The following is a 55,569-nucleotide window of genomic DNA, read 5'->3' as shown; positions in this document are numbered from 1 at the left end:
TGAAAATGACCCCCGATTTTAATCCGGTATGCCTGTAGCCCTGAAGGGCATCATGTGTTTTTTTTCAAGAGGCATCCACCACCAATGTAGTGAACCACCCTCATAGCGGAGTCCCTCAAATCACGGCCACCAGACCGACTGTGGATACCCTGGCACCCCCTCCCCTGAGGAGACCACCACCCGGCCACCCGACAGGGTCTCCCCCTGCCCCCTCCCCCCGGCGGGCACTGCGTGGCGATTGGCGGTGGGGACTCAGGTTAGATCTCAGCCGCTCTACCCTGGAACCGACGAAAAACACGTTCCAGGCGGTTCACCGATAAAGAGTCCCCGGTCTCTCGCGTCTCGTTGAAATGACAGTCTCATTGCAAAACCCCGCCCCGGATGGGGGGGCGGTCTTCGCCTGTGCAGATCCCCAAAAATCCGCCCCTGCATGGCGCTCAGTGAACCATGGCACCGCCCGAAGGAACTGGTTTGATGAGTTCCAATCGCGGCCGGTGGGTGATGCGAAGTTGTGAATACTCACCATGCAAAACATAGAGCAGCAGATGATGCCTGATGGATCTCTTCGGTAATATCCTTGGTCCCGGGAAGGGTGCAAACCCCGCGGTAAAACAGGGCCTCTCTCAGTTCGAGGCCGGGAACTACGGCGAGGCGGTAAAAAGTTTTGAGAAGGCGCTCAGGACCGAGCCAGAGAACCGCCTGGTCTGGCAGATGATGGGTCAGGCGCTCGCCTGTCTTGGCAGAGAGACCGAGGCCGCGGACTGGCTTCGAAGGGTTATCGAGGTATCACCGGACGATACCGGGACGCTGCGAACGCTCGGGCATCTCCTCGCCCGCACCGGCGAGTATGAGGATGCGGCCACCTGCTTTGCACAGATCCGCGAGGAGAACCCTGGAGACGCCGACGCAGCATACTGGCATGCAGAGATGCTTGAGAGGCTGGGTCGGTATGCCGATGCGGCAGCAGCATACGCAGAGGCGCTGGATGCAAACCCCGAAGACGTTCTCCTGCGCGAGAAGTATGGGACGATGCTTGAGCGGGCCGGGAATTACCGGGAGGCGGCGCTCTCCTTCTGGAAGGTCTACCGGTCGAACCCAGACCGCATCGGCGCTCTGGTGCGGGCGGGGAACGCGTACCTTGCCATGGGAGATTACAACAGCGCAGTGGAGACTTTTGACCGTCTGCTCAAAACCGGGCAGCATAAACTCGACGCACTCTACGGCAAAGCACGGGCGCTCGAGTACCTGGGTCTATTCCAGGATGCCGCCGGGTGCTGGGAAGAGATCCTGGCCCTCGACTCCGGGAACGTCACCGCCTGGTATCAACGCGGGTTGCTCCTCCTCCGCGCGGGAAGACCGGCAGAAGCGATCGAGTGCTTTGAGAAGGTCACCATAGCCGATCCGGACCATATCGCGGCCCGTTACGCCATGGGGCTGGCCTGCGAGGCGCTTGGCCGCCATGACCGTGCGCTCAAGAACTTTGACCAGATCCTCAAGCACGACCAGAACCTGGTTCAGGTATGGTATGCTCGCAGTATGGCGCTCATGCACCTCTCCCGCTACGAGGAGGCTCTACAGTCGTTTGACCGCGTGCTTGAAGGCCAGGCGTCTGCCGGGATGAGGTTGATCCGGGGAGGTGCCGACCTTGCGCTCTTTGAGCGTGACGACCTGGCCGCGAACCGAAAGAGCATCCCCATGAAGTTCGATGCACCGGCCAGGTTTGTCCACACCTGCCGGGGGACGGCCCTGCTGCGCCTCGGACGCTACGCAGAGGCAGAAGAAGAGTTCGACTACGTCATCGAGTCAGATCCCGATAACATCCCCGTCCTGGAGCAGAACGGCATCGCGCTCCTCCATCTCGGCAGGTACGACGAGGCTGTCCGCTGCCTGAAGACTGTTCTTGAGATGGAGCCCGGCAACACCGCCGTCCGGTCGATGCTGGCAGAAGCGCTCGCCAATCAGGGAAGGTATGACGAGGCGCTTGCGCACCTGGACGGGGCTGACGACCCACGGGACATCTGCCGCAGAGGCGAGATCTTGCTGCACCTTGCGCGGTATGCCGGGGCGGTCGAGGCTTTCGATACCTTCCTTGAGAGATGCCCCCACGACCCGGTGGCGGAGATGGGCAGGGGAGAGGCGCTCATGCATCTCTCCCGCTACGCGGAAGCTGCCGGGTGTTATGAGGCAGTGCTGGAATCTGACCCCGGGAACCGGGCGGCTCTGTTCGGGCACGGTATGGCGCTCTTCTGCCAGGGGCGCTACCAGGAGGCGCTTGAATCTGTTGACCGCGTGGAGGAGTCCGATGCCGGAGCGCTCCTTTTGAAAGCCAGGCTCCTGGAGGCTCTCGGCCGCTACGCCGGGGCGGTCGAGTGTTATGAGACGCTTCTTGCCGCCGAACCCGAGGCCGCGGGATACCAGGTGAACCTGGGGTTCGTTCTCTCCGCGCTCGGTCGCTACGAGGAGGCCGCCAGGTGGTTTGGGAAGGCCGCGAAAGCCAGGCCCGGGGATCTCTTTGCCCTGTACAGCAAGGGGCAGGCCCTGGAGAGGTTGGGACGCTACTCCGGAGCTGCGGAATGTTACGCCACGGTTGTCCGGGAACGGCCGGACGATATCGCTGTCGTTTTCGCGTTTGCCTCCACACTTGCCAATCTCGGCAGGTATCGGGAGGCGATCGAGTGCTGCGAGAGGGTGCTCGCTTTCGACCCCTCAAATCTCGCGGCCGCCCGTATCAGGGCCGGGGTCTTCGAGGCCATCGGGCAGCACGAGGAGGCGGCAAAGGCCTACGAGCGTTACCTTGGCCTTGCGCCCGAAGACCGGGACGCCAGGATGTCGTTTGGGATGACGCTTGAGCGCAGCGGCAGGTTTGAGGACGCGATCAGGCAGTATGCGCTTGTGCTCCAGAAAGACGAGAACGATACCGGGGCGTGGTATGCCCTGGAGAGCGCTCTTATGCACATGGGCAGGTATGAAGAGGCCCTTCAGTGTTCCGAAAAGATCATCGAGGCGAACCCCGGGAACATGGCCGCCCTGCAACGGCGGGGGGAGATCCTGATGTGGCTGGGTCGGTATGCCGGGGCGGTGGAATGTTTCGAGAAGGTGACCGCTGCCGATCCGGAAGACCTTCTCAGCCTGCGCCGACTCGGCGAGGCTCACGAGAAGGCCGGCAGATACCAGGACGCCCTTTCGGTCTACACGGAGTTGCTGGAGAGGGAACCTGCCAGCATCGAGACGCTTTATGCCCGTGCCTCTCTCCTGGTCCATCTCGGGCGCTACGGCGAGGCGGTCAGGTCGATTGACCGGATCATTGCCATCCAGGAGGAGAACCCGGCCGCGCTCTTCATGCGGGGGGCGGTGCTTGAGAAGGCCGGAAGGTATGACGACGCTCTTGCAACCTACGAAAAAGCGCTCGAGATCGACCCGGAGAACGCGGCCGTCTGGGCGGCTGCCGGGGGTCTCATGGGTGTAGTGGGGCGGCACGGGGATGCCGTCAGGGCTTTCTCCCGGGCGATCGACCTCGGGGGTGGCGGCGTCCATCTCTGGCTCTCCAGGGGTATCGCCCTCGATCGCCTGGGTAAACCCCATCAGGCTCTCGCCTGCTACGATAAGGTTCTTGAGACAGACCCGCATCAGGCCCGGGCTTGGTACCTCAAAGGCCTGGCGCTCGACCGCCTGGGGCGGTTTGCCGATGCGGTGGCGTGCTTTAACTCTGCGCTCGAGAACGGGCAGGACATGTGAGGAACGGCCTTTCCTCTCTCCCCCTCCCGACCGCTGCGCTTTTGTGACGGACAACCAATAGGATCGATGCAGGGTAGATGATCAACCGGTACCCTTTCCTTATCTCGATCCCCCATGGGGGCACCAGCGTTCCGCCGGAGGTCCGTGGTCTTGTCAACCTCGGCCAGAAGGAGATAGTCTACAATAGCGATCCCGGGACGCGTTTCCTCTACGGGTTTGACGACTCCGTCGAGGCGGTGATCGATTTTGAGATATCCCGGATCTTCGTCGACACCAACCGTCCACCTTACGCCTACCCGCCGCGGAGTCAGGACGGAATTGTCAAGGTAATCACCCAGGAGGGGATGCCGGTCTTCCGGAACGGCCAGTCGCCCGGCAGGGAGGTGGTTTCTGCCCTCCTGAAGAACTATTACCACCCTTTTCACGCACGACTGGCCGGGGCGCTCGATAACCACCCGATCGGGATTGCTTTTGACTGTCACAGCATGCTCCCGAGATCGCCGCCGGTCCAGCGGGACGCCGGGCGTGAACGCCCGATCATCTGCCTTGGCAACCTTGGCGACCGGAACGGGAGGCCGGTGGCGAAGAACCGCCCTGTGACCTGCTCTCCGGCATGGCTTCAGGCGCTAGCCCGCTCGTTTGAGGAAGAGTTTGCGGGAGAGGGAAGGGTTGCGATGAACGATCCGTTTCGGGGCGGGTTTATAGCGCTTGCACACCACCGGCGGACGCGCGTCCCCTGGGTTCAGATCGAGGTCAACCGTGCCCTCTACGAGAGTGATGGCGGCGAGATCGAGCAGGAGAGGCTCGTTGAACTCCGGGATCGGATCTTCTCCAGCATAACCGGGTTCTGGGACGAGGTCTCCGGTTGAGGGTTCTTTCAAAACCCTCTCGCAGTGTCTCCCGGGGAAGATCCTATGCCTGTCGGGCGCCCATGCATGGAATGATGGATCGGCTGCACCTATTCCTGGAACGCTACTTCGGGTATACGGCGTTTTACCCATGCCAGCGCGAGATCATCCAGGATCTCCTTGCGGGTCGCGACGTCCTGGCGGTTCTTGCGACCGGGGGCGGGAAATCGCTCTGCTACCAGGTCCCCGCACTTCTCGGCGATGGGGTAACCCTGGTGGTCTCCCCCCTCATCGCCCTGATGAAAGACCAGGTCGACGACCTGCAGGCGAAGGGGATCGGCGCTGCAACCCTGAACTCCTCGGGCACCTATGCGGCCAGGCGGCGGACGCTTGCCGAACTTGAGGAGGGACTTGTCCAGATACTCTACGTATCGCCGGAGAGAGCGGTCAGCGATGATTTTCTTGAGACCATCGCATCTCTACCCCTCAACCTGATCGCGGTCGACGAGGCGCACTGTATCTCGATGTGGGGCCACCAGTTCCGCCCGGAGTATCGGGCTCTCGCTGTCCTCAAAGAAAGGTTCCCCTCCGTGCCTATGGTCGCCCTGACGGCGACCGCAACGCCGGATGTCAGGGAAGACATCGTGCGCCAGCTCAACCTGGCAGACCCCGCTGTCTATGTCGGGAGTTTCAACCGTGAGAACCTCCGTTACGTTGTCGTCCGGAAAGGTGAGGATGCCTACAGACGGCTCCGCGACTACCTGCTTATGCGGCGGGGGGAGAGCGGGATAGTGTACCTGGCAACACGTGAGGGGGCGCGTGAACTTGCGGCCAGTCTCCGTGCCGACGGTGTCCCGGCGGAACCGTATCACGCCGGGATGAAGGCGTCCGCCCGTGCAGAGACGCATGATAGGTTCGCCAGTGGAGAGGCGCTGGTCATCTGCGCGACAAGCGCGTTTGGGATGGGTATAGACAGGCCGGATGTGCGGTTTGTCGTCCACTACGATATCCCTGAGACGCTTGAGGCCTATTACCAGGAGAGCGGCCGGGCCGGGAGGGACGGCAGGCCAGGTGATTGTATCCTCTTCTACGATGAAGGGGATGCTCGCCGCCTCAGGTCGCTCATCGACCGCGACCTGGCCTCCGGGCTCCAGCGCGAGGCTGCACGCTCGAAACTCCAGAGTATGGTGGATTACTGCACCACCGGAACATGCCGGAGGAGGTTTCTCCTGGACTATTTTGGTGAGCGACTCGACCCGGCCTGCGGAGGTTGCGATATCTGTGTTCCGGGCGGGGATCGCTGGTTTGCATAAGAAGTTGTCAAACCGGTTCCTTCAGGTTGCGTTTCCGGGCGGCGATTCTCTATCGGTACAGTGTCCGGGAAGGTATCCCCCCGGATCGTCTCGCTAACGCTCCCCTGGCACGGTCATCCGGGTCTATCGCCGATAACTGCCCGCCCCCCGGGAAGGGGGCGGAGGAGGCGCGGAACGCGCCTGGAGGTGGTGGTGATCTGTGAGTAATATACCATTTCACCGTTCCATCCCCCTCCCCGTCAGCCCCTCCCCCGGAGGTGCGATTCTCTATAGATACTCTCTCCGGGAGGCGCATTTCCAGCGTCCCGGTGAGACGCCCGCTTCCCGGGGGCGAAGGGCTCATCTGCGAAAGACGTTCGCTCGTGAGATGACAGTTTCGGGTGATACAAATCCCGGCGAGTGGGAAACACCTTTTTAAAGGTTAGGGATAAGAGATATCTCCGGAGAGAACATGAAGAGGCTGACCCGTTCAAGGACCGACCGATGGATCGCCGGCGTATGCGGAGGTATTGGAGGATACCTGGATATCGACCCGAACATAATCCGCGCCGTCTACATAGTCTTCACCGTGCTCACCGGGTTTATTGCAGGGCTTATCATCTACATCCTGCTCTGGATAATCCTCCCGGAGGGCGCAGAGGGGAGTCCGGTGGAAGTGCCCCCTGTCGATGTGTAATCCTGACACCGGCAAGGTTGACCCATTTTTCCCGGGGGTCCCCCGTCTTACGGCACGAAGAGCGGCTAATGGGGGCTATGTGCGAGTTAACCACCCCGCACCTGTTGGGTGGGGTCTTCTCGTTCCGCCCCCTTCACCCACGCCTGGATATCAGGCTCAATCCGGCCTGAATTGACAACGTTTAAGTGGATCTCCATCAGATTTATGCATGGAATTCCAGGCACATCTCTCCCGGCCGGAGAGGTGGTGTCATGCAGTGATTCAGGGATAGCCGAATGGACGTTCTGCCGATTCTGATCGACTGGTCACCATATATTCTCAGGGGCGTGGCATCTACCCTTGGCCTTGTCCTGATCGCCCTTGCCCTCGGCGTTCTCCTCGGGCTGCCCATGGCGCTCGGCCAGGTCTATGGCTCCAGGCCGGTGCGCTGGATAATCGGGGTCTACGTCTGGTTCTTCCGGGGTCTCCCGATCCTGGTCCTGCTTTTCCTCTTCTGGTTCGGTATCTTCCCGGCGACCGGGTTGGGTCACCTCTCGGCGTTCGTCGTCGGCGCTGTTGTCCTGGGCCTGCGTGGTGCGGCATACCAGTCCCAGATCTTCCGCGGATCCATTCAGTCGGTCGGCGAAGGGCAGATGATCGCGGCCCGATCACTCGGTATGAGCAGGTTTGCGGCCATCCGTTCGGTCATTCTTCCCCAGGCGCTGCGCATCGCCCTACCCGCCTGGTCAAACGAGTACCCAAACATCCTGACCGATTCAGCGGTCTGTTACGCGATCGGGGTCGTTGAACTGCTCACAATCACCTCCAGGATTGTCGTCCAGACACACATAACGATGCCGATATACCTGACTGCAGCGGCGATCTTCATCGTCCTGAACTACGGTGGCTTAAAACTCCTCCACGCCCTGGAGGAGAGGGTGGCAATACCCGGATTTGGAGCTGGGGCGGTGTAGAAACATGAGCGAGAACGAGATAGTGTTGAAGGTCGAGGAGATCCACAAGTCTTTTGGCGACAGGGAGGTGCTGCGGGGGGTCTCGTTTGATGTCCGGCGGGGCGAGACCAAGGTCATCATCGGCCCATCAGGGACCGGGAAGAGCACGCTTCTGCGGTGCATCAACCAGCTGACGCCTCCTGACCGTGGCAGGGTCTGGCTTGATGGCGAGGAGGTCACGAACTCTGGACACCGGATCAACTACTTCCGGCAGAAGATCGGGATGGTCTTTCAGAACTTCTTCCTCTTCGACCATCTCACTGCGCTCAAGAATGTCGAACTGGCGCTGATCAAGGTCCGGGGGATGAACAAGGCGGAAGCCCGGGAGAAAGCCCTGTATGAACTCCGGCAGGTCGGGATGGAGGAGTGGGCTGACCATTACCCCGCGGAACTCTCCGGCGGTCAGGCCCAGCGGGTCTCCATCGCCCGGGCGCTCGCCATGGACCCTGATGTCATCCTCTTCGACGAACCGACCTCGGCGCTCGACCCGGAGTTAACCCGGGAGGTGCTGGAGGTCATGCGGAAACTTGCCCGTGAGGGGATGACGATGATCGTTGTCACCCACGAGATGGGGTTTGCCTGCTCCGTTGCAAACGAGATCCTGTTCATGGAGAACGGTGTTATCGCCGAACGCGGGCCGCCTGATCAGCTCCTGTACGACCCCCGGTTCTCCAGGATGAAGGACTTTGTAGGGCGACTTGATTCCCGGACGGAGGGTTGAGGAAGAGGATGGATCAGGCGGTATTTATCTTTGATATCCTCCTCCCTGCATTGATGCAGGGGCTGATTGTAACCCTGCAATTGATCGCATGCTCGGCGCCGGTCGGACTTGGCCTCGGGATCGTGGTCGCGGTGGGAAGACAGTATGGCAACAGGGCCATATCCTGGCTCTGCAGGACGTATGTCTTCCTGATCAAAGGCACGCCGCTCCTCCTCCTTCTGTTCATTCTTTACTTCGGGCTTCCGTCGTTCGGAATCACTCTCACTGCGTTCACGGCATCGGTTGTAGGGTTCATCCTCTGCAACGCCGCGTATAATGCCGAGTATCTTCGGAGCGCTCTTATATCGATCAAGGACGGCCAGATGGTCGCCGCCCAGGCGCTCGGGATGACAAGATGGCAGGCGATCCGGAACGTCATACTCCCACAGGCGCTCCGCCGGGCGATACCGGGCCTCTCAAACGAGTTCATATACCTGATCAAGTACTCCTCGCTTGCCTACATGCTCACGGTGATCGAGCTTGCCGGGGCAGGAAAAAAGGTGGCAACAAAGTACTTCCTCTACACCGAGTCGTTTGCGGCCGTCGGTATCGTCTACCTGATTCTGGTCTCGATCACAACCGTCGCCGTAAACATACTGGAGAAGAAGGTGGCCGTACCCGGCACCGTCCAGGGATCCTCCACCCCCGGCCTCTGACTCTCTCCAGGGCCGTATGCTTATTGAGGGCGGTGACGCAACCATACTCTCATGGAGCAGAGGACCGGATGCCTGATCTGCGGTCGTGAGATCTTATACAGCGAGGAGTCCCGCGACCTTGCATGCGCCATCTGTGGCGAGGTGCTGAGCACCACCGCCGCCTGCGAGGCCGGGCACTTTGTCTGCGACCGCTGTCATGGCCTTGAAGCGGTCGACCTGATCGAGCAGTTCTGTCTCACAACCGAACTTGAGGACCCGATCGCCATCGCCTGTATACTGATGAGGAACCCGGCGGTCAGGATGCACGGCCCGGAGCACCATTTTCTCGTGCCAGCGTCTCTCATCGCCGCTTACTGCAACCACCGCGGTGAACCTGGGAGGAAGGTCGAGCTCCTCGCCCGTGCCCGTGAGAGAGCCAGCAGGGTTCCGGGTGGTTTTTGCGGGACTCACGGCACCTGTGGGGCGGCGATCGGGACGGGCATCTTTGTCAGCCTGATCACGGGGTCAACTCCCTTGAAGAAGCAGGAGTGGTCGCTATCAAACCAGATGACAGCCCGCAGTCTGATGGCGATCGCCCGGCACGGCGGGCCCAGGTGCTGCAAACGCGATTCCTGGCTTGCGATACGCACTGCGGTCACCTTCCTTGAGGAACGGTTCGGTCTGGCCCTCCCGGTGGAGGGGGCGGTGCGATGCGAGTTCAGCGATATCAATCGCGAGTGCCTCCTCAAGGAGTGTCCCTTCTATGCCGGTTAGCCCGGAGGATGCCGGTTATGATGAGGTAGGCGGCAACTGTGCCGGCAAGCGTCACCGCAACGGCAGGCGTGGCGCCACTACAGTGGATACGGACCCACCACCCCGCCGTGCTGCCGATCAGGAAGGAGAGAAAGAGGATCAGGATCTCGGATCTCAAAGCCGGTTCCATGGGAGTGGTATGGTATCGCTTTGGTATGTGTTAATCGTTTTTGTGGCCGCACAGGCCGGCAGGGATTATAAACCGGCGGAGGCACATTAATTAGAGATGTTCCTTGCCTGCCACCTGTTTTTCGGCATTCTGCTGGGGCTTGTGCTTGCCGGTCGCACGGGCGAGCGGCGACTCATCGGGTTCTCTGCTCTCGGGGCTGTAATCCCCGACCTCCTCGATAAACCGATTGGTCACATCCTCTTTGCAGAGACCCTGGACTCCGGTCGTCTCTTCGGGCACGGGTTGCTCTTCGTTTTCATCCTTATCGTGGCAGGTCTCACCAGTTACCGGAGAAGGGACTCGTTCGCGACCCTGGCGGTCGCCGCGGGCGTGCTCTCGCACCAGGTCCTGGATGCGATGTGGGCGATGCCCGTCACCTGGTACTTCCCGCTGCTTGGGCCCTACGAGCCGCAGGAATACATTAACTACTTTGGCGGCGCCTTCATGGCAGAGGTATCTTCGCTCTCGGAATGGGTATTCCTGGCAGCATCGGCAGGTATAGTCCTTGCAGCCACGCGTGGGCTATCCCGCCTCTCCGGTGCAATCATCCGTGCCTCCACCATACTTCTTGGACTCCTTGCCATCCTATCACTCGTTCTCTTTGCCGCAGGCAGCCCTGAGAGCGTCCTGATGGTCGGAGCGGGGTCTGTGGACTACCTCCTGCTGGCAGCGGTTGCAACGGCCGGGGTCATCGGGATCTCCTACCACCAGCGCGGTGCCCTTATTCGAGACGGGTTAGAGGGGTGATGCTGCCAGGAACGGTCCGCTCGACCCGGAGCGCCACCCTGCCGGCCGGTTTGATCTCGAGAGCAAACGTCCGGTAGGGTCTACAGTCAACGCGGTTCATCGGTCTTATGTAGAGAATGTAGCGCTCTCCGGGCTCCAGGAGATGGTCGTCGTCGCTGTTGATCCGCTCCATGACGCTCCAGTGCCCGTCTTCTGGGAAAGCACCGACCAGGGGGTTGTTCCTGTAGATCTCTTCTATGTGCGCAGAGCCAACAAGGCGGATCGAGACTGTATTGATATCGATCGGTTCCGAACCTGCGGTGAGGCTTACGGGGATGACGATGGTATCGATCCTCCCTGGACTGCTGCTGATACCGTGGATAGAAGTTGCCAGAATGAGGCCCGACCCCGCCTGCCCGACGCTCTGGTGGACGATGGACTGGCTCTCGCCGGCAAAGAGGAAGCCCGTTCCCAGGACGACGTGAGCAAAGGTTGCTGCAACGACGACAAACGCCATGAGCACTATCGCTGCCTCCAGCCCTGTGAATCCAGCCTCAGAAGAGTTCGAGGTAGACATTCTTCTCAGCACCTGCTGGAACTCTCCGGGCCAGGGAAACGCTCGCTCCATCCCGGGCGGTTATCTCGATGCTGAATGTATCACCCCTGGCGATGATCGCATCAACCGCGTTCAGTCTCACCGCGATAACCTCTCCTGCCTCAAGGAGGTCTCCGTCGTCTCTTCGGTAGCGCCAGGTTATGGTTGCACGGGGATCGCCTGGAGGAATCGTGACCAGTCTGTCCTTTGTGGCGATGGTGAATGTCAGTCTTCCTGGATCGATTGGGGCGATATCGGCCAGAGTCTCAAGATCGAACTCGACAAACCTGACATAACCACGGTCATTGTCCAGTTTGACGATGACAGAATCTCCAGTGCGCAGCCCTGAGGCAGCCTCACCTAGAGCGGCGTACATAGTCTGCTGGCTCTTCTGCGATGTGGCCATGCCCGCACCGAGAACGACGTATGCAAAAACAGATGCGACGACGACGATGGCGATCAGAACGATTGCCGCTTCCGCTCCGGTAAAAGCCTGATCTTCACTCTCTACCCGGCGCACAGTTCAGAAGTTTTGCGCTCAATCCGATAAAAAGACTGCTGATACGAACTGGCCTCGAGGGATCTGGTGTATCCCGGGGGAACCCTGTGCCGGGAGGGCTTGATACAGGGTATCTGACCGCTTCAAAGTTGAACCCTCTTTCCCATCCCCGTAGAATCGGTCTCTGCGTGCCGGGCACGAACTTTGAGAGGATATGTGGAGTCACCAGACCGCACGGTTCCTGAGTAATGGGGCGGATCGGGAATTCCCCGGTTGCAATCACCGGGATAAAAGGGGGGCTGACCTCCCCTCAATTGCGATAGATATATAATCATGGGTATCGTATATCCCGGTTGGTTGCGAAACAGCCTTTTAAGCCCATGGAGAGGGATATCTACATCCCTGTGATGCAGGATGCCTCCTGTCTTCAGGGTCGGGGTTAATTCGCGTTGCAAAAGGTAATATAGAGGTTCAATTATGAAGCCTGTGATTCTGGCCGCCTGCCTTCTGGTCATGATGCTTATTGCGGCCCCGGCGGGGGCCTTCAGTGCAGACACTCTCGAGATCAGTCTGAACGAGGATGGGAGTGCGGATATCACGTTTGAGTACACCCTCTCGTGGCTCGAGCGGATCGGCGTCTTTTTCAGGATCGCTGAACCGGATCGGGAGTTGAAGTCTGCGCTCGAGAGTGCGACGGGTGTGCCCGTAACGGTGACTGCGGCGGAGAGCGATCGTGCTGTCTTCTCGGCTCTCAAGTTCGCAAAGGTCGTACCCGGCAACGATGGGGTGACCTATTCTACACCCGGGATCGATCTAACCGGGGCCCAGAAGATCCTGGACAGTTACTGGTTTGCACCGCTGGTGAGAGCCGACTTTTCCCCTGACCTGACGGTTGTCCGGTTCCCGGACGGTTATGAGGAGAGGTTTACCGACCAGAGCACCATTCCAGCACTATCGCACACTGTTCTGTGAAGATACAGGAATAACAATATTCCCCTTTTTCCCGCTCCAGGAGCCCGCTATCGCGGTCAGTTCGGCCTGTTTGCACCGGATTGTATTGATCAGTAGTTTCACGGGGTTGCCGGGGTATAAGACAGTTACCCTTCAGGCTGTGCCCTGGCTTGACGGGCCTTGCCACGAACGGGTTACGGGTTTGGGGTGGGACCTGCATCCAGGTAAGAGGGTGCCTGTGTGACACGATGAGAGATGGGCAGGGGACATTTCTCCTCCCTCCACGATCTGCGATTCCCCTTCGATACGGCATCATAACAGCCATCCCCGTAGGAATCCATATTGATCGCATACCGCCCCTCTTTTCCTCGCGGAGGAGACATGGAACGCTGCCGGTGCTGTGGAGGACAAAAAAGGTTGGAAAGGGATCCTTACTTGAAGATATCGAAGATCTGGTCGCTTCCGGTTGCAGCAAGCCGATCGCGCTCGGACTTCTCCTCGACAAGCGCGAGCACCGGGAGTTCCATGTTCACACCGGGGGTGTGCCCGAACATCTTCTCCATCTCCACCTGCAGTGCGTGCATGTAGAGCGAGTTCGGGATGTCCATCGCGCAGTGCTCCTCACACTGGCCGCAGTTGATGCACGAGTCAGCGATGTGAGCGTAGCGGATCAGGTGGAACATAAACGGCGGCGGGACCCGACCGGGTTCGACCAGGTAGGGCTTCTTCGTGCTGCACTCGACACAGTAGCAGATCGGGCAGTTCTCGATACACGCATAACACTTGATGCACCTGCCGGTCTCATCCATGATCTTCTTGAGGCGGTCTTTACCCTCGCCCAGCCCCTCGAAGTAGCGGTTCCGCCACTTGTCGCCGAGTTTCAGCATCGAGGTCTCGACCTTGCCGCGGATCTCGACACCCTTCGGGTTTGCAGGCTCCGTGACGATCGCCCCGGCCTTTGCAGCCGAATCGAAAAGGTTTGCTCCCTTCTCAGAGCAGACCTCAACGAAGGTCGCCTTCCCTGCCTTATCGCCAATGACGCCCCAGTTACCGCAGGCAAGGTCCGCCTGACGCGGGACTTTCATCTTGCAGCGACGGCAGTTCGGACGGCGGCCGTATCCCTCGTCCTCGAGCTCGTCCATCGAGATACCCTTGTGCTGGCCGTCTTTCGTCTGGATGATGAACTGACCCTTGTCGATCTCCTCCTTGACGACATCGTCCGGGTCAACCCCGAACTTCTCGCGGATCATCTTCCGGGCGGTCACAGGGCTGACAGACCCACCGCAGTTCACACCGATCATCAGAACGTTGTCCAGGTTTACCTGGTTACGCTTTGCAAGCTCGTAGAGCCCCATCGCATCGCAACCCTTAACCGTGATCCCGATGCGCATATTCTCGACGCCGTCAAGATACTTCTTGAGCAGTTTCGAGAGCAGGAGCGTCCCGCAGTGGAGCGAACCGGCCGTCTCAGCCATCTCCTCAGGATCGGTGACGAGCGTTGGAACGGCATCGTAGATGTCCTGCCCCCTCTTTACGGCAAGGACGGCATCCACCATACCCGACCTGAGCGCGTACGTCAGAAGAGCGGTCACCGCGCCACCGCACTCGCCTCTCTCCTGGCAGGCGGCGTCGGCCGCCCATGCGTAGAACATATCGCCTTTTGCTGCCATCTTCAGGCCTCCGTGATCTTCTCGACCCGCACAGCACAGGCCTTGAACTCCGGGATCTTTGCGATCGGATCGAGCGCGTTGTTTGTCAGCACGTTCGCCGGGCACTCCCTGAAGTGGAACGGCATGAACATGACTCCCTTCATGATGTCATCTGTCACCTTTGCGGGGACCTCGACGGACCCACGGCGGGTGACCGCACGGACTATCTCCCCGTTCTTGATACCGAGTGCCTTTGCGTCCTCGGTGTTGATCTCGATCCACCCCGTCGGGACCTCGTTAGCAAGCGTCGCAGACCGGCGGGTCATCGTGCCGGTGTGCCAGTGCCAGAGGATACGCCCGGTCGTGAGCACAAACGGGTACTCCTCGTCGGGGACCTCCGCCGGCGGTTTCCACTCAATGGGAGCAAAGATTCCAAGCCCATCCGGACTGGAAAACTTCTCACGGTGCAGGATCGGGGTTCCCGGGTGCTCCACGGTCGGGCAGGGCCAGTGCAGCGCCTCAGGCCGCTCCAGCCGCTCGTAATTCATCCCGCCATAGGAAGGCGTGAGGGTTGCAATCTCTTTAAAGATCTCCTCCGCGCTCTGGAATGGGAACTGCTTCGCGTAGCCCATCCGTGCAGCGAGTTCGCAGATGATCTGCCAGTCCTGCTTCGCCTCGCCCGGTGGGTCCTGCGCCTTCCTCCAGCGCTGGACACGCCTCTCGGTGCTGGTCTGCGTGCCGTCACGCTCGGCATAGCAGGCGGCCGGGAGGATGACATCGGCAAGTTCGGCTGTCTCGGTCATGAAGATGTCCTGGACGACCAGGAACTCCAGGTTCTCGAGCGCCTCTCTGACGTGGTTGATATCAGGGTCGGATAGCATGGGGTTCTCGCCCATGATGTACATGCACTTGAGCTCTCCCGGGTTATCGACCAGAACGTTCATCATGACGGTGACCTCGTAGCCGTTCTTTGGCTCACAGATCCCGTCAGGGAAACCCCATCCGTCGGCGAACTTCTTGTGGGCGGCTTCATCGATGACCTTCTGGTATGCGGTGAAGACGTTTGGCAGGGCCCCCATATCGCAGGCGCCCTGGACGTTGTTCTGGCCACGGAGCGCGTTCACGCCGCCGCCGGGCTTGCCCAGGTTGCCAAGCAGCATCTGGATGTTTGCAACCGACCGGACGTTATCGACGCCGACGGTGTGCTGGGTGATGCCCATCGAGTAGAGGATGGCGCCGGGCTTGTTGGTGCCGAGCCACTCGGCCGCGGTCTTGAGACTCTCGACAGGGATGCCGGAGATCTTCGAGACGTTCTCAAGGCTGTAGGTCTCTTTCATGACGACCTCCTTGAGTTTCTCATAGTCCTTCGTGCGCTTCTCGATGAACTCCCGATCCTCCCAGCCGTTCTTGATTATCTCCTGCATCAGGCCGTTCAGGATCGCAACATCGGTTCCGGAGACGAAAGGCATGTAGAGGTCGGCCTGTCGGGCGGTGGGGGTGTATCGTGGGTCGGCGTAGATCACCTTTGCGCCGTTCTTTTTGGCCTGGACGATCTTGCGCCCGATCAGCGGGTGCTGCTCAAAGGTGTTGGACCCGATGACAAAGACGCATTTTGCCTCGGGGATGTCGAGGATTGAGTTGGTCATCGCACCTGAGCCAAACGATGCCGCAAGACCAGCGACGGTGGATGCGTGGCAGAGTCGGGCACAGTGGTCGATGTGCCGGGATTTCATGACGCCGCGGGCAAACTTCATCATAAGGTAGTTCTCTTCGTTAGAGACACGGGCCGATGCGAGGGCCGCAAACTCGTCGGGCTTGCAGGCCTTGAACTTCTCCACAATCAGGTCATACGCCTCATCCCAGGTCGCCTCGACAAACTTGCCGTCCTTCTTGATGAGCGGCTTTGTGAGACGGTCCGGGCTATTCACGAACTCGTGAGCATAGGTGCCCTTCGGGCATACCTTTCCCTCGTTAACAGGTGTGCGGTCGTAAGGTTGTGTGCCGACAACCTTTCCGTCCCTGACGACGAGGTTAAAACTGCAGCCAGTACCACAGTACGGGCATGTCGTCTGTACATACTTGAGATCCATGGTAAAAACCTCGGATACATACAAATACGGGGTTAGTGATATTTAATTATAGTGATTAACATCGGCGTTTTTGATGAATAAATGTGGGTTTGACCTATTGCGTCCCTCGACCCATGGACCAAAACTGCCCCCAATTGCACTTAATGTCTTTTTCATCGGTCGAAGACCGGCAGTAGCGTTATTCCCTGCTTCATCTGGCTTATTTTTTAGAAATATCTCCTGGATCGCGGTCCCGATTATACCGTATCGGCGGTTAGTGATCCAGCACGCCCTCCCGGCAGGTTGAGGAGGGGGCATGAACTCTGTGCTGCCGCAGAGGAACCCATGCAGGGGCCTGTGGAAAGGTGTTAATATCGGTGGCTTCCTACCCGATCATACATAACCTGCATGGGAGAGTTACTTTCGTGAAGAAGAGACCGCCGATCTCACCGATGCTTATTGACCTGGTGGTGAACGCACTCGCCTCGATGGACGGCGTGGCCTTCACCGACCTGCCTGCCTGCCCATACTGTGGTGGCGAGGTGACCGGCTATGATATGCGGGCAAAAAGGTTTGCCGTCATACTCGACGGCGGGGGGAGACGTACCATCAGGGTTATGGTGAAACGGTTCCACTGCCATGACTGCGGCGCCATCTGTTATGCGAACGCCCCCTTCTACCCTGACACGCGCCTTGCCTCGCCCATAGTCGACCTCTGTATCCTCCTTGGCCGGCAGATGCCGTTCAACCGGGTGGCGCAATACCTCCTGGCGATGAGTATAGTAGTCGACCGGGGGACGATCCGTAACTACGCCTCTCGCGAGTTTGGTGACATACCGGCAGCGGATCTATTCGGTCTACAGTTACCGCTCTCCCTGCTGAACCTGGCCACCCTCGCTCTCAACCATAAGGGGGGTTCCATCGTAGGGGCAGAAGTGCTCGCTGCCTGTGGTTTCCCAGCCACAGACCGGACACCGCTTCACGCCAGTCGGCCGGCCGAAGAACGGTATCAGCGGTATGAATAGGAAGAGAAAGAAGAACGGGAACCCCAGCGCCAGCGCTACGAGTGTGATGGCAAGCGATCCAGCAAGCAGGAGCAGGCTCAGTCCCCAGCGGTTCACCGGAGCGCCACCTCCCTCACCGCGTATGCCGGCAGCGCGTCCGCTGCCTCCCCGATCCCGGCTTTCAGCGTGACACCGCCGAGTTCTCGGGCAAATAAATCCGCTCCTATCCCGGCCGTGATCACTCTCCCGGCACCGCTCCTGGATTGAACGCGCTCCAGAGCGCATGCGATCATCGCCCGCTGGCAATCCCAGAACTGCCGGGCGATCTCGAGCGCCCCCTCTCTACCGATCTCGTCAAGATCAGCGCAGACAACCCGGGCCAGCCTCCGAAGCGCCGCATCGATGGTCTTCTCGCCGGAATCGGCTGCTGGGACGGTGTAATCCTCGGGGCTGATATGACCGAGCACAAGGTGGACATCGGCGCTTGAAGCAAAGTACTCGGTACTCACCGGGGTCACCGTTCCATCGAGTGTGACCGAACGAAGGAGGGTTGCGACGTTTGTCCGGAGCAGTCCTGTGTATACGAGGTAGTGCTCCTGAAGCCGTCGGGTATCGGTCAGCCCTCTCAGGTCGTCAAAAAGGTTCAGGGGTATGATATCGGCGGTTGTGCTCCCGACGTCGAGGAGAACGGCGTCAGGGTAGTCCTCTCTGAGGTAATCGGCCGAGGCCAGCCAGTTGGCCGCCGCAAGTTCGAGGACAGGACGGGTATGGAAGGCAGCGTCGATGCCGTAGAAGATGGCGTCCGGGATGACCTTCTGTACAGTCTCCACGATCCAGCGGATCCCCTCCATCTTGCTTGAGAAGCAGTCGGCAAGCTCCCCGCTCATCACCACGGCAGCCGGACCCCTGCAACCTCTGAGGAGGTCGGCCAGCGGTGCCCCCTGCCAGAGGGGGCAGTAGTGGATGTGCACCCCATCGTCATCGACGATCTTGAGGTTTGCTCCCCCGATATCGATCCCGATCATAGCCTCTGTATCCTCCCGTCCCTGTCAAACCTCACCCTGCCGGAGAGGTGCACCTCTCCGGGGGCCTCGCCGTGCGATGCTCTGATGAGGATATCGGCGATCTCCTCCTGCATGACGGCCGCAATCCCGACAAGGCTGGTTGTGGGTCTCGGGTTGACGTCCAGGACGTAGATCCGATCACCGGCGATTAGGTCGATTCCTGCATACCCCTGGCATCCGAGAACGTTCATCGCCCTGATTGCGACCCCGAGAATCTCGTCCTCCCTCTCCGGGTGAACAGGGGTCTCGCCTCCCATGTAGTGGAACCGGCCGTCGTCGCTGATGGCGATCTCCTGGCGGTTGATCGCGAGCGGGAGCGGAGGGGCGCCCGAGTAGAACTCACAGACGTTCCCGGTCACCCGGCTCCCCACCAGGCTCACACTCAGCGCCTCCCCCTCCACGTAATCCTCGGCAAACTCTCCTTCGCCCGGTTCCTCCTCCGTTAACCTGACCCCCCTGGCGCCGCAGCCCATGATCGGTTTGACGACCCTGCGTCCCCCTCTGACGGCAGGAGGGGGTACGGGTATACCGTTTCTGGCAAGGATCGCTGCCGTCCGCGGTTTGTTTGCACAGACCGCTGCGTTCATGCTCCCGCAACCGATGTTGTGGGTAAACTGCTCGAGAAGGTGGGTGTAGCGAAAGATGAGATGGTCAGGTGCTATGACCAGTCCGGCATCGGATTCCGGGGCGAGTCTCCGGATCTCGCCCTCGAAATCGGGTCTCTCCGGCGTGATAACTTCGTGGCCGCAACGCTCAAAACTCCCGGTGAGCGTATCAAGCATTGCAGCACCTTCTGGCGCAAGGTCGGGGTCGTTACATACAGTGTACTCGGCGAGAAAGACCTTCATTCCAGTATATGGTTGGTTGCCTACCACATGACCCTGACGATCGGGCAGGTTTTTGTTTCAGGGAAACCATCCGTATATACAAGGATGAAACCCAGGATTCTGCTCACAAACGATGATGGGATCACGTCCACGGGGCTCTGGGCGGCATACAATGCACTTTCACCGTTTGCCGAGGTCACCGTGGTTGCGCCGGCCACCCAGCAGAGCGCTGTGGGGCGGTCAATCTCCATCTTTGAGCCTATCCGTGCAAACAGGGTGGTGATGAACGGCGTTACCGCCTACTCGGTCGGCGGGAAACCCACCGATGCCGTGATCATCGGGCTGTTTGCGCTGCGCCTGAACCCTGACCTGGTGGTTAGCGGGATCAACATCGGGGAGAACCTCTCGTTTGAGTCTGTAATGACGTCGGGGACGGTCGGGGCCGCGCTCGAGGCCTCTAACCAGGGGGTGCCGGCACTTGCCTTCTCGCTCCAGGTGGAGGATCAGGGGGATAAGTTCGACGAGCCCTCCGGGATCACCAGACGGTTCTCCGATGCGAAAAGGGTGGTCCGCGAGGTCTGCGGGAGGGTGCTTGAGACAGGGTTTCCGGAGAATGCCCACGTTATCAATGTGAACATACCGGCGGTGGTGCGCGGCGGCTACGAGGTCACCCGGCTTGCCGCAAAACTCTTCCACACTGGCGTGGAGGAGCGTTTCGACCCCCGTGGCCGCCCGTATTACTGGATCGACGGCCCTCTCTACGAGGATGCAGAGGAGGGGACCGATGTGCATGCGGTGCAGCAGGGCAACATCTCCATAACGCCGATCACGCTTGACTGCACGGCTTTTGCTGCCGTAGGAGAACTCCAGTGCATCTTTGATGGGTTGACTGTAAGACGGGAGGAGATACATCTATGAGCCCACTCGATCTGGTTGCAGCTAAACGGATGGTGGGTTGCAGGGCGGCCGAGGAGGTACGCGATGGGATGGTCGTCGGTCTTGGTACGGGGTCGACGGTCTTCTTCGCGATTGAGCGTCTTGGTGAGCGGATCGCAAAAGAAGGTCTCTCCATTGCCGGGGTGCCGACATCCTACCAGGCGGCCATGCGGGCGCGCCGTTACGGTGTCCTCCTCACAGACCTCGATGAACACCCCGAACTCGATCTGGCAATCGACGGTGCCGACCAGGTCGACCCCCGGTTCCGGTTGGTCAAGGGACGGGGAGCGGCGCTCCTCCGTGAGAAGTGCGTATGCGACGCGGCGAGGGAAGTCCTGATCGTCGTTGACCCTTCAAAGATGGTGGAGAGACTGGACGCACCTGTTCCTGTAGAGGTGCTCCCGTTTGCGGCCGGGTCTGTCTCGCGGAGGCTTGAAGCACTCGGCGCCGATCCCGTCCTGCGGGAAGGGGTGAGGAAGGACGGGCCGGTAATCACCGATAACGGCAACTTCATCATCGACTGTAACTTTGGACCTGTGACGAACCCGGATCGACTGGAAGCGGAGATGATATCGATCCCTGGTGTGATCGAATGCGGCCTTTTTTCGGCCTACGGAGAAAAGATAACGGTTATTCTTGGTGATGGCGACGGTTGTCGCGTTCTCTCACTGCGTTGATATGCATTCCCGCATCTTCTGGATGAGATCCAGCTGGTGTCGGGCCTCTTTCTTCTTTTCGTACTCGATCTTGTCCATGATCTCTGATATAGGTCGGGATAGGTTGTAGATCTTTACAGGTCTTCCCTTGCTCTCCGACCTGCTCTCACGGACATCGATCCAGTCACATTCTTTGAGGTAGCGCATGGCGATGCTGACTTCTGGTTGGCGGAGGTCGGTGCCTCGCTCGATCTCTCTTGACGTCGCCTCTGCATTGTTTGTGAGAAATACGAGCACCCTGGCGACGTTTCTCTTGATTCCGATGTCCATCAACAGTTCGGCGACTTCTTCATCACGGGGGGTAAAACTCTTCGTAGTCTCCGGTCCCATCCATTCACCATCAGATTTAATCTACTTTTTTAAATCTAACTATAAAAATATTATTATTCCAATGAGCCACTCTACTGGCTGTGAGTGGCCTCGCAATTGCCTTTTTTATGGGCGCTCTGTAACCGTGAATGCTCTTTCCACCGCAAAAAGATGTGGATATAGCATCCAGTGGAGTGATCACAGGAGGCCGAGACTCGAGAGTTCTGAGACGATCCGCTCTACCGCCCTACGTGCGTCGTCGGGCACCTTGCCGCCGGTGATGATCAGTTTGCCGGAACCGAAGAGGAGGGCAACCACTTTCGGATCGTCGAGCCTGTAGACGAGTCCCGGAAACTGTTCTGGTTCGTACTCGATCCTGTCCAGGTTGAAACCGACGGCGATCTTGTTGAGGTTGATCGGCGTTCCAAGATCAGCTGAGGTGACGATGTTCTGGATCTTGTACTCCGGGTTTCCCGGGATCTCTATGCCGAGCGCTCGCAGATGGTCTGTGAGGATCTGCAGGCCCCGCGAGAGGCTGTCGATGCTCTTTGCGCCTGTAAGGACAACCTTCCCTGAACCGAAGACAAGCGCTGCGATCTTCGGGTCCTGCATCCTGAGAACAACGCCCGGGAACCGTTTTTTATTGTATTCTGCATCTTTCAGGCGCGAAGCAAGAGAGGGTAGATCAAGAGAGTCGGTCACTTTTGCGGAAGCAACGATATTCTCTATCTTGAGGGACTCTTCTGGTCTGTGTTCAGACATATATAGAGCATATTTAAAAAGGTATATAAATAATTGGCTTTCTACTCCTCCAGGGTCGAGATGTCTCCCGGGTCCATCCCGAGTTCCTGGGCTTTGAGGACGCGCCTCATAATCTTTCCGCTCCGGGTTTTCGGGAGTGAATCGACGAATTCAATCTCGGAGGGTATGGCAATGGGTCCAAGGGTCATCCGGACATGGTAGACGAGATCATTCTTCAGTTTTTCGCCTGGCACGCGACCGTTCTTGAGGATGACAAAGGCCTTGATGATGTTCCCCTTCAGGGGGTCGGGTTTTCCGATGACAGCGGCCTCTGCCACGGCATCGTGGGAGACCAGTGCGCTCTCGACCTCTGCGGTTCCGATGTTGTGTCCGGCGACGACTATCAGGTCATCAGACCGGCCAAGGACCATGATGTAGCCTTTGTGGTCTTTCACCGCCAGATCGGAGGTTGTGTAGCATCCGGGGATGGTGTACCAGTACTTCCGGTAGCGCTCGTCGTCGTTCCAGACTGTTCGCATCATCGAGGGCCAGGGTTCTTTGATGACGAGGAAACCGCCGGTACCGGGAGGGACCGGATTGCCACTGCGGTCGACAATGTCGGCGACGACGCCGGGGATCGGTTTTCCGGCGAACCCCGGGCGCATGGGTTCGCCGATCATTGTTGTGATCATGTGCATCCCGGTCTCGGTCTGCCACCAGGTATCCACGACCGGGCAACGGGTTTTGCCGATGACGTGGTAGAACCACTCAAACGCTTCGGGGTTGAGCGGTTCGCCGACAGACCCCAGTACGCGGAGCGATGATAGGTTGTAGCGGTTGGGCCACTCTTCACCCACCCGCATGAACATCCTGATGGCGGTCGGGGCGGTGTAGAAGATGGTGACACCATAGTCCTGGATGATGTCCCAGTAGGTGCCGTTGGTCGGGTAGTCCGGCGTCACCTCGGCGATGAGGCAGGTGGCACCGTTCAGGAGAGGGCCGTAGACACAGTAACTGTGGCCTGTGATCCAGCCCGGGTCTGCGGTGCACCAGTAGACGTCGTTATCCTTGATGTCGAAGACGTGTTTCATCGTGTAGTAGGTCCCGACCATGTAGCCGCCGCAGGTGTGGACGATGCCTTTCGGGGAGCCTGTGGTGCCGCTGGTATACAGGATGAATAGGGGGTCTTCGGCGTCCATGGCTTCTGGAGGGCACTCCCGGTCTGATTCTTCCATCAGTTCGTAGAAGTCAACCTCCATCTCGGGGTGGAGTTCTACGGGCTTTTTCTCGTCACGCCTGAGGATGACGATCCGCTCGACGCTCGGGGCGTTGACGACGGCCTCTTCGACGATGTTCTTGAGCGGGATTGCCTTGCCGCGCCGGTAGGTGAAGTCGGCGGTGACGATGACCTTTGCATCTGTGCCGACGATACGCTGGTTGAGTGCGCTGACGCCGAACCCGCCAAAGACAACTGTGTGGATCGCCCCGATGCGGGCGCAGGCGAGCATGGCGATGATCTGCTCGGGCACGACCGGCATGTAGATGCAGACACGGTCGCCTTTGCCGACGCCGAGGCTCTTTAAGCCGTTGGCAAACTGGCTGACGGCCTGGAGGAGCTGGCGGTAGGTGTAGACCTCCTCGTCACCTTCGGTCTCACCACGCCACATGATCGCGACCTTGTTACGACGCTGGTTGTTGACGTGGCGGTCAAGGCAGTTGTAGGTGATGTTGAGTTTGGCGTTGGTGAACCACTTAGCGTAGGGGTAGTTCCATTCTTTCACCCGGTCCCAGGGCTGGAACCACTCGAGTTCACGGGCGATCCTGTCCCAGAATCCATCGGGGTCGGCCAGGAACTCCTGATAGGCACGGTTGTAGTCGCCTAACCAGGACTGTTCTTTGTAACTGGCATCGGGCAGATAATATTTCGCATCTTCAAGTTTGACATCAAATTTCTCAGCCATTCGGTTACCCCGTATTGATCACTATTAATAATGAATATTATATCAATATTCTGGTTAAGTGTTGATTTGCAGCAGGGAAAGGGTTATCGGAGGTGCGCCCGGAATCTGTCGGGGCCGGTGGGGTTGGGGATAACCTATTTCCTGAAAGTTTTCAGGATCGGAGGCCATTAAAGTGAGTTCTGATGCGGGCGAGGGGGGGTGGCCGGGGCCGGGGGGTGTGGCGGGTTTGTGCGCAGGTTCTCCCAACCCGGCGGTGGGGGTCTGTTGGGGTGATCTGGTGGGGTTTTTATCGAGCGCTCCCGGGACCAGCCCACGCGCATGCCTCTACATCGTCAGCCGCGCGGTGAACGCTCCGCTCGTAAGTTACTCCAAACAGGCTCCGATAAAGTTCGGAGAGCGCAGGCCACTTATAGTCCCCGCCACCAACCCGTCGAATCCCGCAGACCGGTGCCGTCGACCCCATCGTGCAGATCCCGGGCAGGTTCGAGAGCGGATCCGGAACCCCGTTGCGCCTGCCCTCCTCAGCAATGACCGCACGGTCAAACCTTGGGTTATGCGCAACAACAGTAGAACTCCGGCTTGCGGCGAGGCATAGCACCTCAAGAGCTTCCAGGACAGATACACCGGCTTGCCGGGCGTATCCTGTGGTAATACCGTGGATCCTGGAGGCAACTGCCTGAACTGTAAAGTCATCCGGGCGAACGATCCGCTCGCCCCTCTCCACAACCTCCCCACTCACCTCACAGACCAGGCAGGCAACCTCAACAAGACGTGGAGGTGGACGACCGAACCTGAACGTCCCGGTCGTTTCCGTATCAACGAATAGATAACATACAGCATTTCCAGGCGATGCCGGCGCCATATGCCTGAAAATGATTTCCGGGAGTGATATAATTTCCTGTTGAATTCTCCCGGGACGGAAAAGCAGCGACTCGTCTCTTGCCTATTCCCAGAACCTTCAATCAGCCATCGCAGGTTCGTGACCTGCAAAAGCAAATAATATCAATCGTACTCACGCCAGGTCTTCCCGCAGGCCGTGCAGCGGAAGAACCGAACCTCGCTCTCATCTGCCGCACGCAGTTGCCGAAGCCACCAGTATGCCGTCGTGCAATCACAATCGGGGCACTTGACGGTTGCGGTCGGAAGGGTTGCGATCTCCTTCTCCGTGTCGACGATGGTGATCTCTTTCTCCAGACGTTTGTCTGTCTTCTTCAACCGGTCAGACGCGTTGATATCACGGATATAGCCGCATTTCTTGCACTTCAGCTGACCAGCGGAGGATATCATCAGACCTTTGCACTGCGGACAGAATATCATCGTATAGTCATGGGGCGGCGACCACAATTAATCTTGGTCATGCTGCATGATCGCAACCCGTAATCCTGAGCAGTTGAGATCGGAAGCGCAAATGATTTTATTGCCGGATAAACAGAAGGTTAAAAGATGAATGGTTACCTGGTGCTGATCTCCTGCATCTGCTTTCTTGTCTTCCTCATCCCCTGGAGATATCGGAACTACTTTGCTATCGCTGGCTGGGTAAGCATCGTTGGATACCTCTTCGCTGAGATCCCCCACTACATCTCACTGAATAACTTCGTGTACCCGGCACTGGCGGTCATCTCGCTGCCACTCCTCTATATCACCATAAAATACCTCCTCCGCGATGACCCCCCGGTGATCCAGGTCTCGATGATCGCCGCCATCGCGTTCCTGATCTACGCTCCTTTCGGCTACATCCCCGCGATCGGGAACTGGTTGATCACCGTGGTCGCCGGACAGACCTCTGCAGTGCTTGCGGCGGTCGGCTATCCTGTGACCTTCCAGGCCTGGAACCTGCTGGAGCGCAACGGTCTCCAGACCGAGATAGTCCTGGCCTGCACCGGGATCCAGAGCATCGCGATCATGCTCGGCGTTGCCTGGGGCGTGGAGTCGACGCTGAAACAGAAGATAAAAGGTTTCCTCCTCGTCGCTCCCACGATCTACATCCTCAACATAATCCGAAACGTCTTTGTGATCACGGCCTACACCGAGCAGTGGTTCCCCTACCTCCCCGAGATCGCCAGCAACGGCGAGTTCGGCTACGAGAGTTTCTTCTGGGCGCACAACGTCATGGCAGAACTCGGCGCTCTTGTTGTGCTTGTGGCCCTGGCCTACGCTCTCTTCACCATAATCCCCGAACTCGCCGCACTTGCCGATGACCTCTATCGTCTCTATCGTGGCGAGGTAGAACAGCTCCTCCGACGGGGCTCCGCAAAAGCCGGCACCTGAAAAACCCCTGTATACCTCTTCCCGCCTGGCGTGGAGTTCTACCATCGTCATCGCTTACTGTATCCGGCGGCCACCATCAACCCGGCTGAAATCCTGGAAGGTGCCTGTCACGGGAAAAACCCTGAAAAGGGGGAGAGCGCATGGCGATGGTGTCACACAGGAGGGTTGAACTGTTCAGGAATACCGCCGATAGAGGTAGACGATCCGCTGGAGTGCGGAGAGGTTTGTGCAGACCGCGATCAGGATCACCGCAACCCAGAGAAAACCGGTCAGACCGCCGAGCACCAGCACCAGGATGGTCTCTGGCCTTCCGAAGAACCCGACCCCCTCCAGGGGGTCCTCGATCTTCCCGGCAATCCGCTCAGAATAGCCGATCTCGGCATAAGTGACCGGCTTGATGAAGGTATTCATCAGCGACCCTGCAAGAGCCAGCCCCACCACGCCGAAATCTGCAACCGCCGGAACGTCAAAGATCTGACTGACGATCGGGATGCCGGAGAACCCCACACCCAGGATGGCCGCCGCGTCAACGTACTTGTCGGCGATCCAGTCAAATACCGCGCCGAACCTGCTCCTGGTATTGTTCTTGCGTGCGACGCTGCCATCCACAAGGTCAAGGATGGCCGAGATCAGGAGGAGCAGGCTCCCTGTCACGAAGTGGTGACCTGCAAAAGCAAGGGCGCACCCAAAGCCGAAGAGCAAGGAGAGCACGGAGACCTGGTTTGGCGTAATACCGAGCCGGATGAAAAACGACGCAATTGGATCCGTGTATTTGACAAATTTCGGCCGCAGGGAGGTTATATTCATCTCATATCCTATGAATCGATGAAGAGTTTAACCTTTGCTCTGTGATGTGATCCCTCAAACACCCCGAAACAGAATAGACCTTCTGAAGGGGAATCACCAGATTCATAACCGCTCCCGCCAGATAAGATCACCGGGAACGAGTCCAATGCCAGAAGACGACAGGCCGCAAGTGCTCATGATGTCAGAGATCACCGTCGACGGGAAACTCACCCTGAAACGCGGGGCATCAAGCAAGATCCTCATGAAGTACATGGCCCCGGAGACGGAGGTCCTCCTGCACCGGACACGGGCGGAGTGCGATGCCATCATGGTCGGGGCAAACACCATCCGGATAGACAACTCCTTCCTGACAGTCAGGCTGGTCGAGGGTAAGAACCCGCTCCGCGTCATCCCGACCAGCAGTGGAGAGATCCCGCCGGGTGCAAACGTCCTGGGTTCAGACGCCCGAACCCTTATCGTCGTCAGCGAGGCCGCGCCGCCGGATAAGATCGCCCGGCTCCGGGATGCCGGTGTCGACGTCCTCGTCGTTGGCACGAGTCAGGTCGACCTCCCGCGACTGATGCGGATCCTGAAGCAGGACTACGGTGTGGACCGGATGATGATCGAGGGCGGGCCGACTCTGAACTGGTCGATGTTACACCACCATCTGGTCGACGAGATACGCCTGATCCACCTTCCGTTTATCGTCGGCGGTGCCGACACCCCCTCGCTCGTTGGCGGCATGCACATCGAGACCGAGGAGGAGATGATCCGTCTATCCTTGAAGAGGCACTACATGTGCGGTAGCAACCTGGTCACCGAGTGGGAAGTCCTCTACAGTTCCTGAGGACAAAACCCTCCCGGCCACCCCGTGACAGTGGTGAAGAACCCTGCGCACCTGGTCTTCATGCTCTGCCCCTATATCATCATATGCGGTTCGGCCTTCATGTACTCCCGACAGACCGTCGTTGCGTAGTGGCCGGGAGGGAGGCTGAACCGTAGCCTGACGTCGGTGGCATAGACCTCTGCCTCCACCCCGGTAGAGAGGCTTATCGCGCGGAGAGCCCCCGAGAAAGCCGTCTCCACAAACCTGGAGGCACGCTCAAAGTCCGCAGCGTCGATACCGCACCTCTGCATCAGGTCATGCAGGGTCTCATCCATCGGCCCGTGCCGCACCACCGGTTCAGAACCCGGGACGAAGATGGCGATTCGGCAGCGTCCACGGCGGATCTGCAGTCTGGCCGCCTGCTGGTTTTGTGCTGTGACAATATCCTCACGGCCATTTTCAAAGATTAGACGATCGCCGACCTCCGGGTCTGTTAGCGAGAGACCGGTATCGATGCGGGCGGAGAGCGCATGGTTGAAGAGGCAGGACTGGAACGCGCTCACAAAGAGCGATAGTAGTTTCGGCGGAAGAACCCGGAGCGCGCCGGCGTAGTCTCCGGGGTTTGCGACCAGGTGGTTTGCCATCGCCCTCTCGTAGGTCAGCCTGACGGGCAGGTCGGAAAGCGCCGCCCGCGCGTCTCCGGTCTCGAGAAATCGCGTTCGCGCCTGCTGCACCTCCTCCGGTTCCATAGGATACGCCCGACCGATGTAGGTGACCACAGCACCCTCGTAATCGGCTCTGAGGATCCTCTCACCCACAAGGTGGGTGACCGGCCGGATGACACCAAACCTCTGCAACCCGTAGTAGTTCGGTATCCCGGCAGAGACCGCCTTCGTGACCGCCTGCACCCGTGCCGGAAGATCCTCATCCTGGCATTCACGGATCATGACCTCAAATCGGTTACCCGCAAGATCCCCCAGAGAGAGCGGGTGTTGCGACCGCCCCACGACCTCAAGCGAGATATCCTGTAGATGCACCCGCTCGACCGCCTCTGGAGAGACGTTGTAGATGGATATAAACTGGGTTGTCACCGCGTTCTTGTCCTTCGTCCCCGCCCATGAGATCCGGCGGTGGCTGACACCAAGACGCTTTGCAATCTCCCTGACCGCACGCTGGAGTTCCCAGTTAGTCTTGGTGAGCCTGCAGATCAGATATGGCCCCTCCCGGTCGGCGACCGGCAGGGGAAGTTCCTCGACGACGAAGTCTGCGGGGGTGGAGCGGAGGCGACCGCCGATCCCTGGAGTATCCGAGGCGTAGTACCTCATCCCGAGATCGCGTTCAAGGGGGTGGGTTGATGGGATCATAGCAGCGGAAGATCTCCGGTGATCCTGTCCAGGTCTTCGGAGCGGGCGGGCCCGAGACCGAGTGCCGTCACCGTGCCCGGCGGGATCTCGGTCATCCCGGCGTCCTGGATGATCGATGCCGGGATCCCCGCCCGCTCGGCAATCGTCTTGAGTTCAAAGAGGGCGCGTTCGGAGGGCACCTTCAGTACCACCTTCTTCTGGCCCTCGTCAAGCCAGGCTTTCTTCGCCGTCTTATCGGCCTTCTCAAAGGCGCTTACGGCGGCGTGGGCTATCTGGGCGCACTTCTTACCGCAGGTCATCTTGATGTCGGTGCGCACAATAAGACACTGCTTCCATTTGAACTCCCGTTCCTCAGGCATTTCGTAATACCTGGGGCATCATCCGTCAAATACGCATCTGTGGAGGTGGGTGTGACGATACCCGCTCTCACCCGCCATAGTTCGACCTTCTCGGCGGTCTGTCAGGGTCATTATCACCGCCCCGGGTTCAGTTACATACCACCCCATACCGGTGGCGGGAGAAGACCGGGTAAGATCGTGTTGTACAGGTGCAGATCCGATCCACACCATTTTCGCTCTGGCCGGAGGTCATACCCGGATTATGAGCAAAATCGTTTTTTACGCCATCGGTCTACGTGACTGCTCCCCTCCTTTCGTCGGGGGCATCCAGGGTTTTTCAGCCCAGAGATTGCAGCCCCAATCTCATAATATTGATCGCCGCGTTCTGGTCGCGGTCCATCATCAGCCCACAATGCGGGCAGGAGTGGACACGATCTGAAAGTTCTTTTGCGACGATCATGCCACATCTGGAACACATCTGCGACGTGTTCCTGGGGTTCACCAGAATCACCCGAGAGCCAGCCTCTTCCGCTTTGCTCTTCGTGACCGTGATGAACTGGTTCCAGGCAACATCCGCGATGCTTTTTGCCAGATGAGGGTTCTTCTGCATGTTTGTGATATTCAGGTCCTCGAACACAATTATACCGAACCGGTCCACTAACTGTCGGGAAGTCTGGTGAGCAAAATCGAGCCGTCTGTTGGCGATCCGTTCATGGACGTGTGCGACGATCTTCCGGGCCTTCTTCCGTTCAGGAGTGCCCCTCTCTGCTTTCGAGAGTCTTCTCTGTGCCTTCGCAAGGGCTTTCTCATCGGTACGGAAGAACCGGGGGTTCTCGATCTTCTCCCCGGTTGATAGGGTTGCGAAGGACTCCAGGCCGAAATAGACCCCGACCGTCGTCTCCTTCTGCGGGAGAGGAGAGGGTTCATACTCGACCGAGAAGCAGGCATACCACTTCCCGGTCGAAGACCGCTGGACCGTGAGGGTCTTGATCCTCCCTTCGATAGGTCGGTGAAGGACGATCCTCACGTCTCCGATCTTCGAAAGGTGAAGGCGGTCTCCATCAAGTTTGAATCCCGACTGGGGGTACGTGAAACTATCGTATCGTCCCTTCCCTTTGAATCGAGGATATCCAGGGTTCTCCCCTGCTTTTACGCGCCTGAAATACGATTTGAAGGCAAGATCCACGCGCATCTGAACGTTCTGGAGAACCTGAGAATGAACCCGATTCAGATCGGGTCGTTCCTTCTTCCACTGTGTAAGGATCTTGTTGGTCTCGTAGAGAGAGATTGAATGCTGCTCCTGCTCCCATGCGGTCTTTCGCAACGCAAGGGTATCGTTATAGACCCACCGACAGATCTCAAGCGTCTGCTCAAGCAGAGTCACCTGGGACTTTGAGGGATAGAGTCGATACCGATATGCCTTAAGCATTATAGTCGTATACACGACGGCGCGTAATAATGTTATCGAGGGACGGCATTCATCCCCCCACTAAAGTGGGGGGCATTCTGCCTGTTTTCTTCGTAAACTCGCCACATCTTTATGGCTGTTTGCCCGGCGATCATCAACCCTGTTAACTGATACCTCCTCCGCCTGTAGGGAATGGCATGTGGCGCTAGCCCACGGAAAGCCGTCCCTGTGCCGGAAACAGGGTTTTTTCAGGAGGGGTTCACCGTGACGCTGGAGGTGCTCTTCCCTGTCAGTGTTGATGGAGAATCGCCATCTCAGGTTGGCACTGACGGAGGGGACGTTCCATCCCCTCCGCGGTGGTCGAAAGTCTTCCATCCTGAACGGGGGTCAGTCCTCCGCGCTGCCGCTGTTCCCGATCAACTCGCCCATCCACCGGGTCTCCTCCCAGCTCTCAAGGAGGAGTTTCACCGCGATGGTCAGCGGTATCGCAAGGAAAACACCGACCGCTCCCAGTATGAAACCCCAGAAAACGACGGAGAAGAGGACGACGACTGGCGAGAGATTGAGTTCGCGTCCGGCCATGCGAGGGAGGATCAGGTTCTCGGCAGCGGAGTCTATGAGAGATATGGCGACTATGACCGCTACCGCTCCGGCCGGCCCGAACTCGATCAGGGCAAGAAGGGTGGGAGGGATCGCCGCGATGACCAGGCCGATGTAAGGGACGTAACTCAGGATGAAGGCTATGAACCCCCAGAGCACGGCGAAGTCGACCCCGAGGATGGCCAGGAATAGCCCGGTCCCGACACCCGTGATCAGGTTCACCTTCGTCCTGACAAGGATGTAGTCTATGAGGAAACTGCCAGACTGTGCAAGGTGCTGGTATAGGGAACTATCAACCCCCAGGTATCGTTCGAGAACGCCTGCAAGACGCGGCGCCTCGATGAGTAGAAAAGCCATCCCGACAAAGACCAGGAAGGCATCGATGGCGAAACTCCCGATCCCGCGGGCGATCCCGGCCACCTGCTGGATCAGGAAAGCCTGGTCGACGTAGTCCCAGATCGTAAAACTGCTGATATCGATACCATAATCAGCCAGGACGGTCACCTGCTCAAGGAGGTTCTCCCTGTATTGCGGCAGAGAACGGATAAAACCGGCAAACGCAACACCGAGAAAGGCTACAGTCGCAGCGAAGAGCCCGATCAGACCGGCGACCACCCCGGCTGCGGCGATGACCGGAGGGGCGCCACGCCGGATCAGCCACTTCATGGCGGGCGCGGTGATCGTGGCGAAGAAGATGGCGACGAGTAGCGGCGCAAGGATTGGGGTGGCTGCACGGATTCCCGCAAGCACTATGACAACCGCCGCCCCGACGATAGCGATACGGGCGGGGGGTGGAAGGTTTCCGGCAGTCTTCACAAGAACGGTATAAGCGCTCCAGGAAGAAAGACCTTTTCAGATGAGCCTCAACCTCAAAACGGCGGGGTGTAGCCTTCCAGAGAGAGGCGACCCCCCCCATCCCACCTCCCGAACCCGCCAGGAGGAGCGTGAGGAAAAATATAGCCTTATAGCGGGTTTTTTCAGATCTGAGACCCAATAATATCCCGGATGAAAACTCAGATCGAAGAGGGCAGGGATGGGATGATCACCCCACAAATGGCAGCGGTTGCATCGACCGAAGGGATCGAGGTGGATGACCTCCGCCGATCTATCGCCGATGGAGAGGCCGTCATTATGACGCGGGGAAAGTTTTCCCTTGGCATCGGTCGAGGTTTGCGGACGAAGGTCAATGTCAACCTGGGAACATCAACCGCCATGGTTCGACCCGAGGATGAGGTCAAAAAAGCCAGGATCGCCGAAATACATGGCGCAGACACCGTCACAGATCTCTCCGCAGGCGGGGACATCTCGGCGATCCGGCGTGCGATCTTTGCCGCCACCACCCTCCCGATAACAACGGTGCCAATCTATCAGACCGCCGCCGAGATCGGTATCGAGAAGATGACAGCGGATGACATCCTCGCCACCATACGACGTCAGGCAGAGGAAGGGGTCTCCTCGTTTGTGATCCACGCTGTCGAGAGGGGGATAATCGATGCCGCCCGGGACGGAAGCCGTGTGATGGGGGTCGTCTCGAAAGGCGGATCGATCACCGCCGCCTACATGCTCAGCCACGATTCTGGAAACCCATTTATCGAACGCTTTGATGAGATCCTTGCCATACTGAGGGAACACGACATTGTCCTCTCCCTCGGCAACACAATGCGGAGCGGGTGCATCCACGACGAGATGGACGAGGCCCAGATTAGGGAGATGCACCTGAACGCACGGCTCGCCGCCTGCGCCAATAAACACGGTGTCCAGGCGATCATCGAAGGGCTCGGCAGCCATGTCAGGGCCGACCGGATACCCCGCTACATCCAGCACTACCTGGAGGCCTCACCGGCGCCCCCTCTTTGTCGCCGGCCCGCTTCCAACCGACATAGCCGTCGGTTACGACCATATCGCCGGTTGCGTGGGCGCAAGCATCGCAAGCGGTGCAGGTGCCGACTACCTCTGTTACCTCACTCCCGCCGAACACCTGGGTCTCCCGACTCCCGAACAGGTGCGGGATGGTCTGATCGCCTTCAGGATTGCCGCTCACATAGGCGACACTATCAAGTACGGCCTGGACGATGCAGATCTCGCCCTCCCCCGTTCCAGATCACGCCTCGACCGGGAGGGGCAGATTGCCCATGCCATCGACCCGGAGACCGCACGGGATCTCATCCCCGGGTCAGGGCCATGCACGATGTGCGGAGATTTCTGTGCGGTTGCCATGATGGAACGGCTCAAAAAGGAAAGAGCAGATAAACGCGACCGGTTCTGAGACCGCCCCGTCACCGGACAGCAGACCACCCTCGCTGCATAGCAAAGCCCGCAGGTGCGAAGAGTTCGGTGGATTCTTCAGTCCATACCTCTCCCACCCCCTCCTCCTTCCCCTGTGCACAGCAGGGGACAGCGCCCCTGCCTGGATTTCAACCGCACCGGGGTGCAAGGTTTAACAGGCGGCAGGTTGATCAGGGGTATTGATGGTGATCGTGATCGGGTCTGGAGCGGGCGGGGCGACGGTCGCCCGTGAACTGGCGCTGAAGGGGGCCGAGGTCACCCTTCTGGAGCGGGGGCCACGGCCATCGGACGGGCACGCGTCGCGATACTATGCGAATGTGGATGCCGGGGTGAAGATCCTCCGCACCCTCTGCCTGGGAGGGACCACCCTGGTATCTACGGGAAATGCCATGCGATGCCTGGAGGAAGAACTGCGTTCCCTTGGCATCGATCTCACACGCGAGTTCGCCGAAGCAGAGAGGGATCTGGGCGTCCGCATCCTCCCCGATTCGCTATATGGGCCGGCCACCCGGCGCTTGATGGAGGCTGCCGCCACGATGGGAACGCCCATGAAAAAGATGCCCAAATTCATCGACCACGGTCGCTGCCGCCTGGACGGCCAGTGCGCCTTCGGGTGCCCGACAAACGCCCGGTGGAGTGCTCTTTGGTTCGTGGAGGAGGCAGAGGAACATGGATGCAGGACCTGCTGTGGTACCCCGGCAGAGGAGATACTGGTATCCAGTGGACAGGTGCGAGGTGTCCGCTCTGGATCCCGGCACATTCTCGACGACGAGGTGGTCCTCGCCGCCGGAGCACTGGAGACTCCCCGCCTGCTGCAGGGAATCGACATCCCCACCGCACCGCTGTTCATCGACACGTTCGTCACAATCGGGGGTTTCTGCCCGGCGGCCGGGCTCCACACGGAGATCCCCATGAACGCGTATCTTCACCACGACGGTACGCTGGTGATGCCCCACTATTCCCGGCAGCTGGTCGATCTGCTCGTCGAACGGGGATGGCCGGCGACCGCGTCTGACGTGCTCTCCATGATGGTCAAGATCCGGGACGATGATGCGGGAGAGGTGGGCGACACCATATCGAAGGCGGTCACCCCCCGGGATGCGGGAACGCTATCTGCGGGTGCGGCGCACGCGGGGGCGATCCTGGTGGAGGCGGGCGCAGATCCACGTTCACTGGTGGCCGCCAGCCTCCGGGGCACCCACCCCGGCGGGACCGCCCGCATCGGTGTAGCGGTGGACACCTATCTCCAAACTCCCGTGGAAGGGCTCTATGTGGCGGACGCCTCCGTCCTCCCCGGAGCCCCCGGCGGCCCACCCATCCTCACGATCGTGGCCCTGGGAAAGTATGTAGCCCGGCGAATCCTGGAATGAGGCAAGCTGGGCCGTACACAGGGACCGTATTGGTTCGATCCACCTTTCCAGAGATCCCGTGGCCGGGAGAAGAGGCAGCATTCACAGACCGGCCGGTGTTGAAAATCATGATGAGAGGAGGCTCCACCCATCACGTTAAACTGAAGAGGAAGTAGAGGAACGCAACGATACAGATGAATATGATGCCGTAACCTCCGCCCCAGATGTTTGTCTGGACCTCCGGGTAATTGTCTCTCAAGAAAGCAAGTTCCTTCTCGTATGCCGCTGACCTTTCCCGACCCCCAAAGATCCGCACAAACGGCAGAGCAAGCTTCCTCCAGGCTATCTGGATGGCAACACCCGGGTTTGCCGAGACATACTGGAAACACGCCACCACGCGTCCTATCCCGCGGCCTATCGCATCCGTGACCTCCACAAGCGGGTGTGAGGAGAACCAGACAACCGCCCGGCCTGCCCTTATGTAGAGGGCGTCTATATCGTTCTCGAACCCGTCCCACGAGCGCCTGAGGGGACGCGCCAGAGCCAGGAGCACCCCTGCGACGGCAAAGATACCCGCAGACTCAAGCAGATATGAGGCTGCAAAGGGGTGAGCGGGTGTCCCGCCGGGAAGGAAGTCTGTCAGGAGGTGTGGGAAGAGCCCTATTGCAACACAGAGGAGAGAGGTTGCCCCCATTGCCAGCAGCATCGGAACCGGTGGGTCCTTCGGGAGGAGCCCTTCCCGCGTACCTTCGGCCGGGCGGAAGAACCCAAGGTAGAGGATCCGGAAGACGTAGATTACGGTTATTACGGCCGCTACCATGAGGATTGGCGCAAGATAGGGCACAGAACCTGCCGCCTCGATTACCATACCCTTGCTGACCGCACCGTTCAGCCCGGGGAGGCCCGCGAGCGCAAGACCGCCGATGATACATGAGAGGGTGGTCAGCGGCATCGTCCGCCAGAGTCCGCCCATCTCCGAAAGCCGGTGAGAGCCAGTTCTGAGGATGACAGCGCCCGCCGCCATGAAAAGAAGCGACTTGAAGAGGATGTCGTTGACCATGTGAGCAAGCCCGGCGTCTACCCCTGCAACCGACCCCACACCGATGCCCGCGACCATGTAACCCACCTGGCTGATGATCGAGTAGCCCAGGAGTCGACGGAGATCGTCCTGCATGAGCGCAAACACAGCACCGTAAAGTGCCATCGCGCCGCCCATGTAGGCGACCGCAACCCCCCATCCACCCACTCCGGCAAGCAGGAAGACCGCGGCTTTCGTCGTGAAGATGGAGAGCGCGACTGATCCGACGACCGATGCTTTCGGGTATGCGTCAGGTAGCCAGGTGTGGATGGGGATGAACGCTGCGTTCATGCCGATCCCGACCAGAATGAAGAGCAGACCGGGGCCATCCGCCACCGGGCCGATGGCAGCACTCCCGGTGGAGACCAGCGTGTAGACGATCCCGGATAAAAGGCACGCCCCACCAAAGATATGGTAGAGGATGTAGCGGTAACCGGCAGCGGAGGAACCAGGCGATCTCGATGACCAGATGATCGCAATCGATGCAAGGGCAAGTGCCTCCCAGAAGACGAAGACGGTAATGAAGTCCCCCGCGTAGACCACTCCCATCGCCGCAGCGATCGAAGCCAGGATTCCGATCGTCTCCACAAGCGGGAGATCCCGGTATACCGCGTAGACCAGGACGATTAGACCGGAGATGGCGAAGATACCGCCAGCCACCTCTCGCATCGGGTCAACCGTAAGGAGAACCGTATCGATCCCCGGCAGAACCCGGATCACGATCTCCGGCACCGAAGGAGAGAGTCCAAGTGCCAGGACAACCCCTACAACCCCCGCAAATAGCGTCCATGCCTTCCTGGCCCTGCCGGCAAAGAAGGGGAGGAAGAGGATCCCGAGAAGGTAGATGAAGGCTGGTGGTAACCCGATCATGGTATCACCGATCCTGTGATCTCTCCAATAGCAATCTCAACGAGGTCCATAAACGGCATCGAGGGGAAGAAGAAGATCAACACCGATGCAACCGTCGTCAGGACGATCGGGACGAGCATCGTGAGAGGCGGTTCACTGACGGAGTCGAGCGAGCGCTCGTCATCCGGCCGGCCAAGCAGCATCGTATGTATGATCGGGAAGAAATAAGCGGCGTTTAAGACCGTGCTCGCGATCAGGACGATGAGCAGAATCGGCACACCACCTTCGACCGCCCCGAGAGCCAGGTATACCTTGCTGATGAGCCCCGAGAGTGGCGGCAGACCGCAGATCCCGATCGCCGCAGCCGAGAACATCACGGCTGTCACCGGCATCTTCCTTCCGATACCCTTCATATCGGAGATCCGCTCTCTCCCTGCGGCGACGATGACTGCTCCCGCAACAAAGAAGAGCGTGATCTTCAGGAAGGCGTGGATGGGGATATGCGCCATCGCCCCGGTCATCCCGGCAATAGAGAGCATCGAGACGCCGAGCAGGATGTATGAGAGCTGGCTTACCGTCGAGTAGGCAAGCCTCCGTTTGAGATTGTCCTCGGTCAGGGCGAAGAGGGACGCGGTTATGATTGTAAACGAGGCTATAACGGCAAGGAGCGTCCCGAGACCGAGCGAGGCCAGGAGATCCATCCCGTAGACCCACCCCGCGATCCTGACAATCCCGAAGACCCCCGCTGTGACGACAGCAACGGCGTGCAGAAACGCGCTCACCGGTGTCGGGGCGACCATCGCCGCAGGAAGCCAGCCGTGTAGAGGCATCCAGGCCGCCTTCACGAACCCTACCATGAAGAGGACGAAGAGGATCTGGAGGGTGAGGGGCGGTGCCGACCCGGCAAGGAACCCGCCCGGGACAAAACCGGTTGTTCCGGTGAGGATATAGGTCAGGATGACCGCTGCAAGGAAGAAGATACCCCCGATTAGGAGGTAGGCCAGATATTTCCTCCCCGCCGCCATCGCCTCCGGAGTCTCGACATGAACAACGAGGGGGTATGTGATGATGGTCAGGATCTCGTAGAAGACAAGAAGCGTCACCAGGTTCGCCGAGAACGCTATCCCGATCGCGGCGGCTATCGCGACGGCAAGGCAGAAGAAGAACCTTGTCTGTGCATGCTCCTTAAGCGAACGCATGTAGCCTATGGAGTAGAAGGAGTTCAGCAGCCAGAGAACGGCGGCGGTGAGGGCAAAGACCATGCCGAAAGCGTCCACCCGCAGCGCCAGATCGCCGCCGGGCAGGAGCGGGATGAGCGAGATCGTGATCCTCTCCCCGGAGAGGATCGAGGGGAGCATGGCAACGACAGAGACTAGCATCGCCACCGCGGCCGCCACCGTGAACCCGTCCCTTATGTTCTCGTGCCGCCCGGAGACCAGGATCATCACCGCCGCCAGGAGCGGGATGACCACGGTTACCGCCGGGAGCAGACCGGTTACGTCCACCATTCTCAGGCACCCCCGAGTAACAGCGAGACGGCAGGAGCGACTATCTTCATCAGAGGATCCACGAAGATGCCAAGGACAAGACAGAGGATGCTCAGAATGACCATCGGGACGAGCATAGAGAGAGGCGCCTCGCGCACCCCCGGTGCCGGGTGGTGATCGCCGCCTTCGTGGTGACTCGAGGCGCTGAAGTAGGCGACCTCGATGAACCGCCAGATGTAGCCGACCGCCAGGAGCGAACCTGCCAGGAGGACGGCCGCATAGACCCAGTGCCCCGCTTCAAGCGCTCCAAGCACCAGGTAATACTTGCTTGCAAACCCGATTGTTGGGGGGACACCGATCATCGACGCCCCGGCGAGGGCGAACGCGGCACAGGTGACCGGCATCGTTGCTGCAACACCTTTGAGGTCGGAAAAACTCGATGTCCCCAGTCGGTATATGATCACCCCCGCGACCATGAAGAGGCAACCTTTCATCACGGCGTGGCCAAGGATATGCAGGAGCCCGCCTTCCAGCGCGATCTGGTTTGCAACGCCCAGCGCAAAGACGATGTAGCCGACCTGGCTGACGCTCGAGTAAGCGAGCATCCGCTTCAGGTCTTCCTGTGCGATGGCCAGCACCGCACCGGCAACTATCGCAACTGCTGCGATGAAGAGGATGAGCTCGGTCACCGGCACGGTCTCGACGAAGTATGCCGTCGTGAAGACCGAGAATATGACCCTGAACATCGCATAGACGCTCACCTTGGCCATCACGGTCGAAATCAGGACCGTCACCGCAGACGGGGCTTCCGTGTAGGCATCAGGGAGCCAGAGATGGAGCGGAAAGAGTGCAACCTTTATGGAGAAACCGATTACCAGCAGGAGAAACGCGGTATGAACCGTTGCAAGCCCATACGACGCGGGGAGCAGGCGGGCAAGGTCTGCCATGTTCAGTGTCCCGGTCGCAACGTAGAGGTTTCCTATGCCCAGCAGGACAAAACCTCCTGCAATCGAACCGAGAACCAGGTAGTTTAAGGCTGCAACATAGGCGCGTGGCTTCCGGGAGGAGGCGATCAGGGTGTAGGCAGCGATCGACGATATCTCCAGGAAGACGTAGAGGTTGAAGATGTCCCCGGTGATCGTCATGCCGACAAGACCGGTCACAAGGAGCTGGAAGAGAACGTAGAACGAGACGATCTTCTCCGGTTTGATCTCCTTTTCGACGCTCCTTCGTGCATAAACCGCCGTTGCCAGGGCCAGCAGGAGGACGATCGGCAGGATGTAGCCGTTGAAGGTATCGATGACAAACTCGATCCCGAGCGGTGGTGCCCATCCCCCGAGATAGTAATGGATCGTCCCTTCCCGCATCACCTCGATGAGAAGTGCGATCCCGCCAGCGAACTGGAAGAGGATCGTTGCGAGTGTGAGCGGGTAGCAGAACCGGCTGTCGTGCCAGCCAAGCAGGAGTATCAGGAGCGCCGCCACGATCGGGACGGTTACCAGGAGGACAGGGAGGTGTTCGATCATCGTCTCTTCACCATCTTTAACAGACCAGCCTCATCGATGACTCCATACTCCTCGTAGATCCGGACTATGAGCGAGAGACCGACCGCAGTCACGCTCACCCCGACGACGATCGCGGTCAGAATCAGGACGTGCGGAAGGGGGTTGACGTAGATGGCTTCCATCCCTTCAGGGAGGTAGATCGGTGCTATACCCCCTTCAACATCGGCAAACGAGATGTAGAAGAGGAATATCGCGGTCTGGAAGATATTGAGCCCGATAAGTTTCTTTACCAGGTTCTGCTTGGCGATCAACGCATACAGCCCGATCATCATCAGGATGATTGCCATCCCATAGTTGTAGTGCGAGAGGAATGCCTCAAGGACCGCTTCCATCACGGGGACTCACCATCTCTATCCATCACATCAGAGATTATCGAGACCATCACCGCCATCACGGTGATCCCTATCCCCATCTCAACCGCGTCGATCAGGTATCCATGGAGATGGGCCACGCCAACTGCCGACTCGATTGCCCCATACTCCAGGTAGTTTCCACCAGCAGCGAGGCAGAGGAACCCGATACCTGCATAGATAGCAATCCCGATAATGGAGTAGACCATGAGCCACTTCTTTCCAAGCCGCTTCTCGACACCAGAGAGCCCGAAAGCGATGAACATCAGGATAAAAGATGCAGCAAAGGCGACACCACCCTGGAACCCTCCACCTGCTCCCACCGCACCATGCACTATGACGTAGAGGGCAAAAACCTGGATAAACGGCACCGAAATCCGTGATATCGTCCGGATTACTACGTTCTCCCTCACAGTCGCCCCCCCCGTCTCAGCAGGAGAGCGACCGATATACCTGCGGTGAAGATCACCACAGTCTCTCCAAGCGTATCGAACCCACGGTAACTCGCAAGTATTGCTGTGACGATGTTCTCGACCCCGACGTCCTGAAGGGCCAGATCTACGTATAGTTTTCCGGTATAGCGAGTGGCTGGGGACTGTGGATCACCAAACGCCGGCATATCTCCGACCGCCCAGAAGAGGATGACGCCTATTAAGAGAACTGCAAGCAGAGCTTTTACGTTCAATCTGAAGAACTCCTTTCAGTTCTTGCTATGGCCGCGATGAATAGGACGGTAGTGACGCCTGCCCCCACCACCGCCTCGGTGAAGGCGACGTCGACGGCGTTCATCTCCGACCAGAGCACCGTCATGATCAGGGAGTAAGCAGCAAGGATGACCGCCGCGTGGAGTAGGTCGCGGACGGTTATCGCCGCTATTGCACAGATGATCATAAAGAGGAGGAGTGCAAAGTCAAGGTCCCAGATCATCGCCGTTCATCCCCGATCTTCCATGGTTCAGTTCCGCAGGTATGTGCGACATTCATGATGGCATGGACGGCCGTCGGCGAGGTGATGAATATGAAAAGCACCAGCAGGAACATCTTAACCGCGATCAGGCTCGTCCCCTCGTAGAGGATGAAACCAAGAAGCATCATCCCCTCCCCCATCGTGTCGCACTTGCCGCTTGCGTGGACACGGGTATAGAAATCAGGAAGCCTGATAAGACCTAAGGCACCGACGACCATGAAGAAGAGGCCGATGACGACGAAGATGCTGGCCAGAGTGTTCATCATACGCATCCCTCTTTGAGGTATCTGGCGACCGCAATCGTCGCAATGAAGTTTATCATCGCATAGACGATCGCGATATCCAGGAAGATCGGCCGCCCGTATATGAGTCCGATGAGTATCAGGAGAATGATTGTCTTTGTTCCGATGGTGTTCACAGCAATCAGGCGGTTCTCAACCCCGGGGCCCCTGCCCACCCGGTAGAGACAGAGGAAGATCGTCAATATGAGTACGACCACGCTGGCGTCGAAGAGATCGATCATTCTTCGCCCTCACCAAAGACATGTGCGAGACTTTTCTGCATATCCTTCTCTCTGAGTAGAGATTCTTCCGCCGCCTCACGGACAAGGGCGTGCACAGTGTATCTCCCGCCGACCACCTCAACGGTCACCGTGCCGGGGGTCAGGGTGAGCGCGTTTGCAAACGCTGTACGCAGGATATCGTTTTTAAATGGCGTATCGACTGTGATGATACCGGGGTCGATCGGCATGCGGGGATGAAGGACGCGGTAGGCAACGTCGAAGTTGGCAATGATAATTGCCAGTATCAACCGTGGAAGATAGCCGATGAACCGGATGAACGTCCCCACAGACCGCAAAACGCTGGTCTCATTAGAGAGGAAGAGAAGGTCGGTTGAGATAAGGGTCACGATGGCACAGCATATGATCCCGGCGCCGATATAGAACGGTTCCAGATATCCTGACAGGATATACCAGAAGAATATCAATACCGCAAACGTGACTATATACTGAGACACCGACGGCCTTTTTTTACCTGAAGACAACGCATACCCTCTCTGCAAATTTAATATCCTTATTAGGAGGGGGCAACGTATAAAAGATGTGCTTTTGATCGACCCATGTAACCCATAAAACTCCTGAATTTCTCATCCGGGGCGCATACACGCGCATTTGGCGATCGGGAAGACTCAGGATCCAGAAAGGACCCTTCACCGACAAACAACAACCCTTAAGAATGACCTTAGAGAGTATTACTCAAATGCTCGATCAGTTCAGGGGCTGTCTCCTTGGGGCCGCCATCGGAGACGCCCTGGGTATGGCGCGGGAGACGGCACCACCTGACTTCCAGAACCTCCATGAGGGCTACCACCGTGCCTGGCGGGGACACCCGAACGCCGGGCTTAAACCCGGACAGTTCACCGACGACACCCAGATGATGCTCCTTGTGGCAGGGATGCTCGCCGACGGCACCTACTCGGAGCAGGGATACGCGGCCGCCCTTGCACGGATGTATATGAACGGCGATCTCAGGTTTCCTGATGCCGCTGTGGACGCCGCCTGCCGTCAAATCCTCCTCTCCAGCGATCCCCCGGTATCGGCAGGAGTCTCATCGAGCACCGCCGGATGCACCGGTATCGCCGTCCCGTTCGGCCTCCTCTACGACGACCCGATCGACGTGACCGAACGGGTGGTCAAGGCCTGCAGCGTCACGCACACCCACCCGGGAGCACACGCTGGAGCGGTCAGCGTCGGGATGCTCGTCCACCACGCCGTTCGTGGCCGCGCCGACGCCATCACCCTTGCCGGGAAACATGCCACGCTTGAGGACGTCACGCTCGGTAACAAGATCCGCGACGCCCTGAATCTTGAGCAGGAAGGGATCAGCCTGGAGGGTGCACTCTCGGTGATAGGGAACGATGTTACAGTCTACCAGACCATACCGCTCGCCTTCTTCCTGATCAGTCGCATAAAAGATCTCACAATACTCCTCACCACTGCCGCACACGTCGGCGGGAACACCGACACCATTGCGTTTATATGCGGGGCCTATGCAGGCGCGGTTTACGGGAGATCCGCCCTCCCGCAGGATCTCCTGAATGGACTTGAGGGGAAGGACGAGATAGATTCCCTGGCCACCCGGCTCTATCAACGCTATACCACAAAGCCTTAAGATTCCATAAAAGAGACTCCATCTTATGGATATTGCGATTATCGGCGCATCCGGCTACACCGGTGGCGAGTTGATGCGACTGCTGCTGAACCACCCATCAGCGGAGGTCGTCGTTGCGACGTCCCGGCGACTGGACGGCACACCCGTCGCATCGGTCCACCCCCACCTCCGTGGTCTGACCGACCTTGTCTTCCGAAACACAGAAGTCGGCGATATCGACGCTGACTTCGCCTTCCTGGCCGTACCCCACACCGCGGCGATGCTGATTGCCGGGACACTGGGAGAACGTGGGATAAAGACCGTCGACCTCTCGGCCGACTACCGCCTCCCGAAGGATGTGTACGAAAAGGTCTACGGCGTGACCCACCAGGCCTACTTTGAGGCCCCATACGGCCTGACCGAGCTCCACCGGGACGAGATAAGGGGCGCCTCTTTCGTCGCAAACCCGGGTTGTTTCCCGACAGGTGCAACGCTTGCGGCAGCGCCGCTTGCAAGGTTTGCCCATACCATCATCTACGACTCAAAGACGGGAGTCTCCGGCGCAGGGAACACCCCGTCTGAGACCACCCACTACCCCAACGTCGGCGACAACTTCAGCGCCTACAAATGGACGACTCACCGCCACCTTGCCGAGATGAGGCAGGAGGTCGCCCGACTCGGTTCAGGCGCGAGGTGTTACTTCACGCCCCACCTCCTACCTGTGAACAGGGGCATCCTTACAACCGCCCACATCCTCCTCTCCGAACCCATGGAGCAGAAGGAGGTCGAGTCGCTTTACCGGAATTACTATGCAGACGAGTTCTTCGTCCGCTACCAGAAACCGACCCTTGCGGCCGTCCGGGGGACGAACTTCTGCGACGTTGCGGTGGAGAGCGAAGGAGAGAGGGTTGTTGCTGTCTCGACGATCGACAACCTGGTCAAGGGGGCAAGCGGTCAGGCGATCCAGAACATGAACCTTATGTGCGGGTTTGCGGAGGACGCAGGTCTGCGGTTCGCCGGGATGCTACCCTGAGGTGATGCCGAATGTTGAAGGTAAAAGATATAATGACCCCGAACCCTGTGACCGTCCGGGTAGACTCACCTCTTCGTGAGGCGGCAGCTTTGCTCCGTAAGTACCATATCGGTGGGCTTCCTGTGATGGACGGCGACCGGGTGGCGGGGATCATCACCGAGACAGATATCCTCTCACTACTGGACGTCGGTGACCTCTCCGATGACCTCTGGCTTCCATCGCCGCTCGAGGTGATCGAGATCCCGGTCAGAGAGTTCATTAACTGGGAGAGGACAAAGAGGGCACTCACCGATATAAGCAACATGGAGGTACGGCGGGTGATGAGCAGCCCGGTTATCGCGATCGACGAGGAGGCCGATATCTCCGAGGCGGCGTCCCTGATGCTCCACGAGGGGATCGCACGCCTCCCGGTGCTCCGTGACGGGAAACTGGTCGGCATCGTCACCCGGGCGGACATAGTCAACGGTCTTGGGGCGTCCTCCGGCGAGGAGGAGGAAGAGTCGTGAAGAGCATCTGCGCGGTAGAGGGTGTCTTTGCCGCGGGACTGAAGGACGGAAAGTTCGGGCTTGCTCTTATCCGGGCGGGCGGAACCGCAGCCGGTGTATTCACGTCTAACCTTGTTAGAGCGGCCCCGGTCGAGTTGATGATGGAGCGGTTGCAAAGGGGTGCGCTCGAGGCGATCGTTGTCAACAGCGGGTGCGCTAACGCCTACACCGGTGAGCGGGGCTACCGTGATGCGGTGGAGATGTCCGCCATCGCGGCCTCCTCACTCGGTCTTGAACCGGAGGCAGTCGGTGTCGCGAGCACCGGGGTGATCGGGCGATACCTGGATCTCCCCCTGATCCGAATGCAGTGCGGACGGGCATCGCCGCTACTTGCCCGGAGTGCCGAAGCCGAGGAGGCGGCGGCACGGGCAATCATGACCACCGACACCTTCCCAAAGCATGCCCTTTTAAAGACAGAGTCGTTTACCGTCGGGGGTATCGCCAAGGGTAGCGGGATGATCGCACCGAACATGGGGACGATGCTTGCGTTCATCTACACCGACGCGGAGGTAGAGGCGCCGGTGCTCCGGGAGATCCTGCGGCAGGCGGCCCGCCGGTCGTTTAACCGTGTGGTGGTCGACGGAGATACAAGCACAAACGACGCCGCGTTCTGCACCGCAACGGGCGCCGCAGGTAAAGTGAACCGCGACGACCTGGCGAAGGGCATAGAGGCGGTATGTCGCGACCTTGCCATCCAGATCGCACGCGACGGTGAGGGGGCAACGAAACTCCTGATGGTCACGGTCCGCGGCGCCCCCGACGAAGAGGGGGCAGCGGCCGTTGCAAGGACGATCGTCGCCTCCCCGCTCGTCAAGACCGCCGTCTACGGCGAGGACCCGAACTGGGGCAGGGTTGTCGCGGCGGCGGGCAGGGCGGGCGTGGAGTTTGACCCCTACGCCGTCTCGCTCCGGGTCGGGGACGTGACCCTTGTACGTCGTGGTGAGATCGTCGCCGAACCTGCAGCGGCAAAAGCAGCGATGCACGGCGATACCGTCACTTTCGACCTTGACCTCGCCGTGGGTGACGGCCAGGCGACAGTCTGGGGATGCGACCTCACCGAGAGATACGTGGAGATCAACGGGAAGTATACGACATGAAGCGAGAAGACGTGCTGATGGAGGCTCTCCCCTACATCCAGAAGTTCTACGGTAAGACTATCGTGATCAAACTTGGCGGCCATGCAATGGTCGATCAGAAGATCCTGGAGACCGTGATCAGGGACTCCGTCCTCCTCCACTACGTGGGGATGAAGGTTGTCCTTGTCCACGGTGGGGGGCCAGAGATCACCGCCAAGATGAAAGCAATGGGCAAAGAACCGAAGTTCGTCGGCGGTCTGCGGATCACCGACCCCGAGACGCTTGAGATTGCCCAGATGGTGCTGGTGGGAAAGATCAACGACGGGATCGTCTCCCTCATAGCAAACTGCGGCACCCGTGCGGTCGGGATCTCAGGAAACGACGGCAACCTTCTCATCGCCAGGAAGATGGAACCTCAGAGGGTGCAGATCGGGGAGACCTTCGAGGAGGTCGACCTTGGACATGTCGGCGAGATCGAGGAGGTCGACCCCGAGGTGCTCCACTGTCTCCTCGCCCAGAACTACATCCCGGTGGTGGCACCGATCGCCATCGACCGTCATGGCAGGAGCCTGAACATCAACGCCGACACCGCGGCAGCAGAGATCGCGATTGCACTCCAGGCTTACAAACTGGTCAACCTGACCGACGTCGATGGGGTTATGGACGCCGACCGGAAGCAGGTCTACCACCGTCTATCGCTCCCCGAGGCGGAGGGTATGATCGAGAGCGGGGCCATCGCCGGCGGGATGATCCCGAAACTCGAGGGTTGCATGAAAGCGGTCCGGAACGGTGTCACGAGCGCCCACGTCGTCAACGGTAACAGGGAGCACAACCTGCTCCTCGAACTCTTCACCGACGAGGGCGTCGGAACGATGATCACCGCCTGACCTTTTTCTCAGGGCAGGTTGCCATCGCCGCTGCACTCCCGCTGCCGCTCCTCGCTCATCTCGACCAGGATCTCAAAGATCCTGCGGACGGCGACCGGGTCTATCCGGCTCTCGACGGCGTAGGTGAAGACCCGGTCGAGGACCGCCCTCCGCTGCGCCTCGTCACGGAGTGGTAGACCCATCTCACGCTTGATCCTGGCAACCTCCGCCGCAAGGTTCTGCCGCTCCGCAATCAGATCGATGATCTTCTCATCGATCACGCGGATCTCGTTCCTGACCGCATCAAGGGACATACAAACAATGATTGAACGCGGGGGCTGGATAAACCTGACGACTCTTTTGCATCGGCGAGGCGAAGGATATTATCGTGCCGTGACAAACCAGGTACCGGATGCTGGAACGAATACCACCACGCGAGCGAAGAGATCTCCTGATAGCGTGGCTTGCCATATCGATAGCCTTCACCCTGATCTACATCCGGGGTGGTGTAAACATCGCGGAACTGGTCTTCTTCTTCGTGATGTCGCTTCTCACTGTGGGGGTTGCCTTCGTCCTCCACGAACTGGCGCACAAGTTCTCAGCCATGCGCTATGGCTACTGGGCAGAGTTTCAGAAGGATAACCAGATGCTCCTCGTCGCCGTGCTGATGGCGGCGCTTGTGGGGATCGTCTTTGCGGCGCCGGGGGCAACCTACATCTACGGGAACGCAACCCGGACGGAGAACGGCCGGATATCGGCAGCAGGACCGGTCACAAACCTCCTCCTATGCATACCATTTGCGGCTCTCTGGGTCCTCGGCGGCGGGCTCCTGGCCGTCGTAGGGCTGGTAGGACTCAGGGTCAACGCGATGATCGCAACCTTCAACATGCTTCCAATAAGCGTCCTTGACGGGCGCAAGGTACTGGCCTGGAAACCGGCGGTCTTTGCCGTGCTCATGGTCGCTTCACTCGGGATCCTGATCTGGTCGCTCCTCTGAGTGACAATCCCGCAGATCTCAGGTTTTTGGCGCGCTTAACTCACTCTCTTCCCCCATCTTAAGGAGGAGTTCAACCACGCGCTGTCCTTTCTCCCGCGCCTCCATAAGAGCGGTTGGATGCCCCTCGATCCCACCGTAACGGTCGAGATCGTTTGCGATGATATTATCCCAGTAATCGAACCCGGTGGTGTTGAAGAACGCGGTGATCGCGGGAAACGCCGCGTCGAAGACGTTCTCCCAGCCAAGCCCCGCGGTCGAGACGAAGATCCCTTTACGACGCCGGATCCGATCATCCGGGTAGTAGAGGTTCTTCAGGATAAATTTGCGGGCCCAGAGGAACTGGGTGCGGTCGATCAACCCCTTCGTCTCCGCCGTGATCCCCATCGAGTAGATCGGGGATGCAAGAACAAGGACATCTGCATCGGCGATCTTATCAAATAGCGGTGTGAGGTTGTCCCTGATCACGCATACCCCTGTTTTGTGGCAGGCGTTGCACCCCCGGCACGAGGTGTAGTCAAGCGACCTGAGAATGACCTTCTCGATGCTGCCCCCTGCCTTTGCCGCACCATCGAGCACGGCGTCGAGCAGGGTCTCGGTGTTTCCGTGCCGCCGCGGACTGCCGGAGATCCCGAGGACCTTTATGGGGTCTCTCATGCAGCAAGAACCTCCCGGAGGCGTGCCGCGACCTCGCGTGCCAGTCGGCCGGCGTCGTCCCTCGCCGTGGGGTGGCGCTCGATTGCGCCCTTCTCATCGACACCGTTTATCATCAGATATCTGACATCCCTGTTAGGTATATCGACAACGTGGAAGAAGCACTTCACCGACGGGATGGCCGCATCAAATACGTTCTCCCAGTTCTGCCCGGCGGTCGCGAGGAAGACACCCACCCGTTTTCCTTTCCGTTCAGGCGGGACGACCGGGAGGTGGAGGACGTACTTCCTTGAGCGGAAGACCTGGGCACGGTCGACCAGGATCTTCGCCTGCGCTGCAAGCCCCATACAGTAGATGGGTGACGCAAGGATGATGCAGTCAGCCGCTATTATCCGGTCATGGGCGTAGTCCATGTAGTCCCGCTGAACGCAGCGGTTGAGTCTCTCGCAGGCGTTGCACCCGCGGCACGGCCTGATATCGACCTCAGGGATAATGATCTTCTCGATACTACAACCTTCCGCCTCCATCCCCGCAAGCACCCAGTCGAGCAGCGTCTCTGAGTTACCATGGCGGCGGGGCGAGGCCGAAAAAGCAAGGACATCAGGGGTCATTACAGGAGGAGTATGTCCGGCCGGAGGTAAAAACGTGAGGGGGACCTCCTCACGCCGGAACCCTCTTCCTGCGAGAGCGTGAGACCACCTGCGGGTGTGAGCGGCCACGGGAAGAACCGTCGCGGAAAACCCCGGATGCGGCAGAGAATACAACGAGGCTGAGTGGAGGAGGGAACCCGCAAATAGATCGTGCGACTGCCCCCCAAACTGAAGCCGGGGGCATTCTACCTGTTCTCTTCGTAAAAAACTACATGATGCCCTTTGGGCCACAAGCATACCCCATTAAAATAGTTGGGTGGCCATTTTTCCTGGGGTAGTGAAGGCTGATCGCTTTTTGGGACCTGAACCCGTGAAAAAAACTAACCAAGCCATCGTTTCGGAAGCATACCTGCATCAGCGAATGCGTATACGAAAACGCTCCTGAAGCATTTTGGAGCTACCCCCCTCGTGAGGTATTATGAAGGAACCAACCACTGTGTGTGGAATCGATGTCCATAAGGTGTTTCTCCAGGTCTGCATTCTCTCGCGATCTGGAGAAACCTCTCAACATCGCTTCCACAACACTCCCAATGGGATTCTTGCACTAAAAGACCTTGTGCTTGCTGAAGGGTGTGAGATCGTTGCCATGGAATCGACCGGGATCTACTGGTATCGACTCTTCCTGGAACTCGAGTCAGATATTCGAACGATTGTTGCCAACGCGCGTCAGATCAAGAGTATCCCAGGACGCAAGACAGACATGAACGATGCTCGATGGATTGCCGAACTTGCTCTCCACGGGTTGATCCGGCCCTCCCGGATCTTTCCCCGGCGCGATCGTGAGTTCCGGGATCTGACCCGCAACCGGGAGACGTTGGTCAGAACCCGAACAACCATCAAGAACCGGATTCATAAGATCCTGGATAGCGCGGGTATCCGCCTGAACCTGGTGCTCAAAGATCTTTTCGGGAAATCTGGTCGTCATCTCCTCATGGGCCTTGCCGAGCAGAAGGACCTGGAGACCACCCTCGCGACTATCCCCTCGCCCCTGATCCTCCGCCGTGCCGATCAACTCCGGGAGATCCTCCAGGGTAGCCCACTCTCCCCCATCCAGGTGCAGCTCCTTACGACCCAGTTGCATCTGCTTGATGAGATCGCCCATCTGGATGAGCTGATCCTTGCCTCGCTCGAGGATCCCCAGTTGGAGGCAGTCGCGATCTGCACCTCGGTGCCGGGGATCAGCATCACCGCAGCAACAACAATTCTCGCAGAACTGGGTGATGTCCGTGATTTCTCCACCGCGAGTCGTTTGGTTTCCTGGGCTGGGTTGGCACCGTCGGTCTATCAATCTGCCGATACCCTGGTGTGCGGCAAGATCACGAAACAGGGGTCAAAAAGTCTCCGCTGGATCCTGGTGCAGGCAGCCCAGGCGGCCAGCCGGACAACAAATACCGTCTTCTCCTCCTTCTTCCGGCGGATCGCCTACCGCCGAGGGAGGAATAAGGCAATTGTTGCTCTCGCCCGGAAGATCCTCAGTATCCTGTGGCATCTCCTGGTGAACCGGGAACACTACGTCGAACCGGGACTCAAGAGGATGCGGAAACTCCCGGTGCGCATGACCCTGCCGAAGATTTCGATTGATGATGCCGTCGAAACCCTGTTGAGTGCGGGGTACCGAATTTACTCGCCTGAGAACCAAAAGTCAACCGGTAAGGGGGTGAGAGCGGAGAGGGCCACCCGCCCCCTTTGACATTTTCATACGAAAAGGTGGGGTTACTTCTGGAACTGTGGCATGAACCTGCGGATCTCCGCACCCACCTGCTCGATCAGGTGCTCTTCGTCTGCTTTTGTCAGAGCGTTGAAGACAGGTCGGTTCACCAGGTTCTCAAGCATCCACTCCCGCGCGAACTCGCCGCTCTGGATCTCTTCCAGGATCTCCTCCATCGCGGCGTAGGTCTCTGGCCCGATTACACGGGGACCGCGGGTCAGGTCACCGTACTGGGCGGTGTTGCTGATCGAGTCGCGCATCTTTGTGAACCCGCCCTCGTAGATCAGGTCGACGATGAGTTTCATCTCGTGCAGAACCTCGAGGTAGGCCATCTCGGGGGCGTAGCCAGCGTTGACCAGCGTCTCAAACCCCGCCTTTATGAGTGAGGTCACACCACCGCAGAGTACCGCCTGCTCGCCAAAGAGGTCTGTCTCGGTCTCCTCGGCGAACGTCGTCTCGAGCACAACCGCGCGTGTAGCGCCAATCCCACGGGCATAGGCAAGTGCGATGGCATGCGCGTTCCCGGTCGCGTCCTGCTGAACGGCGATGAGAGCAGGCACACCCTTTCCTTCCTCATACATCCGGCGGACCATGTGGCCGGGGCCTTTCGGGGCGACCATGACAACGTCGACAGTTGGCGGCGGGACGATCTGGCCGTAATGAATGTTGAAACCGTGCGAGAACATCAGACAGGTGTTCTCTTTGAGGTTGGGGCTGATCTCGGCGCGGTATATGGCTGCCTGGTTCTCGTCGGGGAGAAGGATCTGGATGATATCGGCGCGCCTCGTTGCTTCAGCGACAGGGTAGATCTCAAATCCGTCCTCAGATGCTTTCTGCCAGCTTTTCCCTGGCCGCAGGCCGATGATGACCCGGCATCCGGAGTCACGCAGGTTCAGCGCCTGTCCCCGACCCTGGGAGCCATATCCAATGACGGCGATTGTCCTGCCATCCAGTATGCGTGGGTCCGCATCGGACTCATAGTATTTTTGCACCATAGACTCTCACCTCCCTCTTGGAGAGCAAACCAGATAAATATTCTATAGTGCGACCTCTCTGGTGCACTGAGGGTTATTTTATGGTTGTCGAGGAGAAACTTTATCCTTCATAATAGGCGATTGAGGATTTATAATGGAACTGCCAGATGTCCAGTCCAGTCTGCCTGAGGTCAGGATCGGCCTGACCAGGGTGGGCGTGAAGAACGTCACGAAACTTGTTGAAGTTGGTCGGCCAGGTAAGCGGCCGGTCATCTTCATCTCTAACTTCGACGTCTTCGTTGACCTGCCAGGGAGCCTCAAGGGTGCCAACCTCTCGCGGAACTTTGAGGTGATCGACGACGTGCTGCAGCAGGCCATCGACGGGGAGGTAAAGGGTATTGAGGAAGTCTGCAGCGCGGTGGCCAGGAAACTGCTTGATAAGCATGAGTACGCGGAACGGACGGAGGTCAGGATGCGGAGTCAGTTCATGGTAAGGCGTGAGACTCCGGTCAGCGAGACTGGTTGTCACGAGGTCGTGAACGTCCACGCGCGAGCGATAGCTCAGAGGAATGATGGAAACCCGATCATCAGAAAGAGCATCGGTGCTGAGGTGATCGGGATGACTGCCTGCCCCTGTGCTCAGAATATCATGAAGGATCATGCCCTTCACGTCCTCGAGCAACTTGGTGTTGAGGAAGATAAGATTGCCAGGTTCTTTGAAGAGGTTCCAATGGCCACCCACAACCAGCGTGGGCGGGGTTTCCTCTGCATCGAGATCGACGATGATCAGCAGATCAGCCTCGAGAAGATCATCAAGATCCTGAAGGACTCCATGAGCGCACGTATCTACGAGCTCCTCAAACGGGGTGACGAGAGTTACGTGGTGATGGAAGCTCACAAGAACCCGAGGTTTGTCGAGGACTGTGTCCGTGAGATGGCCCGCAAGGTGGTTACGCAGTTCGGGGATCTACCGGGTGACTCCGTGGTTACCATCAAACAGACGAATGAGGAGAGCATCCATCAGCACGACGCCTACGCGGAGCGGAAGGCAACGATAGCTGAACTGATCTCCGAGCTGGAAATTGGTGCACTATAAACACCACATACAAACTATATTTTCATACTAAATCGTTTTGTATCCGCATCTGTTGTTACTAATTCCCAATTTAATAACACTCATGGACATCCTAAAGCGAAAGATATAAACTCTGTTTCCTTCATAATCCTTGTTGACGTACTCGTGTACGTTTTCAGTACAGAATCGTGTGGTAACATCAGTATAGTGTTCAGAACACCACATTATCGGAATGAGGCGATATATTTGTCGAAAGTTGTAGAGATTTCCCCAACTACGAGGCATGAAGGCCACTCAAAGCTCGTCCTGAAGGTCAATGACGACGGAATAATCGAGCGTGGAGACTGGCTCAGCATCACCCCGGTGAGGGGAGTTGAGAAACTCGCCATAGGAAAGACGATGGATCAGGTTCCAAAGATTGCGTCGCGTGTCTGCGGTATCTGTCCCATCGCCCACACCCTGGCGGGTATCGAGGCGATGGAAGCCTCCATCGGGTGCGAGATCCCCGAGGACGCGAAACTCCTGCGCTACATCCTGCAGTGTGCCAACAGGATGCACAGCATCGCCATTCACAACATACTGTCCCTCCCGGACATGTACATCCCCGGAACAGACACGAAGATCAACCCGTTCACAAAGGAAGAACCGGTCAGGAGCGTTGCTCTCCGGATCCAGCGGCTTCGTGAGATCGGCCAGACCATCGGTGAGATCGTCGGTGGAGAGGCAATCCACCCGAGCAACCCCCGCGTCGGCGGTATGTATAAGAACATCACCCCGCGGGCGAAGGCGAAGATCTATGATCTTGCGAAGGAGGGCCGCGTGCTGGCTCAGGAACAGATGGAGTTCATGATCGCGGTCTTCCGGAACTACCAGAAGCGTGACTGGGCTGAAGTCGGTGGCGTAGAGGTCCCGATCCCGAAAGACCTTGGCTACCACAACCAGGGCTACATGGCCACTGCGCCGGTCTACGGCAGTTCAAGCCTCGACGAGAACCCGACCTGGTTCCCCGAGCGGTTCACTGAGGTCCGCCCCTGGGACTGGTACATGGGTGAGGTTGAGATAACGGAGGCCGATCCGAACTATCCGATCGGCGGCACCACACCGGTAGGAAAGAAAGCCTGGCCACAGATGGAGGCCTGCACCGGTGTCCCGCTCTACGATGGTCAGCCGGTTGAGGTTGGACCACGGGCACGCATGGCGATCTTCAAGAACTACGATGAGAAGGGTACCATCGGACAGCAGATCGCGCGCCAGATGGAGTTCCCTGAGACCGCCTATGGCATCATCGAGGCACTCGATGCTCTCGACACCTCCGGAGCGGTGCTCGCTGACGAGATCCCGCAGGGCGATGGATCTCTTGGCTGGGCCGCAAACGAGGCTCCCCGTGGTACTGATGTCCACCTTGCTCGCGTCAAGGACGGCAGAGTTCAGTACTTCTCGATGCTCGTCCCGACCACCTGGAACTTCCCGACCTGCAGCCGTGCGCTTGAGGGTGCACCCTGGCGGCTTGCGGAAGTCATCATGCGAGGATACGACCCCTGCGTCTCCTGCGCGACGCACATGATCGTGATCGACGAAGACAAGAGGTTAGTGGCCCAGAAACTCATTCAGTGAGCGTACACGCATGTTATTCCGTGAGATCGTGATTGCAGGATGTGGCAACCCACTCTTTGGAGATGACGGGTTTGGCCCTGCTGTAGTCGAGGAACTCAAGAAACTACAACTGCCCGATAACGTCAAGGTTATCGATGCCGGTCTCGGCGCCCCTCACTTCCTCTTTACACTGGTGGAGGATTCGGAATTGCCGGTGAAGAAGTTGATCATCATCGATATCGCCGATTTCGGCGGTAACCCTGGTGATGTGACGAAACTCCGGCCCGAAGACCTGCCGCCGGGCGCCTACCGTGATGCCCATTCGTGGGATCTCTCAGAACCGCTGCAGCGGTTGAAGGATGTCATCGATATCACGATCATCGGATGTCAGCCAAAGCGTGTCGCGAGCCATGAGTTTGAACTGGGGCTCACTGAGGAGGTTGAAGGGGCCATTCCCAAAACAGTACGGATCGTACTGGAAGAGATTGGGGTAGAATATGGGGCTACTATCAACCATCAAGGAACGCATCTTTGGGCGTCGCCGGGAGAAGCCGGAGGAGAAGCCGGGAAAAACCCCGGAGAGCAAACCTGAGGCGAAGCCCTCGGTGAAGCCCTCTGATGTGATTGTGGAAGAAAAGGTGGAAGTTGTACAAAAGGAGGAAAAGCCTGTGGCAGAAAAGATTACGATAGGTGAATTACACCTGAGCGGATGTACGGGATGCCTCGTGACGATTGCAGACAAC

Annotated in this window: 57 protein-coding genes and 1 pseudogene; 27 read left to right on the top strand and 31 right to left on the bottom strand. The window is 58.8% G+C overall.

What is annotated here, in order from left to right:
* Positions 1-555: 555 nt before the first annotated feature.
* The 8 genes from QMC91_RS06575 to QMC91_RS06540 all read left to right on the top strand — a co-directional run bounded on the left by QMC91_RS06575 (position 556) and on the right by QMC91_RS06540 (position 9,733).
* Positions 556-3,735 (top strand): tetratricopeptide repeat protein, encoded by a 3,180-nt coding sequence (locus tag QMC91_RS06575; protein WP_300236958.1) that lies wholly within the window; start codon positions 556-558, stop codon positions 3,733-3,735.
* Positions 3,736-3,812: 77 nt separating this feature from the next.
* On the top strand, positions 3,813-4,604 hold the full coding sequence (locus tag QMC91_RS06570) for an N-formylglutamate amidohydrolase (protein ID WP_300236957.1): 792 nt from the start codon (positions 3,813-3,815) through the stop codon (positions 4,602-4,604).
* A 71-nt stretch (positions 4,605-4,675) separates the two neighbouring features.
* Positions 4,676-5,896 (top strand): ATP-dependent DNA helicase RecQ, encoded by a 1,221-nt coding sequence (locus QMC91_RS06565; protein WP_300236955.1) that lies wholly within the window; start codon positions 4,676-4,678, stop codon positions 5,894-5,896.
* A gap of 451 nt (positions 5,897-6,347) precedes the next feature.
* A complete protein-coding gene (locus QMC91_RS06560; protein WP_300236953.1) occupies positions 6,348-6,572 on the top strand; it encodes a PspC domain-containing protein in 225 nt (74 codons plus the stop codon).
* A 275-nt stretch (positions 6,573-6,847) separates the two neighbouring features.
* A complete protein-coding gene (locus QMC91_RS06555) occupies positions 6,848-7,525 on the top strand; it encodes an amino acid ABC transporter permease (RefSeq protein WP_300236951.1) in 678 nt (225 codons plus the stop codon).
* A gap of 4 nt (positions 7,526-7,529) precedes the next feature.
* Complete coding sequence (locus QMC91_RS06550; RefSeq protein WP_300236949.1) at positions 7,530-8,285, top strand: amino acid ABC transporter ATP-binding protein; 756 nt, start codon at positions 7,530-7,532, stop codon at positions 8,283-8,285.
* An 8-nt stretch (positions 8,286-8,293) separates the two neighbouring features.
* A complete protein-coding gene (locus QMC91_RS06545; protein WP_300236947.1) occupies positions 8,294-8,980 on the top strand; it encodes an amino acid ABC transporter permease in 687 nt (228 codons plus the stop codon).
* A gap of 51 nt (positions 8,981-9,031) precedes the next feature.
* A complete protein-coding gene (locus QMC91_RS06540; RefSeq protein ID WP_300236946.1) occupies positions 9,032-9,733 on the top strand; it encodes a DUF5714 domain-containing protein in 702 nt (233 codons plus the stop codon).
* Here the strand turns inward: QMC91_RS06540 and QMC91_RS06535 are convergent.
* Entirely contained in the window at positions 9,705-9,902 is a 198-nt protein-coding gene (locus QMC91_RS06535; RefSeq protein WP_300236944.1) for a hypothetical protein, read from the bottom strand. The two genes, QMC91_RS06540 and QMC91_RS06535, sit on opposite strands and share 29 nt — an antisense overlap.
* 96 nt (positions 9,903-9,998) lie before the next feature.
* Here QMC91_RS06535 and QMC91_RS06530 point away from each other — a divergent pair, with 96 nt between their 5' ends.
* Complete coding sequence (locus QMC91_RS06530) at positions 9,999-10,688, top strand: metal-dependent hydrolase (RefSeq protein ID WP_300236943.1); 690 nt, start codon at positions 9,999-10,001, stop codon at positions 10,686-10,688.
* Here the strand turns inward: QMC91_RS06530 and QMC91_RS06525 are convergent.
* The gene (locus tag QMC91_RS06525) at positions 10,663-11,244 is read right to left on the bottom strand and encodes a flagellin (RefSeq protein WP_300236942.1); all 582 of its coding nucleotides are present in this window, start codon (positions 11,242-11,244) and stop codon (positions 10,663-10,665) included. The genes QMC91_RS06530 and QMC91_RS06525 overlap by 26 nt on opposite strands.
* Positions 11,222-11,782, bottom strand: coding sequence for an archaellin/type IV pilin N-terminal domain-containing protein (locus QMC91_RS06520; protein WP_300236941.1), 561 nt, complete (start codon positions 11,780-11,782; stop codon positions 11,222-11,224). Before QMC91_RS06520 ends, QMC91_RS06525 begins: the two co-directional genes overlap by 23 nt.
* Before the next feature lie 456 nt (positions 11,783-12,238).
* Here QMC91_RS06520 and QMC91_RS06515 point away from each other — a divergent pair, with 456 nt between their 5' ends.
* Entirely contained in the window at positions 12,239-12,733 is a 495-nt protein-coding gene (locus tag QMC91_RS06515; RefSeq protein WP_300236939.1) for a hypothetical protein, read from the top strand.
* Between the two features lie 410 nt (positions 12,734-13,143).
* Here the strand turns inward: QMC91_RS06515 and QMC91_RS06510 are convergent, their stop codons facing one another.
* Together QMC91_RS06510 and fdhF are read right to left on the bottom strand one after the other, a co-directional pair.
* Complete coding sequence (locus QMC91_RS06510; RefSeq protein WP_300236937.1) at positions 13,144-14,382, bottom strand: Coenzyme F420 hydrogenase/dehydrogenase, beta subunit C-terminal domain; 1,239 nt, start codon at positions 14,380-14,382, stop codon at positions 13,144-13,146.
* Between the two features lie 2 nt (positions 14,383-14,384).
* Positions 14,385-16,451, bottom strand: a complete 2,067-nt coding sequence (fdhF, locus tag QMC91_RS06505) for a formate dehydrogenase subunit alpha (protein WP_300236936.1) — start codon at positions 16,449-16,451, stop codon at positions 14,385-14,387.
* Between the two features lie 404 nt (positions 16,452-16,855).
* Between fdhF and QMC91_RS06500 the strand changes: the two genes are divergently transcribed.
* Entirely contained in the window at positions 16,856-17,455 is a 600-nt protein-coding gene (locus tag QMC91_RS06500; RefSeq protein ID WP_300236935.1) for a hypothetical protein, read from the top strand.
* A 92-nt stretch (positions 17,456-17,547) separates the two neighbouring features.
* Here the strand turns inward: QMC91_RS06500 and QMC91_RS06495 are convergent, their stop codons facing one another.
* Both QMC91_RS06495 and QMC91_RS06490 read right to left on the bottom strand, forming a co-directional pair.
* Positions 17,548-18,459, bottom strand: coding sequence for a hydantoinase/oxoprolinase family protein (locus QMC91_RS06495; protein ID WP_300236933.1), 912 nt, complete (start codon positions 18,457-18,459; stop codon positions 17,548-17,550).
* On the bottom strand, positions 18,456-19,346 hold the full coding sequence (locus QMC91_RS06490; RefSeq protein WP_300236932.1) for an ATP-grasp domain-containing protein: 891 nt from the start codon (positions 19,344-19,346) through the stop codon (positions 18,456-18,458). Before QMC91_RS06490 ends, QMC91_RS06495 begins: the two co-directional genes overlap by 4 nt.
* Positions 19,347-19,430: 84 nt before the next feature.
* Here QMC91_RS06490 and surE point away from each other — a divergent pair, with 84 nt between their 5' ends.
* Both surE and rpiA read left to right on the top strand, forming a co-directional pair.
* Entirely contained in the window at positions 19,431-20,243 is an 813-nt protein-coding gene (surE, locus tag QMC91_RS06485; protein ID WP_300236930.1) for a 5'/3'-nucleotidase SurE, read from the top strand.
* A complete protein-coding gene (gene rpiA, locus QMC91_RS06480; protein ID WP_300236929.1) occupies positions 20,240-20,938 on the top strand; it encodes a ribose-5-phosphate isomerase RpiA in 699 nt (232 codons plus the stop codon). The genes surE and rpiA overlap by 4 nt, the downstream gene beginning before the upstream one ends.
* Here rpiA and QMC91_RS06475 read toward each other — a convergent pair.
* The 5 genes from QMC91_RS06475 to QMC91_RS06455 all read right to left on the bottom strand — a co-directional run bounded on the left by QMC91_RS06475 (position 20,927) and on the right by QMC91_RS06455 (position 25,305).
* On the bottom strand, positions 20,927-21,307 hold the full coding sequence (locus tag QMC91_RS06475; protein ID WP_300236928.1) for a MarR family transcriptional regulator: 381 nt from the start codon (positions 21,305-21,307) through the stop codon (positions 20,927-20,929). The two genes, rpiA and QMC91_RS06475, sit on opposite strands and share 12 nt — an antisense overlap.
* A gap of 177 nt (positions 21,308-21,484) precedes the next feature.
* The gene (locus QMC91_RS06470; protein ID WP_300236926.1) at positions 21,485-22,048 is read right to left on the bottom strand and encodes a TATA-box-binding protein; all 564 of its coding nucleotides are present in this window, start codon (positions 22,046-22,048) and stop codon (positions 21,485-21,487) included.
* Between the two features lie 41 nt (positions 22,049-22,089).
* Positions 22,090-23,988, bottom strand: a complete 1,899-nt coding sequence (gene acs / locus QMC91_RS06465; RefSeq protein ID WP_300236924.1) for an acetate--CoA ligase — start codon at positions 23,986-23,988, stop codon at positions 22,090-22,092.
* A gap of 286 nt (positions 23,989-24,274) precedes the next feature.
* Entirely contained in the window at positions 24,275-24,850 is a 576-nt protein-coding gene (locus QMC91_RS06460; RefSeq protein ID WP_300236922.1) for a 3'-5' exonuclease, read from the bottom strand.
* Positions 24,851-24,990: 140 nt separating this feature from the next.
* Positions 24,991-25,305 (bottom strand): transcription factor S, encoded by a 315-nt coding sequence (locus QMC91_RS06455; protein WP_300236920.1) that lies wholly within the window; start codon positions 25,303-25,305, stop codon positions 24,991-24,993.
* A 126-nt stretch (positions 25,306-25,431) separates the two neighbouring features.
* On the opposite strand from QMC91_RS06455, the gene artA reads away from it, so the two are divergent.
* A complete protein-coding gene (artA, locus tag QMC91_RS06450) occupies positions 25,432-26,256 on the top strand; it encodes an archaeosortase A (RefSeq protein WP_300236918.1) in 825 nt (274 codons plus the stop codon).
* 174 nt (positions 26,257-26,430) lie between these two features.
* Here the strand turns inward: artA and QMC91_RS06445 are convergent, their stop codons facing one another.
* The gene (locus QMC91_RS06445; RefSeq protein WP_300236916.1) at positions 26,431-27,063 is read right to left on the bottom strand and encodes a CDP-alcohol phosphatidyltransferase family protein; all 633 of its coding nucleotides are present in this window, start codon (positions 27,061-27,063) and stop codon (positions 26,431-26,433) included.
* A 145-nt stretch (positions 27,064-27,208) separates the two neighbouring features.
* On the opposite strand from QMC91_RS06445, the gene QMC91_RS06440 reads away from it, so the two are divergent.
* Positions 27,209-27,889 carry a dihydrofolate reductase family protein gene (locus QMC91_RS06440; protein WP_300236914.1) on the top strand — a complete coding sequence of 227 codons (681 nt, stop codon included), beginning with the start codon at positions 27,209-27,211 and terminating at the stop codon, positions 27,887-27,889.
* 71 nt (positions 27,890-27,960) lie between these two features.
* Here the strand turns inward: QMC91_RS06440 and truD are convergent, their stop codons facing one another.
* From truD to QMC91_RS06420, 4 genes are all read right to left on the bottom strand, one after another.
* Positions 27,961-29,232: a tRNA pseudouridine(13) synthase TruD gene (truD, locus tag QMC91_RS06435; RefSeq protein ID WP_300236913.1), complete on the bottom strand. Its 1,272-nt coding sequence runs from the start codon at positions 29,230-29,232 to the stop codon at positions 27,961-27,963.
* Complete coding sequence (gene pth2 / locus QMC91_RS06430) at positions 29,229-29,591, bottom strand: peptidyl-tRNA hydrolase Pth2 (protein WP_300236911.1); 363 nt, start codon at positions 29,589-29,591, stop codon at positions 29,229-29,231. Before pth2 ends, truD begins: the two co-directional genes overlap by 4 nt.
* Before the next feature lie 316 nt (positions 29,592-29,907).
* Positions 29,908-30,999: a transposase gene (locus tag QMC91_RS06425; protein ID WP_300236909.1), complete on the bottom strand. Its 1,092-nt coding sequence runs from the start codon at positions 30,997-30,999 to the stop codon at positions 29,908-29,910.
* Positions 31,000-31,365: 366 nt separating this feature from the next.
* Positions 31,366-32,394 (bottom strand): AI-2E family transporter, encoded by a 1,029-nt coding sequence (locus QMC91_RS06420; protein WP_300236907.1) that lies wholly within the window; start codon positions 32,392-32,394, stop codon positions 31,366-31,368.
* Between the two features lie 189 nt (positions 32,395-32,583).
* On the opposite strand from QMC91_RS06420, the pseudogene thiC reads away from it, so the two are divergent.
* Positions 32,584-33,844, top strand: a pseudogene (thiC, locus tag QMC91_RS09990) (phosphomethylpyrimidine synthase ThiC).
* 202 nt (positions 33,845-34,046) lie between these two features.
* Positions 34,047-35,234 carry an FAD-dependent oxidoreductase gene (locus tag QMC91_RS06405; protein WP_300236903.1) on the top strand — a complete coding sequence of 396 codons (1,188 nt, stop codon included), beginning with the start codon at positions 34,047-34,049 and terminating at the stop codon, positions 35,232-35,234.
* Positions 35,235-35,364: 130 nt separating this feature from the next.
* On the opposite strand, the gene QMC91_RS06400 is transcribed toward QMC91_RS06405, so the two are convergent.
* Genes QMC91_RS06400 through QMC91_RS06355 form a run of 10 tightly spaced genes read right to left on the bottom strand, consistent with a single transcriptional unit; the run spans position 35,365 to position 42,525 of the window.
* Complete coding sequence (locus QMC91_RS06400) at positions 35,365-37,161, bottom strand: proton-conducting transporter membrane subunit (protein ID WP_300236901.1); 1,797 nt, start codon at positions 37,159-37,161, stop codon at positions 35,365-35,367.
* Positions 37,158-38,648, bottom strand: coding sequence for a proton-conducting transporter membrane subunit (locus QMC91_RS06395; protein WP_300236899.1), 1,491 nt, complete (start codon positions 38,646-38,648; stop codon positions 37,158-37,160). Before QMC91_RS06395 ends, QMC91_RS06400 begins: the two co-directional genes overlap by 4 nt.
* A gap of 2 nt (positions 38,649-38,650) precedes the next feature.
* On the bottom strand, positions 38,651-40,153 hold the full coding sequence (locus QMC91_RS06390; protein ID WP_300236897.1) for a monovalent cation/H+ antiporter subunit D family protein: 1,503 nt from the start codon (positions 40,151-40,153) through the stop codon (positions 38,651-38,653).
* Complete coding sequence (locus QMC91_RS06385; RefSeq protein WP_300236962.1) at positions 40,150-40,524, bottom strand: cation:proton antiporter subunit C; 375 nt, start codon at positions 40,522-40,524, stop codon at positions 40,150-40,152. Before QMC91_RS06385 ends, QMC91_RS06390 begins: the two co-directional genes overlap by 4 nt.
* A complete protein-coding gene (locus QMC91_RS06380) occupies positions 40,524-40,955 on the bottom strand; it encodes an MnhB domain-containing protein (RefSeq protein ID WP_300236895.1) in 432 nt (143 codons plus the stop codon). Before QMC91_RS06380 ends, QMC91_RS06385 begins: the two co-directional genes overlap by 1 nt.
* The gene (gene mbhE / locus QMC91_RS06375) at positions 40,952-41,227 is read right to left on the bottom strand and encodes a hydrogen gas-evolving membrane-bound hydrogenase subunit E (RefSeq protein WP_300236893.1); all 276 of its coding nucleotides are present in this window, start codon (positions 41,225-41,227) and stop codon (positions 40,952-40,954) included. The genes QMC91_RS06380 and mbhE overlap by 4 nt, the downstream gene beginning before the upstream one ends.
* On the bottom strand, positions 41,224-41,469 hold the full coding sequence (locus tag QMC91_RS06370; protein WP_300236891.1) for a hydrogenase subunit MbhD domain-containing protein: 246 nt from the start codon (positions 41,467-41,469) through the stop codon (positions 41,224-41,226). Before QMC91_RS06370 ends, mbhE begins: the two co-directional genes overlap by 4 nt.
* Positions 41,466-41,774: a monovalent cation/H(+) antiporter subunit G gene (gene mnhG / locus QMC91_RS06365; RefSeq protein ID WP_300236889.1), complete on the bottom strand. Its 309-nt coding sequence runs from the start codon at positions 41,772-41,774 to the stop codon at positions 41,466-41,468. The genes QMC91_RS06370 and mnhG overlap by 4 nt, the downstream gene beginning before the upstream one ends.
* Entirely contained in the window at positions 41,771-42,031 is a 261-nt protein-coding gene (locus QMC91_RS06360) for a monovalent cation/H+ antiporter complex subunit F (RefSeq protein WP_300236887.1), read from the bottom strand. The genes mnhG and QMC91_RS06360 overlap by 4 nt, the downstream gene beginning before the upstream one ends.
* A complete protein-coding gene (locus QMC91_RS06355; protein ID WP_300236885.1) occupies positions 42,028-42,525 on the bottom strand; it encodes a Na+/H+ antiporter subunit E in 498 nt (165 codons plus the stop codon). Before QMC91_RS06355 ends, QMC91_RS06360 begins: the two co-directional genes overlap by 4 nt.
* A gap of 242 nt (positions 42,526-42,767) precedes the next feature.
* On the opposite strand from QMC91_RS06355, the gene QMC91_RS06350 reads away from it, so the two are divergent.
* Genes QMC91_RS06350 through argB form a run of 5 tightly spaced genes read left to right on the top strand, consistent with a single transcriptional unit; the run spans position 42,768 to position 47,199 of the window.
* Positions 42,768-43,679: an ADP-ribosylglycohydrolase family protein gene (locus QMC91_RS06350; protein ID WP_300236883.1), complete on the top strand. Its 912-nt coding sequence runs from the start codon at positions 42,768-42,770 to the stop codon at positions 43,677-43,679.
* A 25-nt stretch (positions 43,680-43,704) separates the two neighbouring features.
* Positions 43,705-44,691, top strand: a complete 987-nt coding sequence (gene argC / locus QMC91_RS06345; RefSeq protein ID WP_300236881.1) for an N-acetyl-gamma-glutamyl-phosphate reductase — start codon at positions 43,705-43,707, stop codon at positions 44,689-44,691.
* 14 nt (positions 44,692-44,705) lie between these two features.
* Entirely contained in the window at positions 44,706-45,197 is a 492-nt protein-coding gene (locus QMC91_RS06340) for a CBS domain-containing protein (RefSeq protein ID WP_300236960.1), read from the top strand.
* The gene (gene argJ, locus QMC91_RS06335; RefSeq protein ID WP_300236879.1) at positions 45,194-46,333 is read left to right on the top strand and encodes a bifunctional glutamate N-acetyltransferase/amino-acid acetyltransferase ArgJ; all 1,140 of its coding nucleotides are present in this window, start codon (positions 45,194-45,196) and stop codon (positions 46,331-46,333) included. The genes QMC91_RS06340 and argJ overlap by 4 nt, the downstream gene beginning before the upstream one ends.
* Positions 46,330-47,199, top strand: coding sequence for an acetylglutamate kinase (gene argB / locus QMC91_RS06330; protein ID WP_300236877.1), 870 nt, complete (start codon positions 46,330-46,332; stop codon positions 47,197-47,199). Before argJ ends, argB begins: the two co-directional genes overlap by 4 nt.
* Positions 47,200-47,207: 8 nt before the next feature.
* On the opposite strand, the gene QMC91_RS06325 is transcribed toward argB, so the two are convergent.
* The gene (locus QMC91_RS06325; protein WP_300236875.1) at positions 47,208-47,492 is read right to left on the bottom strand and encodes a chorismate mutase; all 285 of its coding nucleotides are present in this window, start codon (positions 47,490-47,492) and stop codon (positions 47,208-47,210) included.
* Between the two features lie 98 nt (positions 47,493-47,590).
* Here QMC91_RS06325 and QMC91_RS06320 point away from each other — a divergent pair, with 98 nt between their 5' ends.
* Positions 47,591-48,175 (top strand): peptidase M50, encoded by a 585-nt coding sequence (locus QMC91_RS06320; protein WP_300236873.1) that lies wholly within the window; start codon positions 47,591-47,593, stop codon positions 48,173-48,175.
* A gap of 18 nt (positions 48,176-48,193) precedes the next feature.
* On the opposite strand, the gene QMC91_RS06315 is transcribed toward QMC91_RS06320, so the two are convergent.
* Positions 48,194-48,829, bottom strand: a complete 636-nt coding sequence (locus QMC91_RS06315; RefSeq protein WP_300236871.1) for a flavodoxin family protein — start codon at positions 48,827-48,829, stop codon at positions 48,194-48,196.
* A complete protein-coding gene (locus tag QMC91_RS06310) occupies positions 48,826-49,437 on the bottom strand; it encodes a flavodoxin family protein (RefSeq protein ID WP_300236869.1) in 612 nt (203 codons plus the stop codon). The genes QMC91_RS06315 and QMC91_RS06310 overlap by 4 nt, the downstream gene beginning before the upstream one ends.
* Positions 49,438-49,894: 457 nt before the next feature.
* On the opposite strand from QMC91_RS06310, the gene QMC91_RS06305 reads away from it, so the two are divergent.
* Complete coding sequence (locus QMC91_RS06305) at positions 49,895-51,166, top strand: IS110 family transposase (RefSeq protein WP_300236867.1); 1,272 nt, start codon at positions 49,895-49,897, stop codon at positions 51,164-51,166.
* A 23-nt stretch (positions 51,167-51,189) separates the two neighbouring features.
* Here the strand turns inward: QMC91_RS06305 and ilvC are convergent, their stop codons facing one another.
* Positions 51,190-52,179, bottom strand: a complete 990-nt coding sequence (gene ilvC, locus QMC91_RS06300; RefSeq protein ID WP_300236865.1) for a ketol-acid reductoisomerase — start codon at positions 52,177-52,179, stop codon at positions 51,190-51,192.
* Between the two features lie 133 nt (positions 52,180-52,312).
* On the opposite strand from ilvC, the gene mptA reads away from it, so the two are divergent.
* The 3 genes from mptA to frhD all read left to right on the top strand — a co-directional run bounded on the left by mptA (position 52,313) and on the right by frhD (position 55,418).
* Entirely contained in the window at positions 52,313-53,254 is a 942-nt protein-coding gene (gene mptA / locus QMC91_RS06295) for a GTP cyclohydrolase MptA (protein ID WP_300236863.1), read from the top strand.
* A 225-nt stretch (positions 53,255-53,479) separates the two neighbouring features.
* Positions 53,480-54,847 (top strand): coenzyme F420 hydrogenase subunit alpha, encoded by a 1,368-nt coding sequence (gene frhA, locus QMC91_RS06290; protein WP_300236861.1) that lies wholly within the window; start codon positions 53,480-53,482, stop codon positions 54,845-54,847.
* A 10-nt stretch (positions 54,848-54,857) separates the two neighbouring features.
* Positions 54,858-55,418 (top strand): coenzyme F420-reducing hydrogenase, FrhD protein, encoded by a 561-nt coding sequence (gene frhD / locus QMC91_RS06285; protein ID WP_300236859.1) that lies wholly within the window; start codon positions 54,858-54,860, stop codon positions 55,416-55,418.
* Positions 55,419-55,569 lie beyond the last annotated feature (151 nt).

Origin of the sequence: Methanoculleus sp. (genome assembly GCF_030019085.1) — an archaeon.
Classification (GTDB): Archaea; Halobacteriota; Methanomicrobia; order Methanomicrobiales; family Methanoculleaceae; genus Methanoculleus.
Note: the sequence above shows the minus strand (reverse complement) of the source record. Positions and strands in the feature narration are given on the sequence as shown.

Excerpts from the sequence above, each read along its gene's own strand:
- QMC91_RS06575 (WP_300236958.1), top strand. The coding sequence starts at position 556 with ATGGATCTCTTCGGTAATATCCTTGGTCCCGGGAAGGGTGCAAACCCC.
- QMC91_RS06570 (WP_300236957.1), top strand. The coding sequence starts at position 3,813 with ATGATCAACCGGTACCCTTTCCTTATCTCGATCCCCCATGGGGGCACC.
- QMC91_RS06565 (WP_300236955.1), top strand. The coding sequence starts at position 4,676 with ATGATGGATCGGCTGCACCTATTCCTGGAACGCTACTTCGGGTATACG.
- QMC91_RS06560 (WP_300236953.1), top strand. The coding sequence starts at position 6,348 with ATGAAGAGGCTGACCCGTTCAAGGACCGACCGATGGATCGCCGGCGTA.
- QMC91_RS06555 (WP_300236951.1), top strand. The coding sequence starts at position 6,848 with ATGGACGTTCTGCCGATTCTGATCGACTGGTCACCATATATTCTCAGG.
- QMC91_RS06550 (WP_300236949.1), top strand. The coding sequence starts at position 7,530 with ATGAGCGAGAACGAGATAGTGTTGAAGGTCGAGGAGATCCACAAGTCT.
- QMC91_RS06545 (WP_300236947.1), top strand. The coding sequence starts at position 8,294 with ATGGATCAGGCGGTATTTATCTTTGATATCCTCCTCCCTGCATTGATG.
- QMC91_RS06540 (WP_300236946.1), top strand. The coding sequence starts at position 9,032 with ATGGAGCAGAGGACCGGATGCCTGATCTGCGGTCGTGAGATCTTATAC.
- QMC91_RS06535 (WP_300236944.1), bottom strand. The coding sequence starts at position 9,902 with ATGGAACCGGCTTTGAGATCCGAGATCCTGATCCTCTTTCTCTCCTTC.
- QMC91_RS06530 (WP_300236943.1), top strand. The coding sequence starts at position 9,999 with ATGTTCCTTGCCTGCCACCTGTTTTTCGGCATTCTGCTGGGGCTTGTG.
- QMC91_RS06525 (WP_300236942.1), bottom strand. The coding sequence starts at position 11,244 with ATGTCTACCTCGAACTCTTCTGAGGCTGGATTCACAGGGCTGGAGGCA.
- QMC91_RS06515 (WP_300236939.1), top strand. The coding sequence starts at position 12,239 with ATGAAGCCTGTGATTCTGGCCGCCTGCCTTCTGGTCATGATGCTTATT.
- QMC91_RS06510 (WP_300236937.1), bottom strand. The coding sequence starts at position 14,382 with ATGGCAGCAAAAGGCGATATGTTCTACGCATGGGCGGCCGACGCCGCC.
- fdhF (WP_300236936.1), bottom strand. The coding sequence starts at position 16,451 with ATGGATCTCAAGTATGTACAGACGACATGCCCGTACTGTGGTACTGGC.
- QMC91_RS06495 (WP_300236933.1), bottom strand. The coding sequence starts at position 18,459 with ATGATCGGGATCGATATCGGGGGAGCAAACCTCAAGATCGTCGATGAC.
- QMC91_RS06490 (WP_300236932.1), bottom strand. The coding sequence starts at position 19,346 with ATGAAGGTCTTTCTCGCCGAGTACACTGTATGTAACGACCCCGACCTT.
- surE (WP_300236930.1), top strand. The coding sequence starts at position 19,431 with ATGAAACCCAGGATTCTGCTCACAAACGATGATGGGATCACGTCCACG.
- rpiA (WP_300236929.1), top strand. The coding sequence starts at position 20,240 with ATGAGCCCACTCGATCTGGTTGCAGCTAAACGGATGGTGGGTTGCAGG.
- QMC91_RS06475 (WP_300236928.1), bottom strand. The coding sequence starts at position 21,307 with ATGGGACCGGAGACTACGAAGAGTTTTACCCCCCGTGATGAAGAAGTC.
- QMC91_RS06470 (WP_300236926.1), bottom strand. The coding sequence starts at position 22,048 with ATGTCTGAACACAGACCAGAAGAGTCCCTCAAGATAGAGAATATCGTT.
- acs (WP_300236924.1), bottom strand. The coding sequence starts at position 23,988 with ATGGCTGAGAAATTTGATGTCAAACTTGAAGATGCGAAATATTATCTG.
- QMC91_RS06460 (WP_300236922.1), bottom strand. The coding sequence starts at position 24,850 with ATGGCGCCGGCATCGCCTGGAAATGCTGTATGTTATCTATTCGTTGAT.
- QMC91_RS06455 (WP_300236920.1), bottom strand. The coding sequence starts at position 25,305 with ATGATATTCTGTCCGCAGTGCAAAGGTCTGATGATATCCTCCGCTGGT.
- artA (WP_300236918.1), top strand. The coding sequence starts at position 25,432 with ATGAATGGTTACCTGGTGCTGATCTCCTGCATCTGCTTTCTTGTCTTC.
- QMC91_RS06445 (WP_300236916.1), bottom strand. The coding sequence starts at position 27,063 with ATGAATATAACCTCCCTGCGGCCGAAATTTGTCAAATACACGGATCCA.
- QMC91_RS06440 (WP_300236914.1), top strand. The coding sequence starts at position 27,209 with ATGCCAGAAGACGACAGGCCGCAAGTGCTCATGATGTCAGAGATCACC.
- truD (WP_300236913.1), bottom strand. The coding sequence starts at position 29,232 with ATGATCCCATCAACCCACCCCCTTGAACGCGATCTCGGGATGAGGTAC.
- pth2 (WP_300236911.1), bottom strand. The coding sequence starts at position 29,591 with ATGCCTGAGGAACGGGAGTTCAAATGGAAGCAGTGTCTTATTGTGCGC.
- QMC91_RS06425 (WP_300236909.1), bottom strand. The coding sequence starts at position 30,999 with ATGCTTAAGGCATATCGGTATCGACTCTATCCCTCAAAGTCCCAGGTG.
- QMC91_RS06405 (WP_300236903.1), top strand. The coding sequence starts at position 34,047 with ATGGTGATCGTGATCGGGTCTGGAGCGGGCGGGGCGACGGTCGCCCGT.
- QMC91_RS06400 (WP_300236901.1), bottom strand. The coding sequence starts at position 37,161 with ATGATCGGGTTACCACCAGCCTTCATCTACCTTCTCGGGATCCTCTTC.
- QMC91_RS06395 (WP_300236899.1), bottom strand. The coding sequence starts at position 38,648 with ATGGTGGACGTAACCGGTCTGCTCCCGGCGGTAACCGTGGTCATCCCG.
- QMC91_RS06390 (WP_300236897.1), bottom strand. The coding sequence starts at position 40,153 with ATGATCGAACACCTCCCTGTCCTCCTGGTAACCGTCCCGATCGTGGCG.
- QMC91_RS06385 (WP_300236962.1), bottom strand. The coding sequence starts at position 40,524 with ATGGAAGCGGTCCTTGAGGCATTCCTCTCGCACTACAACTATGGGATG.
- QMC91_RS06370 (WP_300236891.1), bottom strand. The coding sequence starts at position 41,469 with ATGATCTGGGACCTTGACTTTGCACTCCTCCTCTTTATGATCATCTGT.
- mnhG (WP_300236889.1), bottom strand. The coding sequence starts at position 41,774 with ATGATGAACACTCTGGCCAGCATCTTCGTCGTCATCGGCCTCTTCTTC.
- QMC91_RS06360 (WP_300236887.1), bottom strand. The coding sequence starts at position 42,031 with ATGATCGATCTCTTCGACGCCAGCGTGGTCGTACTCATATTGACGATC.
- QMC91_RS06350 (WP_300236883.1), top strand. The coding sequence starts at position 42,768 with ATGCTCGATCAGTTCAGGGGCTGTCTCCTTGGGGCCGCCATCGGAGAC.
- argC (WP_300236881.1), top strand. The coding sequence starts at position 43,705 with ATGGATATTGCGATTATCGGCGCATCCGGCTACACCGGTGGCGAGTTG.
- argB (WP_300236877.1), top strand. The coding sequence starts at position 46,330 with ATGAAGCGAGAAGACGTGCTGATGGAGGCTCTCCCCTACATCCAGAAG.
- QMC91_RS06325 (WP_300236875.1), bottom strand. The coding sequence starts at position 47,492 with ATGTCCCTTGATGCGGTCAGGAACGAGATCCGCGTGATCGATGAGAAG.
- QMC91_RS06320 (WP_300236873.1), top strand. The coding sequence starts at position 47,591 with ATGCTGGAACGAATACCACCACGCGAGCGAAGAGATCTCCTGATAGCG.
- QMC91_RS06315 (WP_300236871.1), bottom strand. The coding sequence starts at position 48,829 with ATGAGAGACCCCATAAAGGTCCTCGGGATCTCCGGCAGTCCGCGGCGG.
- QMC91_RS06310 (WP_300236869.1), bottom strand. The coding sequence starts at position 49,437 with ATGACCCCTGATGTCCTTGCTTTTTCGGCCTCGCCCCGCCGCCATGGT.
- QMC91_RS06305 (WP_300236867.1), top strand. The coding sequence starts at position 49,895 with ATGAAGGAACCAACCACTGTGTGTGGAATCGATGTCCATAAGGTGTTT.
- ilvC (WP_300236865.1), bottom strand. The coding sequence starts at position 52,179 with ATGGTGCAAAAATACTATGAGTCCGATGCGGACCCACGCATACTGGAT.
- mptA (WP_300236863.1), top strand. The coding sequence starts at position 52,313 with ATGGAACTGCCAGATGTCCAGTCCAGTCTGCCTGAGGTCAGGATCGGC.
- frhD (WP_300236859.1), top strand. The coding sequence starts at position 54,858 with ATGTTATTCCGTGAGATCGTGATTGCAGGATGTGGCAACCCACTCTTT.